The organism is Ferruginibacter profundus (genome assembly GCF_054783275.1).
The window spans coordinates 230,686-288,356 of record NZ_BAAGQW010000002.1 but is presented as its reverse complement, the minus strand read 5'-3'; the positions used below and the strand labels follow the sequence as shown (position 1 = coordinate 288,356).

Annotated in this window: 58 protein-coding genes (2 of these 58 only partly in view); 56 read left to right on the top strand and 2 right to left on the bottom strand. The window is 38.0% G+C overall.

Going from position 1 to position 57,671, the window contains the following annotated elements:
- From ACYVM0_RS11400 to ACYVM0_RS11155, 50 genes are all read left to right on the top strand, one after another.
- Positions 1-1,095, top strand: partial view of a PAS domain-containing sensor histidine kinase gene (locus ACYVM0_RS11400; RefSeq protein ID WP_460557102.1) — the 3' portion only. It extends 51 nt beyond the left edge of the window; only the last 1,095 of its 1,146 coding nucleotides appear in the window; its start codon lies off the left edge, out of view; it ends in the stop codon at positions 1,093-1,095.
- A gap of 2 nt (positions 1,096-1,097) precedes the next feature.
- Positions 1,098-1,775: a response regulator transcription factor gene (locus ACYVM0_RS11395; RefSeq protein ID WP_460557100.1), complete on the top strand. Its 678-nt coding sequence runs from the start codon at positions 1,098-1,100 to the stop codon at positions 1,773-1,775.
- A 126-nt stretch (positions 1,776-1,901) separates the two neighbouring features.
- Positions 1,902-2,288 carry an HYC_CC_PP family protein gene (locus ACYVM0_RS11390; RefSeq protein ID WP_460557098.1) on the top strand — a complete coding sequence of 129 codons (387 nt, stop codon included), beginning with the start codon at positions 1,902-1,904 and terminating at the stop codon, positions 2,286-2,288.
- Between the two features lie 99 nt (positions 2,289-2,387).
- Positions 2,388-2,801, top strand: coding sequence for a heavy metal-binding domain-containing protein (locus ACYVM0_RS11385; protein ID WP_460557096.1), 414 nt, complete (start codon positions 2,388-2,390; stop codon positions 2,799-2,801).
- 295 nt (positions 2,802-3,096) lie between these two features.
- Positions 3,097-3,486, top strand: a complete 390-nt coding sequence (locus ACYVM0_RS11380; RefSeq protein WP_460557094.1) for an HYC_CC_PP family protein — start codon at positions 3,097-3,099, stop codon at positions 3,484-3,486.
- 199 nt (positions 3,487-3,685) lie between these two features.
- Complete coding sequence (locus ACYVM0_RS11375) at positions 3,686-4,342, top strand: heavy metal-binding domain-containing protein (protein ID WP_460557092.1); 657 nt, start codon at positions 3,686-3,688, stop codon at positions 4,340-4,342.
- 46 nt (positions 4,343-4,388) lie between these two features.
- Positions 4,389-4,976 carry a hypothetical protein gene (locus ACYVM0_RS11370; RefSeq protein ID WP_460557089.1) on the top strand — a complete coding sequence of 196 codons (588 nt, stop codon included), beginning with the start codon at positions 4,389-4,391 and terminating at the stop codon, positions 4,974-4,976.
- Between the two features lie 4 nt (positions 4,977-4,980).
- Entirely contained in the window at positions 4,981-5,604 is a 624-nt protein-coding gene (locus ACYVM0_RS11365; protein ID WP_460557087.1) for a helix-turn-helix domain-containing protein, read from the top strand.
- 177 nt (positions 5,605-5,781) lie between these two features.
- Positions 5,782-6,291 carry a hypothetical protein gene (locus tag ACYVM0_RS11360; RefSeq protein ID WP_460557085.1) on the top strand — a complete coding sequence of 170 codons (510 nt, stop codon included), beginning with the start codon at positions 5,782-5,784 and terminating at the stop codon, positions 6,289-6,291.
- A gap of 243 nt (positions 6,292-6,534) precedes the next feature.
- Entirely contained in the window at positions 6,535-7,470 is a 936-nt protein-coding gene (locus tag ACYVM0_RS11355; protein ID WP_460557083.1) for a 4Fe-4S dicluster domain-containing protein, read from the top strand.
- Positions 7,471-7,473: 3 nt separating this feature from the next.
- Positions 7,474-8,046, top strand: coding sequence for a hypothetical protein (locus ACYVM0_RS11350; protein ID WP_460557081.1), 573 nt, complete (start codon positions 7,474-7,476; stop codon positions 8,044-8,046).
- A gap of 38 nt (positions 8,047-8,084) precedes the next feature.
- The gene (gene nrfD, locus ACYVM0_RS11345) at positions 8,085-9,464 is read left to right on the top strand and encodes an NrfD/PsrC family molybdoenzyme membrane anchor subunit (RefSeq protein ID WP_460557079.1); all 1,380 of its coding nucleotides are present in this window, start codon (positions 8,085-8,087) and stop codon (positions 9,462-9,464) included.
- Positions 9,454-10,008: a hypothetical protein gene (locus tag ACYVM0_RS11340; protein WP_460557078.1), complete on the top strand. Its 555-nt coding sequence runs from the start codon at positions 9,454-9,456 to the stop codon at positions 10,006-10,008. The genes nrfD and ACYVM0_RS11340 overlap by 11 nt, the downstream gene beginning before the upstream one ends.
- Positions 10,009-10,029: 21 nt before the next feature.
- Positions 10,030-10,452 carry a c-type cytochrome gene (locus tag ACYVM0_RS11335; RefSeq protein ID WP_460557076.1) on the top strand — a complete coding sequence of 141 codons (423 nt, stop codon included), beginning with the start codon at positions 10,030-10,032 and terminating at the stop codon, positions 10,450-10,452.
- A 4-nt stretch (positions 10,453-10,456) separates the two neighbouring features.
- The gene (locus ACYVM0_RS11330) at positions 10,457-11,620 is read left to right on the top strand and encodes a hypothetical protein (protein ID WP_460557074.1); all 1,164 of its coding nucleotides are present in this window, start codon (positions 10,457-10,459) and stop codon (positions 11,618-11,620) included.
- 25 nt (positions 11,621-11,645) lie between these two features.
- Positions 11,646-11,909, top strand: a complete 264-nt coding sequence (locus tag ACYVM0_RS11325) for a hypothetical protein (protein ID WP_460557072.1) — start codon at positions 11,646-11,648, stop codon at positions 11,907-11,909.
- Between the two features lie 85 nt (positions 11,910-11,994).
- Positions 11,995-12,420 carry a DUF6799 domain-containing protein gene (locus ACYVM0_RS11320; RefSeq protein WP_460557069.1) on the top strand — a complete coding sequence of 142 codons (426 nt, stop codon included), beginning with the start codon at positions 11,995-11,997 and terminating at the stop codon, positions 12,418-12,420.
- A gap of 120 nt (positions 12,421-12,540) precedes the next feature.
- On the top strand, positions 12,541-13,089 hold the full coding sequence (locus ACYVM0_RS11315; protein WP_460557067.1) for a hypothetical protein: 549 nt from the start codon (positions 12,541-12,543) through the stop codon (positions 13,087-13,089).
- A 34-nt stretch (positions 13,090-13,123) separates the two neighbouring features.
- Positions 13,124-13,711 (top strand): hypothetical protein, encoded by a 588-nt coding sequence (locus ACYVM0_RS11310; protein WP_460557064.1) that lies wholly within the window; start codon positions 13,124-13,126, stop codon positions 13,709-13,711.
- Positions 13,712-13,788: 77 nt separating this feature from the next.
- The gene (locus tag ACYVM0_RS11305) at positions 13,789-14,436 is read left to right on the top strand and encodes a DUF4136 domain-containing protein (RefSeq protein WP_460557060.1); all 648 of its coding nucleotides are present in this window, start codon (positions 13,789-13,791) and stop codon (positions 14,434-14,436) included.
- Positions 14,437-14,618: 182 nt separating this feature from the next.
- Positions 14,619-16,130, top strand: a complete 1,512-nt coding sequence (locus ACYVM0_RS11300) for a thymidine phosphorylase family protein (RefSeq protein ID WP_460557057.1) — start codon at positions 14,619-14,621, stop codon at positions 16,128-16,130.
- Positions 16,123-17,019 carry a ribose-phosphate pyrophosphokinase gene (locus ACYVM0_RS11295; protein ID WP_460557054.1) on the top strand — a complete coding sequence of 299 codons (897 nt, stop codon included), beginning with the start codon at positions 16,123-16,125 and terminating at the stop codon, positions 17,017-17,019. Before ACYVM0_RS11300 ends, ACYVM0_RS11295 begins: the two co-directional genes overlap by 8 nt.
- Before the next feature lie 10 nt (positions 17,020-17,029).
- On the top strand, positions 17,030-17,557 hold the full coding sequence (locus tag ACYVM0_RS11290; RefSeq protein WP_460557051.1) for an SRPBCC family protein: 528 nt from the start codon (positions 17,030-17,032) through the stop codon (positions 17,555-17,557).
- Positions 17,544-19,232, top strand: coding sequence for an alpha-amylase family protein (locus ACYVM0_RS11285; RefSeq protein ID WP_460557048.1), 1,689 nt, complete (start codon positions 17,544-17,546; stop codon positions 19,230-19,232). The genes ACYVM0_RS11290 and ACYVM0_RS11285 overlap by 14 nt, the downstream gene beginning before the upstream one ends.
- Positions 19,233-19,251: 19 nt before the next feature.
- A complete protein-coding gene (locus ACYVM0_RS11280; RefSeq protein WP_460557045.1) occupies positions 19,252-19,452 on the top strand; it encodes a hypothetical protein in 201 nt (66 codons plus the stop codon).
- A gap of 99 nt (positions 19,453-19,551) precedes the next feature.
- The gene (gene pfkA, locus ACYVM0_RS11275; protein ID WP_460557042.1) at positions 19,552-20,523 is read left to right on the top strand and encodes an ATP-dependent 6-phosphofructokinase; all 972 of its coding nucleotides are present in this window, start codon (positions 19,552-19,554) and stop codon (positions 20,521-20,523) included.
- Positions 20,524-20,659: 136 nt separating this feature from the next.
- Entirely contained in the window at positions 20,660-21,694 is a 1,035-nt protein-coding gene (gene adhP / locus ACYVM0_RS11270) for a zinc-dependent alcohol dehydrogenase (protein ID WP_460557039.1), read from the top strand.
- 335 nt (positions 21,695-22,029) lie between these two features.
- The gene (locus ACYVM0_RS11265; RefSeq protein WP_460557035.1) at positions 22,030-22,332 is read left to right on the top strand and encodes an ArsR/SmtB family transcription factor; all 303 of its coding nucleotides are present in this window, start codon (positions 22,030-22,032) and stop codon (positions 22,330-22,332) included.
- A 75-nt stretch (positions 22,333-22,407) separates the two neighbouring features.
- Complete coding sequence (locus ACYVM0_RS11260) at positions 22,408-23,049, top strand: hypothetical protein (protein WP_460557032.1); 642 nt, start codon at positions 22,408-22,410, stop codon at positions 23,047-23,049.
- Entirely contained in the window at positions 23,042-23,866 is an 825-nt protein-coding gene (locus ACYVM0_RS11255) for a DUF2764 family protein (protein ID WP_460557029.1), read from the top strand. The genes ACYVM0_RS11260 and ACYVM0_RS11255 overlap by 8 nt, the downstream gene beginning before the upstream one ends.
- Before the next feature lie 5 nt (positions 23,867-23,871).
- Complete coding sequence (locus ACYVM0_RS11250) at positions 23,872-25,644, top strand: V-type ATP synthase subunit A (RefSeq protein ID WP_460557026.1); 1,773 nt, start codon at positions 23,872-23,874, stop codon at positions 25,642-25,644.
- The gene (locus ACYVM0_RS11245) at positions 25,607-27,043 is read left to right on the top strand and encodes a V-type ATP synthase subunit B (RefSeq protein WP_460557023.1); all 1,437 of its coding nucleotides are present in this window, start codon (positions 25,607-25,609) and stop codon (positions 27,041-27,043) included. The genes ACYVM0_RS11250 and ACYVM0_RS11245 overlap by 38 nt, the downstream gene beginning before the upstream one ends.
- Positions 27,034-27,624, top strand: coding sequence for a V-type ATP synthase subunit D (locus ACYVM0_RS11240; RefSeq protein WP_460557020.1), 591 nt, complete (start codon positions 27,034-27,036; stop codon positions 27,622-27,624). Before ACYVM0_RS11245 ends, ACYVM0_RS11240 begins: the two co-directional genes overlap by 10 nt.
- A gap of 11 nt (positions 27,625-27,635) precedes the next feature.
- A complete protein-coding gene (locus tag ACYVM0_RS11235) occupies positions 27,636-29,105 on the top strand; it encodes a V-type ATP synthase subunit I (protein ID WP_460557017.1) in 1,470 nt (489 codons plus the stop codon).
- 11 nt (positions 29,106-29,116) lie between these two features.
- Positions 29,117-29,569, top strand: coding sequence for a hypothetical protein (locus ACYVM0_RS11230; protein WP_460557014.1), 453 nt, complete (start codon positions 29,117-29,119; stop codon positions 29,567-29,569).
- A 63-nt stretch (positions 29,570-29,632) separates the two neighbouring features.
- Positions 29,633-30,916, top strand: coding sequence for an efflux RND transporter permease subunit (locus ACYVM0_RS11225; RefSeq protein ID WP_460557011.1), 1,284 nt, complete (start codon positions 29,633-29,635; stop codon positions 30,914-30,916).
- Between the two features lie 4 nt (positions 30,917-30,920).
- Positions 30,921-32,876, top strand: a complete 1,956-nt coding sequence (locus tag ACYVM0_RS11220; RefSeq protein WP_460557007.1) for an efflux RND transporter permease subunit — start codon at positions 30,921-30,923, stop codon at positions 32,874-32,876.
- A gap of 11 nt (positions 32,877-32,887) precedes the next feature.
- Positions 32,888-33,553: a DUF4136 domain-containing protein gene (locus tag ACYVM0_RS11215; RefSeq protein WP_460557004.1), complete on the top strand. Its 666-nt coding sequence runs from the start codon at positions 32,888-32,890 to the stop codon at positions 33,551-33,553.
- Positions 33,554-33,564: 11 nt separating this feature from the next.
- Complete coding sequence (locus ACYVM0_RS11210; RefSeq protein WP_460557001.1) at positions 33,565-34,431, top strand: PD-(D/E)XK nuclease superfamily protein; 867 nt, start codon at positions 33,565-33,567, stop codon at positions 34,429-34,431.
- Positions 34,431-35,852, top strand: coding sequence for an MBL fold metallo-hydrolase RNA specificity domain-containing protein (locus ACYVM0_RS11205; RefSeq protein WP_460556998.1), 1,422 nt, complete (start codon positions 34,431-34,433; stop codon positions 35,850-35,852). Before ACYVM0_RS11210 ends, ACYVM0_RS11205 begins: the two co-directional genes overlap by 1 nt.
- Positions 35,853-35,863: 11 nt before the next feature.
- A complete protein-coding gene (locus ACYVM0_RS11200) occupies positions 35,864-36,334 on the top strand; it encodes a hypothetical protein (RefSeq protein ID WP_460556995.1) in 471 nt (156 codons plus the stop codon).
- A 24-nt stretch (positions 36,335-36,358) separates the two neighbouring features.
- Positions 36,359-37,657, top strand: coding sequence for a TolC family protein (locus tag ACYVM0_RS11195; RefSeq protein ID WP_460556992.1), 1,299 nt, complete (start codon positions 36,359-36,361; stop codon positions 37,655-37,657).
- Positions 37,658-37,682: 25 nt separating this feature from the next.
- The gene (locus ACYVM0_RS11190; RefSeq protein ID WP_460556989.1) at positions 37,683-39,179 is read left to right on the top strand and encodes a multicopper oxidase family protein; all 1,497 of its coding nucleotides are present in this window, start codon (positions 37,683-37,685) and stop codon (positions 39,177-39,179) included.
- A gap of 19 nt (positions 39,180-39,198) precedes the next feature.
- Positions 39,199-40,548, top strand: a complete 1,350-nt coding sequence (locus ACYVM0_RS11185; RefSeq protein ID WP_460556986.1) for an efflux RND transporter periplasmic adaptor subunit — start codon at positions 39,199-39,201, stop codon at positions 40,546-40,548.
- 86 nt (positions 40,549-40,634) lie between these two features.
- Complete coding sequence (locus ACYVM0_RS11180; protein ID WP_460556984.1) at positions 40,635-41,849, top strand: efflux RND transporter periplasmic adaptor subunit; 1,215 nt, start codon at positions 40,635-40,637, stop codon at positions 41,847-41,849.
- A gap of 33 nt (positions 41,850-41,882) precedes the next feature.
- Positions 41,883-43,109 carry an MFS transporter gene (locus tag ACYVM0_RS11175; protein WP_460556981.1) on the top strand — a complete coding sequence of 409 codons (1,227 nt, stop codon included), beginning with the start codon at positions 41,883-41,885 and terminating at the stop codon, positions 43,107-43,109.
- Positions 43,110-43,402: 293 nt separating this feature from the next.
- A complete protein-coding gene (locus ACYVM0_RS11170) occupies positions 43,403-44,071 on the top strand; it encodes a peptidase associated/transthyretin-like domain-containing protein (RefSeq protein ID WP_460556978.1) in 669 nt (222 codons plus the stop codon).
- A 36-nt stretch (positions 44,072-44,107) separates the two neighbouring features.
- On the top strand, positions 44,108-44,839 hold the full coding sequence (locus tag ACYVM0_RS11165) for a hypothetical protein (protein WP_460556975.1): 732 nt from the start codon (positions 44,108-44,110) through the stop codon (positions 44,837-44,839).
- Positions 44,794-45,849, top strand: a complete 1,056-nt coding sequence (locus ACYVM0_RS11160; RefSeq protein WP_460556972.1) for an outer membrane beta-barrel family protein — start codon at positions 44,794-44,796, stop codon at positions 45,847-45,849. Before ACYVM0_RS11165 ends, ACYVM0_RS11160 begins: the two co-directional genes overlap by 46 nt.
- A 279-nt stretch (positions 45,850-46,128) precedes the next feature.
- Positions 46,129-47,247 carry a hypothetical protein gene (locus ACYVM0_RS11155; protein WP_460556969.1) on the top strand — a complete coding sequence of 373 codons (1,119 nt, stop codon included), beginning with the start codon at positions 46,129-46,131 and terminating at the stop codon, positions 47,245-47,247.
- 55 nt (positions 47,248-47,302) lie between these two features.
- Here ACYVM0_RS11155 and ACYVM0_RS11150 read toward each other — a convergent pair whose 3' ends face one another.
- Both ACYVM0_RS11150 and ACYVM0_RS11145 read right to left on the bottom strand, forming a co-directional pair.
- A complete protein-coding gene (locus ACYVM0_RS11150; RefSeq protein ID WP_460556966.1) occupies positions 47,303-48,388 on the bottom strand; it encodes a cupredoxin domain-containing protein in 1,086 nt (361 codons plus the stop codon).
- 24 nt (positions 48,389-48,412) lie between these two features.
- Positions 48,413-50,581, bottom strand: a complete 2,169-nt coding sequence (locus ACYVM0_RS11145) for a TonB-dependent receptor family protein (RefSeq protein WP_460556963.1) — start codon at positions 50,579-50,581, stop codon at positions 48,413-48,415.
- A 320-nt stretch (positions 50,582-50,901) separates the two neighbouring features.
- On the opposite strand from ACYVM0_RS11145, the gene ACYVM0_RS11140 reads away from it, so the two are divergent.
- The 6 genes from ACYVM0_RS11140 to ACYVM0_RS11115 all read left to right on the top strand — a co-directional run.
- A complete protein-coding gene (locus ACYVM0_RS11140) occupies positions 50,902-51,486 on the top strand; it encodes an RNA polymerase sigma factor (protein WP_460556960.1) in 585 nt (194 codons plus the stop codon).
- Complete coding sequence (locus ACYVM0_RS11135; RefSeq protein WP_460556957.1) at positions 51,479-52,864, top strand: outer membrane beta-barrel protein; 1,386 nt, start codon at positions 51,479-51,481, stop codon at positions 52,862-52,864. The genes ACYVM0_RS11140 and ACYVM0_RS11135 overlap by 8 nt, the downstream gene beginning before the upstream one ends.
- A 136-nt stretch (positions 52,865-53,000) precedes the next feature.
- On the top strand, positions 53,001-53,975 hold the full coding sequence (locus ACYVM0_RS11130) for a YncE family protein (RefSeq protein ID WP_460556954.1): 975 nt from the start codon (positions 53,001-53,003) through the stop codon (positions 53,973-53,975).
- Positions 53,976-54,303: 328 nt separating this feature from the next.
- Positions 54,304-54,768 (top strand): HYC_CC_PP family protein, encoded by a 465-nt coding sequence (locus ACYVM0_RS11125; RefSeq protein ID WP_460556951.1) that lies wholly within the window; start codon positions 54,304-54,306, stop codon positions 54,766-54,768.
- 99 nt (positions 54,769-54,867) lie between these two features.
- Positions 54,868-56,052, top strand: coding sequence for a TolC family protein (locus ACYVM0_RS11120; protein WP_460556948.1), 1,185 nt, complete (start codon positions 54,868-54,870; stop codon positions 56,050-56,052).
- Positions 56,049-57,671, top strand: partial view of an efflux RND transporter periplasmic adaptor subunit gene (locus ACYVM0_RS11115; protein WP_460556945.1) — the 5' portion only. It continues 54 nt past the right edge of the window; the window shows 1,623 of its 1,677 coding nt (coding positions 1-1,623); it begins with the start codon at positions 56,049-56,051; the stop codon falls past the right edge of the window. The genes ACYVM0_RS11120 and ACYVM0_RS11115 overlap by 4 nt, the downstream gene beginning before the upstream one ends.

Here is a 57,671-nt window from a genome sequence, read left to right as displayed (position 1 = left end):
GGACATTTTGATGGAGGGCTGGAGATGTCTGAAAAATTGGATGAGGTAGATGCCATCATGAATGGTATTAATATGCTGGGCGAAGATCTGAAGGCCATCACCATATCCCGTGATTACTTTAATAAAATTTTTCATGCGGTTTCCGATATGGTTTTAATTATAACGCCATCTGGTCAGATCCGTGACCTTAATCAGGCAGCAGAACAGCAACTGGGTTATGAAAGAGGCGCTTTGTACGGCCAATCTGTATCCATATTGATGAAAGGTAGCATGGCCTGTTTCAGGAATATTTCCAGACAGTTAAAACAAACGGATGAACCTGTTTCCAGCGATAGTATACTGTTTACTAAAAATGGGACAGCCATTCACGTTAGAATCAATGTTTCCAATTTTAAGGATGAAAATAAAAAACCGCTGGTTTTATTAACCGCAAGTGACATTACTTTCAGGGTAAAAACAGAGAACCTGATAATCCGGGCAATTATCGATACACAGGAAAAAGAGCGGCACCGCCTAGCCCAGGATTTGCATGACAGCCTTAGCCAGCAATTGTCAGCGATCAAGTTTTATGTAAGTTCCACCGCAGAAGTTACAAAGAATAAAGCGAATAAGGATATCTTGAATCAATCTAGTAAAGCCATGGGTGCAGTAATAGCAGATATGAGGAATATCTGCTTTAACCTGATGCCGGGAACATTGGCTGAATTTGGGTTGGTAAAAGCTATAAGGGAATTTTGTCATTACTCACTGTTTTGTAAAAAAATAAATTTCGTCATAAGACAAAATACTTTGTTACCCGAAATGTCTGCTGAATTAAAAATTGATTTGTACAGGGTGGTACAGGAATTTATTACCAATGCTATTAAACATGGAAAGGCCAGCAGGATTCAGATTGTGTTTACTTACAGCAGGCATCAGCTTAATTTACAACTGGCTGACAATGGCTGTGGTTTTGATCCGCTGCATGCTGGCAAAGGTATGGGCCTGCAGAATGTGCACTCCAGGGTAAAATCACACGATGGTAAATTAAAAATCAGTAGTGCGATCAGTAAGGGTACACGTTATAAAATTGCGATTCCTGTCACAAACAGATAGCTATGAAAAAAATAAATTTAAGAGAAGCTGATTTTATAAATGTATTGGTTATTGATGACCATAAAATGGTAAGGGATGGTCTCAAACTCATGCTGCAGTCATTAAATAGGTGGATGCCCTTCAAAGTTGTTGATGCTGAAACCGCCGAATCCGCTTTGGTTAAGATTAGTAAGACAAATTTTGAACTGATCATAATAGATTATCGTTTGCCTGGACTTTCGGGAGCAGAAGTGGTATACCGCATTTTGAGATTTAAACCTATGGCTAAAATACTCGTATTAAGCAGCTACGATGAACTGGCCTATATACAGAGTATGATTGATGCGGGTGCAAAAGGATATGTATTAAAAAGTATTGAACCTGCTGAAATGCTTAAAGCAATTAAAACAATACTTTCCGGTAAAGTTTATTACTGCAGCGAAGTAGCCGTAAAATTGATTGATGCTGCAGGTGACAGTACGATAAAAATTGATAAAGCAAAACAATTGTTGACACGCAGGGAAATTGAAGTGCTCCGGATGATTGCTATGGAAATGACCAATGAAGAGATTGCGAAAAAACTTTTTGTAGCCAAAAGAACGATCGATTCACACCGGCAAAACCTGATCCATAAATTGCAGGTTAAAAATACGGTAGGGCTTGTAAAAGCTGCTTATCAGTTAGACTTAATATCCGGATAAAAAATCTGTCATGAATGGATTGGATGATAATCCCTGCTTTAAAATGTTAATTATGACCAAAATCATCTAAATACCTAATCTGGGATTGTAAAAAACAGTTACTGAAATACGATCTTTGGTATTGCAATGAAAAAAATTACGCTCATATTCCTCATTACCATTTACAGCCTCTCTGTAGTAGGGCTTGGGGTACGTCAATTTTATTGTTGCGGTAAATTAAAATCTACCACTGTTTCTTTTGTACAGGAGGTAAAGGAGAAATGCAGCAGTTCTAATGCAATGAAAGATTGCTGCAAAACAAAATACCAAAGCCTTAAAGTAAAAGACAGTCATTTTGGTACTGATGGCATTACCGGATTTGTAAAACATTTTACCATCCTGCATTCAACTGTGCCTTTTTTTCAGGAGACTGAATTAATCAGCCAGCCGGTTACCATTGTATACAAAGATCATGCACCTCCCCCTAAGAATGGTGTGGCAGTTTACATTCGTAACTGCGTTTTCCTTATTTAGAATTATATTTTTTTACACCAGGCAATATATTGCCCGGCTATTGGCATTATAATATGCCCTATCAATACATTCAAATTCTTACAATTAAAAAATACTACAATGAAATCTCTTAGAATACTGATGATGGCAGTTTTTTCCATCCTGACAATTTTCGCTATGGCTCAAAACCAATCTAAAAAAGAACAAATGAAAATGGAGGTGATGAAAATTCAGACTGCCATTCCAAAATATATTACAACAGGCGACTATTCAAAAGGCGCATTCGTATCAAACCTGTCTCCAAAGGAGCAAATGAAAAGAAATGTGATGAAATTGAATAGCGTTAACAGTTATCAGGATGTTGCCGTTAATAAATCCGGTAAGTGTCCTGCATGTCTTAGCATATTAAATCTTTCACCCAAGGATCAAATGAAAATGAAAGTAATGGGTCTGTACAATTGTCCAATGAGTTCAGGTTCGGTAACCGATAAGAATGGTAAATGTGCTATATGTGGCATGGAACTATCGCAGTAAAAAATAAATAAAAAACAAGCGGTAGTTTCTAAGGTGCAGTATTATTACAAAGAAGATGTAAAAGAAAATGTAATATAAGAAATTGTGATCAGTAATACATGCCATTTTTTAAATCACTTGGTAGTGTAGATACACTTTACAAATTTAGAAAGTGTATCTACATCATCACAGATAATGAAAGGCAGTGCTGTTCAGATAAATTTTATCCTTATGACAAAGATCATAGTAGGGTGTGATAAATGTCATTTTTGATTGGAAGGGTTACCTATAGTTTTATATTGTAAAATTTTTTTTAGTGAAAAAATTATGTGTCATATTTCTACTGATTACTTACACCAGTACAGCACTGGGAGCGGCCATTAATTTTCACTATTGCGGTGGTCATTTGGCTCATGTTTCTATTTTAAATTTCGGTGGTAAAACTGGTTGTTCCTGTAAACCTGAAGCTATGCCAAAGGGCTGCTGCAAGGACAAACTACTTTACAGCAAGGTTGACAATCACAAAACACAAACGGCATTATATGCCATCAATATTATTTCATTTACACCTTATCTGCCTACCGTAACTAACCTCTGCAACTTTAATTTACGGGCAAACAATTCTGACCCTGATAGTTTTTATAAATACGTCAGGCGAAGTTTTCCGGAACCTATTTACCTGCGCATAAGGGTATTTCGAATTTAATACCATCCCCTCTGCATATTCTCTCTGAATATCTCTATTGTCCATTTCTTGTTTGAGTACAGAAATTGAGAGTACAAATAAAACTGTAAATACAATACAACCTTTTTTAACGGTTTCTTGCCAGCATCCAGGCTCCTATGGAGTTGAGATGTACTAATTAAAAACAATGTTTTATTTCCTAACAATTAAATTAAAAAAAATGAAATCGTTTAAAATGCTGATGATGGCAACTTTAACCATCCTGACAACTACTGTTTTTGCCCAGGCAGACACACTAAGTAAATCCAAAGCCGCCACGGCAAAACCAGAAAAAGAAGAATATACTTGCCCTATGCATCCCGAAGTAAGGATGGATAAATTTGGCAAATGCCCCAAGTGTGACAGGGATTTGGTAAAGTCTACAAAGGAACAAATGAAAATGGATGTAATGAAGATATACATGTGTCCGGCGCACCCTGGTGAAAAAAGTGATAAACCCGGTAAGTGCCCGATATGTGGAAGCAAACTAAACATGACCCCAAAGGAAAAAATGAAAATGCAGGAAATGGGGATGTACACATGCCCGATGCATTCTGATGTAGTCAGTGACAAGTCGGGTAAATGCCCTAAATGCGGAATGGAATTGAAAGAGGCAGATAAAACTGTTCAAGCTTATTCATGTCCTAATCATCCTGATGTAACAAGCGATAAGCCTGGCAAGTGTTCGAAATGCGGGACATCATTAGCGCTTTCTCCCAAAGAAAAGATGAAGATGGACGTAATGAAAATATATGCCTGCCCAATGCACGCTGATGTAACGAGTGACAAGCCGGGCAAATGCCCCAAGTGTGGTATGGATATGAAAGAGAAGAATTAATACCAATTTTTGAAAATATTGATCCTGGATTAATAAATTAAATAAGATGAAAAAGACATATTATTTATTGATGCTGGCATGTTGCCTGGTTCTTTTATCCCTGGATTCATTTGCCCAGAAAGACAGCAGCGGCATTTATAAAACGGCGGAAGATTTCCAACAACGAAAATTGTCTTATGCCATTAACTGTAAAACAGAAAAGCATAAGATTAACCCCAACGTTCTTTTTAAAGGTGCTGAAGTTAAAATAAAACACATGGGCACTACTTACACATTTAAGAAAAGTGAGGTTTTTGGTTACAGGGCATGCAATGGAAAGGAGTACAGGTTTGTTGATAACACAGAATACAGCATATTAAATCCCGGTGAAACATTCATTCTCTATTTTTATCAACATTCAGCACACTCACCAAAAAGTGCCAGTCAGTTTCCTCCAATGTATTTTTTTAGTGAAGACGCTACTTCCGCTTTGCAGAATTTAACGCTGGCAAATGTTAAAGCAACCTTTCCTGAAAACCACAGGTTTCATGATGCGCTGGATGCAAACTTTAAGGAAGATAAGGATCTGTACACTTATGACAGTTTTCATAAAATGTATAAGTTAAACTGGTTATTGAAAAATTATAAAAACTAAAACGATGAATACAACTCATTTGCATATCAGAAATATGTGCTGCGAAAGATGTGTTGAAGTAATAATGAAGCTGTTAAAGGCCACAAAATATAAAGTTATTTCAATTAAGCTGGGCGAGCTGGTATTGAAGGGTAAAATAAGCAGCCAGGACAAATATAATATTGAACAGCGGCTTAAAGACAAAGGCTTCTCCCTCACAGAAACTTATAATGAAAAGCTGGTTTCACAGGTAAAAACACTTCTGCTTAAATACAGGGAAGAACTCTCTTTGAATGATAAGCCCGGCAAGCTATCCGCATTTATATCCGGAGGTATGCAAATGAGTTTTTCACACCTCAGCAGAATCTTTTCACAGTTGGAAAGCATTACTATTGAAAAATATTTGTTGCTGCTTCGTATGGAAAGGGCAAAAGAGCTGCTTATTCAAACAGAGTTTTCCGCGACGGAGATTAGCGATAGATTGGGATACAGCAGCCCTCAGTCTTTCATCACACAGTTCAAAAAAGAAACAGGTAAAACACCGGGTGATTACAGGATAAATCCTGAACCGGCTAGAAACCATTTGGATAAGCTGTCGCATCAATATATCAAACAACAAAAGCATTTGAGCGAACAGTCATTACAATAAATCCGGTTTAGTTTTGTGTCCCGCAAATCGGAGATAAGTGGTTGGTGATATTTAACCATAAGATGAATTTCTGTATGATAAATATCATAAACGGGTAGGTTAAAGATCATTGTATCAGTTAAAATGTAACAGTAGATTTAGATGGTTAAATAATATTAAAATCAATTTATAACTAAAATGAAACCCCCTAGAGCTATACAATACAAGGCGTTCTTTCTGCTGGTTACCTTTTCAATGAATACGGTAATTGGTTTCGCCTGCTCTATGGGAGTTGATATGGGATTTAATGCTCACCATCATCATTCGCATGAAGCTGGTAAACACCACGAGCATTCTGATGCAGACCATCACGAGGAACATGATGGTGAAAATAGTCATAGTCATCAGCATGAGGCTATAGAGCCATTGCATTTGGACACTGGTAATAATACAGCATTCTTTACGTCTCAAGATGAAGGGAATTGCTGTAAAGACTATGTAGTTGGTTTTAACTCAGTCGATAAACAGCTTGCAAAGCAAAACAGTACACAACTAAAAATAACATACCTCTCCCCATTCATTGCTACATTCTGCTTTACCGAATCTACTAATGAAAAGGGCTATTTGCAGCATCTTCGAATCCCACCCAGGGAAATAGATTACTCTCCACCAGACATACGTGTCTTCATACAATCCTTTCTGATTTGATACCGCTTCAATTGTGTAAGCTGATCAGGATAATGGTTAATGCCTGACAAGTTGCATCCAAACAACTTGGCACTGTTAACATTCATACAACATGGATTATGAACCCGGTTGATTGACTGACTGTGCCGGTAAACTGCAATCTTGTTAAGTGGCAATCTATCCAGCCTGTCACTTATAACAATTGAAAATGCCCCTGCATTGTTTTTTTTGAACAGATATTTTTCAAATTATAAAACAACACCTATGGCATGCGGTAACAACTGTACATGTAACAAGGATAACTCCAATAGCCAGGATAATTCCCGGAGAGATTTTCTTGTAAAAGGATTGATGGGTGGTATTGGTGCTGCCTTTCTTTCCGGCTGCTCTATTAATGATAAAACCAAGCCGGCAAGCGGTGAAAAAATAAATGTATTAACACATGATGGCAAACTGGTAACTGTAGATAAATCCCATGTCGCCGACTTTAGACCCCATATTTCAGAAGAGGAGGTTCGTAAAGGTATCCCCGGCAAAAAATTTGTAATGGTCATTGACCTGGCCAAATGTGATGGCTGCGGCAAGTGTACCAAGGCCTGCAATAAAATGCACTACCTGCCCCAAAATAAGGAATGGATTGAAGTAGTGGAAATGCAGGATTCGGCGGAAATCGCCCCTTATTATTTCCCTAAGCCATGTTATCATTGCGATAACCCGCCCTGCACCAAAGTTTGCCCTGTAGATGCTACGTTTAAAAGAGAAGATGGTATAGTGGCAATTGATAATGAACGCTGCATTGGTTGCCGCTTTTGTATGGCCGCCTGCCCGTATTCCGTTCGCCTTTTCAACTGGTCAGAACCTGTTAAGCCCGATTTTCTTGAAGAAACACCTGCCGCAGAAAATGTTTTTCAAAGTAAAAAAGGTTGTGTAGAAAAATGTGATTTCTGCCCTCATATGGCAAGAGAGGGAAAACTGCCTGCCTGTGTTACAGGCTGCCCCATGAATGCCATTTGGTTTGGTGATGCCAACGAGGATGCTGTTACACGGTATGATGGAACAACTACAAAACTTTCTCAATTGCTGGAGGATGGAGGAGCTTATCGTTTCATGGAAGAATTAGGTACTGAGCCAAGGGTTTATTACCTGCCACCAACTAACCGTACCTATAATGCTAAAGAAATCAAAATAGAAAAAAAGTGATTTATGAAAAAGCTGATTGTTTTAATAATACTGCTTCCTGTTTTCTCTTCTGTTGTTAAAGCCCAACGGGACAGCAGCGGTATTTATAAAACTGCGGATGATTTTGCGGCGAACAAATTATCCTTTGCCATCAATTGCCAAACAGAAAAGCATAAAATATATCTGAACGATTTCTTTAACAAGGCATACATCACAGTAAAACATAAAGATAGCACATACAAGGTATTTAGAAAGGATATTTACGGTTATCATTTTTGTAACGGAGAAACATTCCGTATTGCTAACCGATACGATATACAGGTATTAAACCAGGATGAGTATATCATTATTTACCGGAGAAATATTACTCATCCGCCCACTGGTAAAACTAACGTTACAAACTATTACTTCAGTAAAGGGCCTTATTCAACTGTCCAGCAATTAACATTCAAAAATCTTAAAAAGACTTTTTCTGAGAATCAAAAATTTTACCGGCAACTGGACAGCATGTTTAAATACAATACAGAATTAGCCGCTTATGATACTCAACATAAAATGTATGTAATAAACCGGATTTATAAACAGAGTCAGGAATAATTGATAAATCGATTATTCAACAATTAAAAATGACAATTATGGAAAAGTTGAATCCTGAAATAAGAAATCAAATTGAAAACGAATTGCTGGGAACAGTAGGCAGGCGATACAGGCAGGAAATATTTTGGGTAATATTTTTGGGACTGATATGTGTGGGAGGTACTGTAGCCTGGGTTATACAACTGCGGAAGGGATTAGGCGTTACAGCCATGAGGGATTATGTTTCCTGGGGCTTGTATATTTCATTACTGTTCTTTTTTGTAGGAGTGAGTTTAATTGGCGCATTGGTATCCTGTGTGCTTCGTATGTCAGGCGCTAAATGGCGTTATCCACTTATACGCATTGCAGAAGCAGTTACACTATCTGCCATCTTCTTTGCAGGGTTTATGCCCGTATTGGATATGGGCCGCCCTGAGCGTTTATACTTTCTTATAACACATGGCCGTATTCAATCTCCCATACTATGGGATGTTGTAGCCATCGCCACTTACTTTATAGGAAGTGTAATTTATTTCTACCTGCCCCTGATACCTGATTTAGCAATCATGCGGGATAAGCTAACAGATGCACCCAAATGGAGAAAAAAAATGTGGCGGTGGATGGCAGTGGGCTGGGAAGATAATTTACTGCAACGGCGGCTCTTGAAAAAAGCTATGCTCATTTTATGCATCGTGATTTTACCTGTAGCTATTTCGGTACACACTATTAGCGCCTGGTTAATTGCATTTACGTTACGACCAGGCTGGAACTCAACTATCATGGGACCCTATTTTGTATTCGGCGCTTTGATGGCTGGTACGGCCATTATGATTCTCATTATCGCCAAGCTCCGTCATGGATACAGACTGGAGCATTACCTCACAGCCAAACATTTCAATAACCTGGCAAAAATATTACTGGCATTAACCGTCTTTTATCTCTACCTCAATATTAATAAATACGGTGTACCTGCTTTTAAAATGGCAAAGGAAGAAAAAGCAGTGTTAGAGGATTTGTTCTATGGTAAAAATTCTTTTCTGTTCTGGTTTACCCAAGTTGTTGGTCTGATAATTCCGGTTATCATGTTGTCATTTAAAAAAATCAGACGGTCTATCAAGTGGGTTGTAGTGGCATCGGTAATGGTATTGCTTGGCGCTTTAATCAACCGTTATCTAATTGTTGTTCCTAATATGCTGCACCCCTTTGTGCCTATTCAACATGCGCAACCTGGCTATGCCACATATTACCCCACTTTAATTGAATGGACAATTACTGCTTCCTCGTTAGCTGGATTTGTATTGCTGATTATTCTTCTTTTCAAACCCTTTCCGGTTATTACTATGTGGGAAGTAATTGAAGAAGTAGAGAAACGTGGCGAAGAAGAAATTGGGGTTGAAAATATTGTAAACTTTCAAAATATTCCCGGTCATGCAAGCTAATAAACAATATATCATCATCTTATTGTCATTCCTGCTGACAATGACCGTAGCTGCGCAGGATGAAAAAATAAATGGAAACATTTCGCTGCAGATGGGCTTAAACGACAGTATGCATGTTATAACAGCTACGGTTACCAATATTGCTAGTCAATTGCCTGTTAAAGACATTGAGCTGACTTTTTACATTCAACGGACTTTTGGATTAATGAAAGTAGCTGAAGGGACAACCGATAGCACCGGTATTATTTCTGCCGAATTCCCTTTAGATATTCAGGGAAGTGATTCATCAGGAAAAATGACCTTATTGGCCAAAGTGTACGATAGCGATGTGATGAATGATACTGCATTCAAGGTTGTTCTTAAATCTAAACTTTCTTTCCCGGTCGACAAACCCATACCACCTTCCATTGCCGGGTCTCATGCGCCCTGGTGGCTCGTTATCATATTTACAGCAGTGGTAGGCGCAGTATGGTTATTATTTGTGTATATCGTGTATTTGGTGTACAGAATTAAAAAAGCTTCAATAATGAAAATCAATTCTTAATAATTAAAAAAAATAAAAATCATGAAAACATTAATTAAAAACATTTCAGAAAAAAAACTATTCGCTGTTTCCTTACTGTTGCTGATGACAGTAATGGGAAGTGCATTCGTGTATCAGCAAAAAGAATGGAAAGCTCCTGCAACTGCTGATGCAAAGAAAAATCCTCTTACTGCTGATGCAGCAACTTTAGCGGCTGGCAAAAAGATATATGTTAGTGAATGTCTATCCTGCCACGGGAAAAAAGGTAAGGGTGATGGCGCTTCAGCAAAAGACCTGGATATACCTGCCGGAGACTTTACTAAAGCAACTACACAAGGCCAAAGCGATGGTGCCCTTTATTGGAAAGTTTCAGAAGGTAGAAAACCAATGCCATCCTTTAAAAAGAAATTAAATGAAACACAGATATGGCAATCCATCGTGTATATGAGAACATTAAAACAATAATTATATGAAAAAGAAAATCATCATTCCGATAGTTAGCCTGCTATTATTTTCGATAGCAGCCTTTAGTCAGCAATATAACCAGGAATCTATAGACAGCTTGATACAAAGTAAAGTACAGAGCCAGGTGGCACGCAACAGTAAGTTTCTTATTTCGGGCTATACAAACATTACTGCACAGTTCTCAAAAGAGCAATCATCCTTTTCCAACGTAAGCCTTGTGCCAATTTTATTGTGGAAGCCACACCAAAATATCCTGGTAGAGGCAGAATTGGAAACAGCATTAGAAGGCCGTGAAACCAGCATTGAATTGGGCTATGCCGATGTATCATTTTTTGTAAATAAATACCTTACCATCCGTACCGGCAAATTCATTTCACCATTTGGTATTTTCCAGGACAGGTTACACCCGTCATGGATAAATAAGTTACCGACATTTCCTGTTGGCACCGGAGAAGATGAACTGGGTGTAGGTCCTACATCTGAAGTAGGTGTTGACTTTCGTGGTGGTGTACCTCTTGGTTCCTCAAAAATGAATTACAGCGTGTTTTTGGCTAACGGCGCACAATTAATTACAGACCCTGCCGATCCTTCAAAGCAGGGAACGCTTACTTATGGCAATGCGGAAGCCATCAGCAAAAAGCTTACAGTAGGTGGCAGGTTGGGTTTATTGCCCTTATCAAATTCATCACTGGAACTGGGTGTCTCCTACCGGAACGGAAATGTAGGTGATGCAAATTCAGATTACAAAAATGTAAATGCTCAGATCTACGCCCTTGATCTGTCTTATGTAAAGCAACTTGATTTTATAAAAGGCTTGTTTGATGTAAAAGCACAGTGGAACAAAGTAAATATTGACCAGGCGCAATACATTGATCCTGCTGATCCAACTGGTAATACTAAATACACATTTGACAATAAAAGAAGTTCCTTTTTTACCCAGGGGGCTTACAGGCCCAGTATGTCGCAAAGCAAATTTCTCAAGAAAACGGAACTCGTATTTCGTTATGCGGGATTCAATCCCCCGGATGGAGCAAAGGATCTGGAAAAAATAAAGCAATACACATACGGTATTAATTACTGGTTTAACTGGAGAACAGCACTCAAAGCGGCATACCAATCACAAAAAGATAATAACGTGTTCTTTTTACAGGTAGCTGTTGGTTTCTAATTCATTATTCTAAAAACAAAATTATATGAAACGGAATACAATTATAATATGCGTCGCTACTTTACTTGGGATAACTGCTATAGTAGAAAGCTGTGTATCCACCAAAGTAACCGATAAAAGTGGTACAACCTTGTGGAGTGAAAACTGTCAGCGTTGTCATAACACACCTCCCAGTTCAGCATTTACCAATACACAATGGGAAGTGATTAATACCCACATGCGCCAACGGGCTATGCTTACTGAAGTTGAGTACAAAAAAATAACTGAATTTATGCAGGCAGGTGAATAAAGTAAAGTACAGTACATAAAAAGAAAACAGGTTTTCGAATGTATAAGCCGAAATGGATGACGGTAAATAGAAAATAAATAAAACTATGCAAAAGACACTTTTAATAGCAATGGTACTGACAATGTTAACAGGCACTATCATAGCACAAACCGGGCAGGTTGAACAGAAAATGCAGCAGAACGTGATTGAAGACAGGGGTTATTTATTAATGGAAAATGGTAAGGTGCTGCTTATTATGGATGAGACGGGAATGGGAATTAAGATGGAGAATGATATGACCTTGAAAAACGGAACTATTATTAAACCGGATGGTTCCTGCCAATTGCAGGGTGGCACACAGTTGCAACTGAAAAATGGACAGGTGATGGATGCGAATGGTGCTGCATATAAGTCTGAGCGGAAGTTCCTGAAAAAAACGCATAGGAAGAAGGTTGAAAAACCGAAAGCTCAAAATATGCATTCAAACGGACATCAGCAACATGATAATGGAAGCAGCAGTCATCATCATTGATGATGAATTCATCAGGCAAATGCGGTGCAGTTATATCGCCGTATTTGCAGCTTGGAAAGGTGTAGTTCAAAAATAGATTAAATAGGGAAAATATTTTATAGAACTCAGGATTTAAATTAAATGAACAAGCAATCAATGCGTACAGGTTTAATGATGATATGGCTATTAAGTATGGGGATTACCTCAGCCGCACAATTGTACAGCACACAGTCCGGTAAAATAGTAGTAAGCGGAAAGTACAATGGTGCTACAGTTACTGCAGCAAGCAATCATCTGCACATGCAGGTAGATTATGACAAAGCAGAGATGTATGTGCGGCTGGTGATTCCTACTATCATCACGAATAATGATTCACTAAACATGCTGTTGCAGATGCAGGCAGGAAGTGAAGCTCATTTTACAGGTAAAATGAATATCAATTATATGCCGACAAAATCACATCCAAAACAGAAGTTCGCTGTAAACGGTATCCTGATGATTAATGGCATATCAAAGGCTTTCAGTTTTGCTGCCGTGCTGGAACATTTTCCGAGGGGAAGTGTAAGCTGCAATCTCAGCGCTGAATTTATAATTAACATGAATGAGTTTAGCGTCAGCGCTCAGCCTGGCGAAAATAAAATAGTCGTTCGGTTTACTCAACTGATCTTGAAAAAACCGGGGGAACAATAACAATAATTATTTGACATACTTAAAAATTAAAATTATGAAACAGAAAATTTCTTTTTTAACCGCAATTGGCCTGTTGGCAATTACGTTAAATGCAACAGCACAAAAAGACAGCAGCGGCATCTATCAGACAGCTGATGATTTCAGAAACCACAAGTTGTCTTACGCCATTAATTACAAAACAGCGAAACACAAAATCAATGACTATCTCCTTTTTAATTCCAAGCAAGTAAAAGTAAAGCACCATGGAATTACTTACACGCTTGATAAAAGTGCTACTTACGGCTATAAAAGTACGACAGGTGAAGTTTTCAGGTTTGTCGGCAATGAAACGTATCAAATTCTAAACCCGGATGAAGATATTTTGCTATATCTGCACACGAACCCGGTTGACCCACGGGTTTACCCGGCAAAAAAAGTTGAAGAACATTACTATTTCTCAAAGGCTGCAGACAGCTTAGTTGTTGATTTAACAATTGGTAATTTAAAAAAGGGTTTTTCGGAAAATTCAAAATTTCTTGCTTTCATCGATAAATATTTTGAGAAGGATGAGCAACTGACCAGCTATGATACAAAGAATAAAATGTATACGCTGAACAGGCTACTGAAATTGAGTAAACAATGACCTAGAATTCCTTTACTCAACTGATCTTAAAAAAACTGGGAGAACAATTATTATTTGAGACACTTAAAGTTAAAACAATGAAAACGATTCTATGGGTATCAACAAGCATTCTCATCGTGATTTTAGTTGGTTGCAGCACTACCTATAATGCTGTATCATCAGATTATGACAGGTCTGTTGATTTTACCCAATACAAAACATTTGCATGGTTACCCGATAAGGCAGATACCAGCAATACCCGTTATAATAATGAAATCATCCGTAATAATATCCGCAATTACTTTGGTCAATGTATGAGTGACCGGGGGTATAATTCGGACCTTGAAAATCCTGACCTGCTGATGGAGGTAGTAATTACCAATGCTAAAAAGGAAAGGGTGATAACTTCTTATCCATCATCTTATTATTATAGCCCTTATTATTATGGAAGTCATTATTATTCGCCTTACCGCTTTGGTTATTATTATAACTATTATCCTTCTTATAGCTATGGGTATTCCCGTTTTCCCAGTTATTCGACTACTCAAAAACAGGAATATGTTAATGGTTCCATCACGTTAAATCTTATTGACAGAAAAGCAAATAAGTTGGTTTGGAGTGGTACTGCCGAAGGTGATATTTATGATCCCTCACAGATAAGTATCGATTTGCACCCGGCAGTACATCGTATTCTCGATGAATATCCTGTGAAACCATTATTAAAACGTAGTCATAAAATCAGGTAGCATGACCATCGTAATTATGAAAAGAAATTTGCAAATAAAACCCAAAAAATAATTAATAGAAAAACCGTAGAAAAGGCCTGTAATAAGAGCAGGTTTTTAAACAGCATTCAGGCGATAGCACAATACAGGCCTTTCTTTTATCAATAAGAAATAATATAAAAATGAAAGTTGTTAATCAACATATGCAACATACAAAGCATTCACTCCTTTTCAGAGACCTCGGTATTGATACCAATCAGGAACTGGTAGTATTTATGCCTGCAAGTTGTCATGTATGCAAATCAGAAGGTTTTCAGGCGCTAACCAGGCTTTCTGTTTCACTTAACGGTGTTACAATAATTGCTGCGCTGAATATAATAAATGATGGTTTATTAAAGGAAGGCGAAATAAGTTTATCCAAAAGTGCAGTTCAAAAATTGAATGTACAGGATAATGACTTATTACAGGTCGACCATACTAAGCCATTACAGTCAATGAGAAATGTGCGGGCCAAGCTATATGGCAATAGATTGAATCAGGATGAATATGATAATATTATACAGGATATAGCAGATGAAAAGTACTCCAATATTTTTCTTTCCACATTTGTAGCGGCTTGTTCAGGTACCAATATGAAACTGGAGGAAATCTGTTATCTCACAAAGGCAATGATAAAAGCAGGAAATAAATTGGAATGGAAAAATGAAATCATTGCAGATAAACATTGCGTTGGTGGTTTGCCCGGCAACCGCACTACTATGATTGTTGTACCCATTATCGCATCTCTGGGCATAATGATACCTAAAACATCATCAAGAGCCATCACATCTCCCGCGGGCACCGCCGACACAATGGAGGTACTAACCAATGTAAATCTAAGCCTGGCACAGATGCGTAAAGTGGTGGAAAAAGAAAATGGGTGCATTGTATGGGGCGGAGCCATGAAGCTAAGTCCTGCTGATGATATTATTATTAAAGTGGAAAAAGCACTGGACATAGACAGCGAAGGCCAGATGATTGCCTCCATCCTGTCAAAAAAAGCAGCGGCAGGTGCCACTCATTGTATAATTGATATACCCGTTGGGGCTACTGCAAAAGTGCGAACAGTTGATGATGCTATCTCCTTGACGCTACGCTTAAAAAGAGTGGCCGATTATATAGGATTGAATATACAGACAATATGCACTAACGGAGAACAACCGGTAGGTCATGGCATTGGCCCTTCATTAGAAGCAAGAGATGTGTTGGCTGTATTGCAAAATGCTGCAGCAGCACCAAAAGACCTGCGGAAAAGGGCTGTCACAATTGCTGCGGAAATTGTAAAGTTGGTGTGGCATATGGAAGAACAGGCGGCAGAGGATTTAGTCATAAAAAAAATTGACGGCGGAGAAGCATTCAGCAAACTTATAAGCATTTGCGAGGCACAGGGTGGCTTTAATGAACCTAAGGAGGCAAAATATTGCAGAATAATTGAATCATCATGTTCTGGTATCATTACGGAAATTGATAACCGGAGTATTGCAAGAGTAGCGAAGCTTTCCGGAGCTCCTGATGCAAAAGAAGCAGGTATTGATTTTATAGTCCGGCTCAATCAACAAATCATCAAAGGACAGCCACTGTTTACAATTCTTGCAAACTCACCCGGTGAGCTGGAATATGCTTATGAGTATTACAAACAAAATGAAAAGCAAATAATAAAACTTAGTTATGAATAACTGCGTGCTATTTACGATGCCCGGTAATGAAGTGTTGGCTAATTCTTTAATAAAATTGCTCCATGCCAACCCTGGAGAAGCTATTGTTCGTCATTTTCCTGATGGAGAAACATACATAAAAGTAAATTCAGATGTTTATGAAAAAGAAGCAATTATAGTATGTTCTCTTCATCAGCCTGATGATAAGATATTGCCACTTTATTTTCTTGCAAAAACTCTAAAGGAATTCAGGGCCTCTCCTGTTACACTAATAGCACCCTACTTAGCTTATATGCGACAGGATAAAAGATTTACTGATGGTGAATGCATCAGCTCTGAATTATTTGCCAAATTGCTTTCTTCATTTGTTGATAAGCTCATCACTATTGACCCTCATTTACACCGGCGTACTTCTCTGAATGAAATTTATCCTATTCACACTTCTGTATTACATGTTTCTCATCTTGTTTCAAAATGGATTAATGAAAATATTCAACAACCTATATTAATAGGCCCGGACAGTGAAAGTGAACAATGGGTAAGTAAAGTGGCTGCGGATGCAAATGCACCTTACATCATACTGGAAAAAATCCGCAAAGGCGATAGAAATGTAAAAGTTTCTGTGCCCCAGGTAGAAAAATATAAAGAACATATTCCTGTATTGGTAGATGATATTATTTCAACAGGAAATACTATGATAGAAACAATTGGCCATTTAAAGAAGGCAGGGATGAAACCGCCCGTTTGTATTGGAACTCACGCAGTATTTGCATCAAAAGCCTATGAAAAAATAATAAAAGCAGGTGCCGCAAAAGTTATAACCTGCAATACAATAGCTCATCCTTCGAACGGAATTTACATTGATGAGTTATTGGCACAGGAAGTATGCAAAAACTGCTTTGTCGATTAAACTGATTTGTATGAAAACAATTACAAAAGCTGAAGTATATAATGCATCCCCGCATCAGGTTTTTAAATGTATTGATGATTTGGGGATTATCGGAATGCATATGACAAAATCATCTTCGATGATGATGGGAGGTAAATTAGATCTGGTATATCTGACAGAAAATCATACAGGAGTCGGGTCACGATATAAATGGAAAGGCAAAATGATGGGGATGTACATGGATTTTACAGTGGAAGTGACAAAATGGGTTCCTGGTATTGAAAAAATATGGGAAACAATTGGTAGTGCCAGGCTAATAATTTATTCCTGGTACAAAATGAAACTTGTAATAACGGCGATTCCAGGAGGTGTTACGCAGGCTGAATTATCGATCACATACGAAAGACCTGGCTTGCTTTTTTACAAGATTCTGTCAGTTTTATTTGCTGATTGGTATTGCAAATGGTGTTTGAAGAAAATGCTTGCCGAAGCAAAAAACAATCTGGAATTAAACAAAATTAAAAGTATTTCTAAACACAGTTTCTATGAAATCAATTAAAGATATTGACCTGTCTCCCAAACAGGGCAAAAAATACTGGAAAAATTGTCACCGTGAATGGCGGGAGGAATTTATTTATTTTTTGCTGGTAGACAGGTTTCATGACAGCAATAAAAGACATACTACTGAATTTGATGAAAGGCATCCTGGTTTTGGTGATGATGCGCAATTGGGCAGACAGTGCGGAGGTACTTTAAGGGGTATCATCAGTCACCTTACATACATAAAAAACCTTGGTTGCACAGCCATCTGGCTTAGTCCTGTTTTTAAAAACAATCCCGATTCTTATCATGGTTACGCCATCGAAAATTATCTGGAGATAGATGAACGTTTTGGAACAAAAGGTGATCTTGAAGAACTGGTAGACCAGGCGCATCAATATGATATGCGGGTATTCCTCGATGTTGTATTACATCATGCCGGGGATAACTGGAACTATCCGGAAGGGAAGCCCTATTACTATCATGAAGGAACAGAATTTCCATTTGGAGAATGGCGATATCCCGACCGGCCTGTTCCAATTGAATTAAGAAACCCAGCCCTTTATGGCCGCAAAGGACAGATAAGAAATTTTGATGATTACCCTGAAACAAGGGATGGAGATTTTTTTAATTTAAAAGCTTTTAAAAATGACGAATCAAGGGAAGCCATTCATGTTCAAAAAATATTAACAGCCATTCACTGTTACTGGATAAAGGAATTAGATATTGATGGTTTTAGGTTAGATGCCGTAAAGCATATGGGAGCACTATCTATCAGCAGGTTTTGTTCTTATGTTAGAGAGTATGCGTATTCGCTCGGCAAAAAAAACTTTTTTTTATTTGGTGAATTGGTAGGAGCTGATGCGCTGTGCAGCAATTATCTTGGTCCAAAAACACTCACCACTTATAATGATCAGAATATTTATTTTGGGTTAAACTCAGTATTGGATTTTCAATTGCATTTCGTACTGGAAGGAGTAATAAAAGGAAAAGACTCCCCGGGGAAGCTGATTGAGCGCTACGCTGAATTGCAAAAAAATGCGGTTGACCGGGGAGAGTATGGCGAGTTCCTGGTGACCTTTCTTGACAATCATGACCAGATTGGGGATGATTTCAAACGCCGTTTTGGTTACGATGCTGAGCCGAAACAGATTATTGCCGGCGCTGCATTTCTTCTCTGTGCTTTAGGCACTCCTTGTATTTATTATGGAACGGAGCAGGGGCTGGATGGATGCGGCAAAGGCGACCGCTACATCAGGGAATGCATGTTCAATCCAAATGATAAAACTACCAATGTACTGAATGAACAATCAGAAATTTATAAAGCAGTCGCCTCCATTGCACAATTCAGGAATGAAAGCAATGTGTTGAAATTTGGCAGAATGTTCATGCGGGAAACCTCAAAAGATGGTAGCCCGTTTCATTTACCTGAGTGCCACAAATGTCTCCTGGCTTTTTCAAGAATATTGTATGACCAGGAAGTTGTATTCGTATTTAATTCGTCAACCAGCGATGTAAAGGAAGAACATATTTTGGTGGATTGTCAGTTAAACCGAAACCACAAATGGATGAAACCTGTATACGGTCTTAAAACTAATGTGGAGATACTGCATTCAGAAGACCCGGCCAATCCTGTGTGTTATATAAAACTGTATTTAAAACCAATGCAACTGGTCATTCTTAAAAATTATTAAACAAATAAATTTATATAAAATGAAAAAAATAAATTATTTATTGGGAATAGCAGCGCTAATTATTGTTGCTTCCTGCAGCAATCAGTCATTAGACAGTAATCAGTCTAAAGAAATGAAACGAGACGAAATGAAAATGGACAATATGAAAATGGATAGCACCCAAATGGATAGTACAACCCATAATAAACTTCAGATGATGGATTCTATGGATAAAAAATAGGTTTCTGCGGCTGCATCAAAAATCATCAAGCCTTAACTCAGAGTTATGGCGAAATGAGGACACGAATACAAAACATTTATCTGTTTATAAACATAATTCATGGACACAAATATTAAAAAAATTGCAGTGTTTACTTCCGGCGGCGATTCCCCCGGAATGAATGCGGCCATCGCAGCCATTGCAAAAGAAAGTATGACTCATAATATACAGGTAGCGGGTATCATGAACGGATATGACGGCATGATAGATGGCGCCTTCATAAACCTCAATGAAGATATAGTAAAAAATATTGTACATAAAGGTGGTACCATTTTAAAATCGGCCCGCTGCCAAAGGTTCCTGCAGCCGGAATATAGAAAACAGGCTATGCAACAGCTTACAGCAAATAATATTGATGCAATGATAGCTGTTGGCGGAGATGGAACATTCCGTGGTTTACTGGCATTTTCTGAAATCTGCAGCCTGCCATGTATAGGCATACCGGGCACTATTGATAACGATTTGTACGGAACAGACTATACGCTTGGCTTTGATACGGCGGTGAACAATGCTGTTGAATGTATTGATAAAATAAGAGATACTGCTGCTTCGCATGAACGCATATTTATCGTGGAAGTAATGGGCCGTGATGCAGGATACATTGCATTAAGCACGGGACTTGGTGCGGGTGCCGATGGTATCCTTATCCCTGAAACTTCTGCAGATATGGATTGGTTGATGAAAAAAATTATCTGCAGGCACCGCAAGGAAGCGATGATTATTGTAGTAGCAGAAGGCGATGAAGTGGGAGCAAACTTGCTTGCAGAAAAAATCAAAAAAATGGATACGCAATACGATATAAGGGTAACGGTGCTGGGCCATATACAGCGGGGAGGACATCCATCTGCTATGGACAGGATGCTGGGCATACGGCTGGGTGTATTTGCCGTTAAGGCATTGCTCCAGGGCGAAAAAAATAAAATGGCAGGCATCATAAACAACCGCCTGCAGTTAACGCCTTTTGAAAAGGTAGTGAAGCAACATGAAGTGGATAAGGAAATGATGGAGTTAATGGAATTATTTGATAGCTGAGTGACAATGTTCCATAGCGTACAAGCGTCCGATGTAACAAAAGTTTGATAGCAGCAATTACAATGGGCATAGAATAAAAAATCAATAGGTTTTAAAGAACATTCGTAAAATATTAGTCATCATTAAAAGCTAAAATATGTTACCAAAAAAAATGAAGGCAGCAGTCGTTCGTGAATTTGGCGGGCCATTGCATATAGAAGAAATGCCGGTAAATGAACCGGGCGAAAATCAAATTCTTGTAAAAGTGATAACCTGTGGCGTTTGCCATACTGATTTGCATGCCTGCAATGGGGATTGGCCTATAAAACCCAAACTTCCATTAATACCCGGGCATGAAGCGGTAGGATATGTTGTTGCTCTCGGTCGTGAAGTTAAAAATGTAAAGGAAGGAGACATTGTGGGTGTACCCTGGTTACACAGTGCCTGCGGCTGTTGCGAATTCTGTATCACGGGTTGGGAAACACTTTGTGAAAGTCAGCAAAACGGGGGCTATAGTGTAAATGGTGGCTACGCTGAATATGTAATTGCAGATGCCCGTTATGTTGCACATTTTCCTGCAAATATCAATTTCCTCGACATCGCCCCCATCATTTGTGCAGGAGTAACTGTTTACAAAGGATTAAAAGAAACTGATACAAAACCTGGTGAATGGGTGGCTATTTCGGGCATCGGTGGTTTAGGTCATCTGGCCGTGCAATATGCCAAGGCAATGGGCCTTCATGTGGCTGCTATTGACATTGCAGAAGATAAGTTAGCCCTGGCAAGGAAACTCGGTGCGGATATTACAGTAAATGCAAAGCAAACAGATCCGGGAACTTTTTTAAAAAAGGAAACCGGTGGAATGCATGGAGTGCTTGTGACTGCTGTGTCACCGATCGCTTTTAAACAAGGGATTTCAGTATTAAGACGTAAAGGAACTATTTCCCTGAATGGACTACCTCCAGGAAGCTTTGACCTGCCCATTTTTGAAACTGTATTGAACCGCTATACAGTCAGGGGTTCAATAGTAGGCACCCGGAAAGACATGCAGGAAGCCATTGCATTTGCAGTTGAAGGCAAGGTAAAAGCGACCGTTCATGCTGCTAAACTGGAGGATATTAATACTGTGTTTGATGAGATGAAAAAAGGAGAGATTGAAGGAAGATATGTTTTGGAAATAGCAGATAAATAATAGTGCCTGTAATGAATTTAATATTTTAAAATGAACATCCGCCTGAACTTATTTTATTCTTATTGTACAGTTAACAAAGTCATGATGCTGCATACACTGTTCCTGTCGGGGTGTTCATTTTCTATTTTCTGATTCATCCTCTTACCATGGTAATGTATTGGTTTGAATTTAATTAAGTCTTCGGTAAAATATATTGCCATAAAGAACAAAAGTCTATTTTTTTTCATGAATATAACTATGTGTATATGTGTATGACCAAAATCTTCTACTGAGATAATAAGAATCATAGTTCCTATACTACTTACCATAGACCTTTACTGAAACGACAAACTACGGTGAAGCAGAAAGATAAAATTTTTAAAAAAGAAGATATGATAACCATGGCAGAAATATTAAAGGCGGTAGCCCACCCCGACAGACTGGCGATATTGGGACTGTTATGTAAAAACAGTGAGAAGAGGCTTGCAGTGAAGATAATTTACGAAAAACTGAGCATGCAACAACCGATTGCGTCAAGACACCTGAATATATTGAAAAATGCAGGTGTTGTCAGGAGGTTACAGGAAGGACAAAAATGTTTTTATTCCCTGTGCTCTGAGAAGAAGGTGGTGGAAACGATTTCCGGCTTTTTTTGCTGAATCGTCCTTAGGTCAATGATTCAGCTATTAAATCAACTGCATAGATAAATACATTGTCATTAAAATGTAAAAAGGATGAATGATTATTTAAACCCCAATCTTAATTCGCTTGTAAAACAAGTGTATGATGAAGGGATTGAAAAAGCGAATAAGGAAGCGCAGCAAATTATTGCTGAGGCAAAGCGGCAGTCTGATGAATTGCTGAAGGAAACAGAACAACGGATTGCAGGAATGGAAGCCCAATCAGCAAATGAAGTAAAACGCATACGTGAAAATTTAAACAGTGAACTCAAAGCAGTTGCACAGCAAACGGTGAATACCATCAAAGATGAACTTGCTGCTGTAATCAGTAACAGGATTGTATCGCAGGGTATCAGCGAAACATTAAACGAAACAACATTTCTGCAAAAAATAATTTTAACGGTTCTGCAAAAATGGGAACTCGCTGATAAAGATTTTCAATTTGAATTATTGTTAAATAAAGACGACGGGCAACAATTGCAGGATTTTTTTGAGCAGCGTATAAAAAAAGAATTGGCAACTGAACTGGAAATCGTAGTTGAAAATAAAATTAAAAGTGGGTTTAGGATTGGAGTTAAAAACGAAAATTATTACGTGAATTTTTCCGGTGAAGAGTTTGAAAATTTCTTCAAAGGATATTTGCGAAAAAAAACAGTTGAATGGATTTATGGAATAAAAGAAACCATCCATGAGTAAGCAACAATATTTTTATTTAATCGCCGGCTTGCCTGGTCTTGCTCTAACGGACACACATTTGCCGTTCACTTCAAAGGCATTCTTATATGACATAAAAAATAAAATAAGTAAGGTGGATTTTGAGCTGCTATGCTGGCTGTATTATGAAAGAGATAATCACAATCTCCTTAACATCTTGTTCAATAAAAATAGTCTGCCGCATTACGAAGGCTGCTATACTATGCAGGAGTTGAAAAAAGGGATTGAAGGAAATCATCCGTTGCCCGGTTACATGAATGATTTTATATTCTTATTCGAAGAAAATAAAGACCGGTTTTCCGAAGCTGAATGGGAAGTCAAGCTCATCGAAACTTATTTCAGAGAAGCAATGGAAACTAAAAATCACTTTTTAAAACAATGGATGGAATTCGAATTAAACTTAAAGAACCTGCTCCTTGTGATGTGCAACAGGAAACAACCACTTCCTTTTTCTGAAATTATTATGGATGTAAATGAAATGGCAGCACTAATGAAAGAAAGTCCTGCTGCCGATTTCGCCACTCAGCCATCCATTGATTTTATGAACCAGACCATGAAAATTATTGATACGGAAAATTTAATTGAACGTGAAAAGAAAATTGATGCGCTGCGATGGAAGAAACTTGAAGAAATAACTTTCTTCAATTATTTCACAATAGAAGCCATTTTAAGTTTTATCAGTAAACTGATGATAATTGAAAGATGGGACATGCTGAAACAGGAAACAGGAAAAGATTTTCTTCCATCCATGCTCCATTCATTTACAGAAAAAATTAAAATGCCTGTAACAGAAAATTAAAAGAAATGAGAACAGGAAAAGTAAAAGCAATTGTTTCAAACCTCGTAATCGTGGCAGCAGATGGTGCTGTGGCGCAGAATGAAATTTGTCACATTCAGCTTGGCGAAATATTTCTGAAAGCAGAAGTTATTAAAACTGTTGGAGATGATGCATACGTACAGGTATTTGAAAGTACAAGGGGAATGAAAGTGGGTGATAATGTAGTTTTCCAGGGACACCTGCTTGAAGTAAGCCTCGGGCCCGGTATACTCTCAAAAAAATATGATGGCCTGCAAAATGATTTGGATAAGATTGAAAATATTTTCCTTAACCGTGGTACTTACACAGATGCATTGGATACGGATAGTGAATGGAATTTTATCCCTCTCGTAAAGAATGGTGATATGGTTGTTGCAGCAAGCTGGCTGGGTGAAGTGAAAGAAAAAAACATCCCACATAAAATAATGGTGCCATTCATACTCGACGGAGAATTTAGTGTAAAGAAAATTGTAGCCGCAGGAAGTTATAAATTGACAGATACAATTGCCATACTCGAAGATAAAAAGGGCAATGAAACAGCAGTAACAATGCTGCAGAAATGGCCCGTGATAAAGACATTGAAAGGTTATAAAGAAAAGATAAGGCCATATAAATTATTGGAAACAGGGATAAGGATTATTGATATGATGAATCCGATGGCTGAGGGGGGAACCGGATTTATTCCCGGTCCTTTCGGTAGCGGTAAAACCGTGCTGCAACACGCCATTGCACGGCAAGCAAAAGTAGATGTGGTTGTGGTGATTGCCTGCGGCGAGCGTGCCAATGAGATTGTTGAAATCTTCACAGAATTTCCACAACTTGACGATCCTCAGACAGGTGGAAAACTCATAGACAGAACCGTTATCATTGCCAATACTTCCAATATGCCCGTTGCATCACGTCAGGCATCTGTTTATACCGGGATGACAATTGCAGAATATTACCGTGCGATGGGATTAAAAGTTTTGGTACTTGCTGACAGTACTTCCAGGTGGGCACAGGCATTAAGAGAAATATCAAATCGTATGGAAGAACTTCCGGGGCCTGATGCCTACCCCATGGATCTGCCTGCAGTGGTTTCCGGTTTTTATGCACGGGCTGGCCAGGTAAAATTAGTGAACGGTACAGATGGCAGTATTACATTTATCGGCACGGTGTCTCCGGCAGGTGGAAATTTAAAAGAGCCGGTAACAGAATCCACTAAAAAAGCCGCGCATAGTTTTTATGCATTGTCGCAGCATCGTGCAGACAGTAAACGATATCCGGCCATTGATGCCATTGAAAGCTATTCCAAATTTCTCGACTATCCAGAACTTATCACCTACATGCAGCAGACCATTGCACAAAACTGGAAAGCCGAAGTAGTGAAAATGAAAGACCGGTTATTCAAAGGCCGTGAAGCAATGGAGCAGATAAGCATCCTGGGTGATGATAATGTTCCGGTTGATTATCATGAAACATTCTGGAAGTCGGAGTTGATAGATTTTGTCATTCTCCAGCAGGATGCATTTGACAGCGTGGATGGTTTCACTTCCCTCGAACGGTTAAAGTATATGCAGAACAAAATTGCTGAAATCTGCGAAACATCGTTTCGCTTTTCCGCTTATGAAGAAGTCGGCATTTACTTCAGGGCTATTATTAATGCATGGAAGCAAATCAATTACTCAGCATTTCAATCAGAAGAATTTAAAAACTTCAATAGCCAATTGGATACAATTTTAAATGAAAGAAAACAAACAAATGGAAACGTTACCGTTTAAAAAAATTTATACACGGGTTATTCAAATAACCAAGGCCACCTGCACACTTGAAGCCACAGGAGTGGGTTGCGAAGAGATGGCATTGGTTGATGGTAAATCCGCACAGGTGATAAAATTAAATGCCAGACAGGTCACGCTGCAGGTATTTGAAGGGACAGAGGGGATTAAAACAGATGCCGAAGTTGTGTTCCTTGGTAAAGCGCCATCATTGAAAGTAAGTGATGAATTGGGTGGAAGGTTTTTTAATGCCTACGGTGAGCCGATTGATGGAAAATATACTCCACATGGAAAAGAAGTGGAGATTGGCGGGCCGTCAATAAATCCTGTGAGAAGAAAGCAGCCTTTTGATTTGATAGAAACAGGTATTGCAGGAATTGACTTGAACAACACATTGCTTGCCGGGCAAAAAATTCCATTCTTCGCTGATACCGACCAGCCGTATAATGCTGTTATTGCTCTTGTAGCGCTCCGATCCAATGCTGATCGCATTATTCTTGGTGGCATCGGACTTTCAAATGATGATTACCTGTATTTCAGAAATCTTTTTGTGAATACAGATATGCCGGAAAAAATTATCGGCTTTATCAATACCACTGAAGATCCTACTGTAGAACGTTTGCTTATTCCAGATATGGCCTTGTCTGCCGCAGAATATTTTGCTATAGACAAAAATGAAAAAGTGCTTGTGTTGCTCACAGACATGACATTGTATTGCGATGCACTCAGCATAGTAGCCAATCGCATGGATCAGATACCTTCTAAAGACAGTATGCCTGGCTCATTGTACAGCGACCTTGCGAAAATTTATGAGAAATCCGTACAACTTCATTCGGGCGGTTCGATCACTATCATTTCTGTGACCACCATTTCAGAAGGCGACATTACACATGCAATCCCTGATAATACGGGTTACATCACAGAAGGACAATTATTTTTAAGAAGAGATACCGAAATTGGAAAAGTAATTATTGACCCGTTCCGCAGTTTATCAAGGTTGAAACAGCTCGTGATTGGAAAGCAAACAAGAGAAGACCATCCGCAGGTGATGAATGCGGCTATTCGTTTGTATGCGGATGCGGCTAACGCAAAAACAAAACTGGAAAACGGTTTTGATTTAAGCGACTATGATAGAAGGACCCTGAAATTTGCAAAAGAGTATGCGCAGCAATTACTTGCCATTGACATTAATGTGGATATAACGAAGATGCTGAACATTACCTGGAATTTATTCAGAAGAAATTTTCAGGCTGAAGAACTCGGCATCCGCAAAAAATATATTGAACAATATTGGGAGAAAGAAACCAAGATGGAAGAAGAAAGTTCTTCCATGGATGAAAATACGAACCCGGCAAACACTTCATTTAAACAACGCAATAAAACAGAAGTGAAATGGCAATAAAATTTCAATACAATAAAATTTCATTGCAGGAGATGCAGAAACAACTGAAAGTACGCATGGATGCGTTACCGGTAATTAAATACAAGGAAGCCATCCTGCGAACTGAAGCGGAAAAAGCAAAAAGGAAAGAGGTTGAACTGGAGCGGAGTATTGGAAGCAAAATCAAACAGTATGAATACATGAACATACTGTGGCGGGAATTTCCGCAGGAAGTAATAACGGTAAGCGAAGTAAAAACAAGTATAAAAAATATTGCCGGAGTAAAAACACCGCAGTTTGAAAACGTAGATTTTGAATTAAAACCACTTTGTCTGTTCAACCAGCCACTCTGGGTCTCTGACGGAATTGCTTTGCTGAAAGAATTGATACGACTTTCCATCGAGAAGGAATTATTGAGCATCAGGACAGCATTATTAGATGTGGCAAGAAAGAAAACCACACAGAAGGTTAATCTGTATGAGAAAGTACAGGTACCGGAATATCTCACTGCTATTTCAAAAATTAAAAAGTTTATGAATGATGAAGAAAGTTTGGGTAAGGCAACACAAAAAATAATGAAGAAAAGGATTTTATCCATCTAAAATTACCAGACATGATTGTACCGATGACAGAATTTTCAATGCTTATCTTCCACGGGGATTATGATACTTTTTTGCCAGAGCTTAGAAAGATGGGCGTTTTTCATGTGGCTGAAAAGAACAAAAATGAAGATGCGGAGCAAACACAGCGCTGGCAAATGATCACTGAGATAGATGATGCCATTGAATTACTTCTTGCTCATAAACCGGAAGATAATGTGCCATCAACTGATGAAGGAAAAACAATTCCTGAAGTTTTGGAACACATAAAACAAGTAAAAGAAAAAGTAGAGGAAGTAGTTACTGAAGATTTGAAAAAAACTATCGAACAATATGCATCTGCATATCTGCCTTCATTACAAAAAAGAAAAAACGAACTCTATGAAGCGTATGAGTTAAACCGTGTGATAAAAAATACGCAGGATGCAGCCGATGGCAAAATAAAAATTCTTGAAGGTTTTGTTCCGCGGCCTCAGAAAAAAATATTTTCCGAATTTCTGGACAGAAAAGGAATTGTTTATATTAAAAAACGTTCACGGTTTTCTGATAACCCGCCAATACTGTTGCACAATAACTGGTTCAGCCGTCTATTTGAACCGATAGGCAGTCTGTTCTCGCTGCCAACTTATAAAGATCTGGACCTTACGGTTTTCTTCGCTCCATTCTTTGCACTGTTTTTCGGTTTCGGGATGAACGATGCCGGTTATGGATTGATATTACTTATAGGTGCAACTGTTATAAAATTTTTGGGTAAACCGAAAATTAAAAAATCATATCTCTCCCTTGCTCAACTACTCGGTGTCATTACATTTTTCTTCGGGCTACTCACAGGAAATATTTTCGGAGTTTCTATTGCTGAGTTTCCAGGTCTTTCTTTTTCAAAAGAGTTATTCCTTCGGGACAAACAGATTTTTACCCTTGCCATTGCCATCGGTTTCGTGCAGATTCTATTCGGTATGGCATTGCAGGGGCTAAATAAGATGGTAAAATTCGGTTTCAAATACGGTCTTCCTCAAGTAGGGTGGATAATGATTGTCCTCCATTTGCTCAACATGTTTTACTTTAAAATTCTGCCTTTGTATTCCCATGTTGACATTTATATCGGGCTGGCTTTAATTATATTTTTTGCCGATCCGGAAGCAGGTTTTTTTAAAGGCATTGGCACAGGAATTTGGGAATTGTTTAGTATCACAGGTCTGATGGGTGATGTGCTTTCTTATATCCGTCTTTTTGCACTTGGAGTTTCAAGCGCCATCCTCGCCCTGGTCATTAACAGCATCGCATGGCAAATTGAAAAAGTGTCATACATCGGGCCTGTCCTTTTTCTCATAGTACTGGTTTTTGGGCACACATTAAATCTCTTCGTGGCTTCGCTGGGTGCTTTCGTGCATACCATGCGCCTCACGTTTGTTGAATTTTATAAAAATGCTGGATTTACCGGAGGCGGAAATCCATATAAACCATTTGCAATTATTTCAAATTAAAAAAAATATTTATGACAAACTTATTTATTGCTCAATTGGGTCTTGCTTTAATGATAATTCTTCCGGGGGTAGGAAGTGCAATTGGGGTTTCAATCGGCGCTAATGCTACCATAGGTGCTTTAAAAAAGAAAGGTGATGCTTTTGGAAATTATATGCTACTTAGTGCACTTTCCGGCACACATGGATTGTTTGGCTTTGCTGCATTTTTTATTTTTTATCAAAAAGCAATTTTTACTCCAACTATTGAGCCTCTTACTGCAACAGCAGTATTGGGGGCTGGATTAATTATGGGAATTGTTGCGCCCTTTGCTGCCATCAAGCAAGGTCAGGTTTGTGCTCACGGCATTGCAGAAATCGCTTCGGGCAATGATGTGTTTGGCAAAACGATGATACTTGCTGTATTCCCTGAATTGTATTCCATTCTTGCATTTGCTGCTGCATTTTTAATCAGTAATAAATTGTAATTTACTAAAATTGGTTTATACCGGTCGAAGCTCATTTAAATAACATTAAAACTCAATCAAATTATGGTACAAGGTCTTATAAGATTTGCTTTACGAAACCGGTATATGGTCCTGCTTATGGCGGCCGTGCTTTTTGCCTGGGGGTTTAATTCAGTTAAAGAAAATCCGATTGATGCCATACCGGATTTATCGGAAAATCAGGTCATTGTTTTTACAGAATGGATGGGCCGCAGCCCGCAGTTGATGGAAGATCAGATTACTTATCCGCTGGTATCTAATCTCCAGGGTATTCCCCGTATAAAGAACATAAGAGGTACATCCATGTTCGGGATGAGTTTTGTGTATGTAATTTTTGAAGATAATGTTGACATCTATTGGGCCCGAACCCGTGTATTGGAACGATTAAACTATGCACAGCGGTTATTACCTCCGGGAATTACTCCTGCATTAGGTCCTGATGGTACAGGAGTAGGACATGTTTTCTGGTACCACCTTGACGCACCCAAAATGGATTTAGGTGAGCAACGGGCCTTGCAGGACTGGTATATAAAGTTTGCATTACAGACGGTGCCCGGTGTTGCCGAAGTTGCATCATTTGGCGGTTTTGAAAAGCAGTACCAGATTGTATTAGATCCGGTGAAGTTGCAGTTTTATAATATTTCATTAATGGATGTTATGAATAAAGTAAAAGCCAACAACAATGATGTGGGCGGACGAAAATTTGAAATGAGCGATATGGCCTATGTAATTCGTGGATTGGGTTATATTAAAAACAAAGAAGACGTGGAGAATATTTCATTAGGGCAATACAATGGAATCCCTGTAAGAGTAAAAGATCTAGGCAGTGTACAAATGGGTGGAGATTTACGATTAGGCATTTTTGACGAGAATGGAAAAGGTGAAGTGGTAGGCGGAATAATAGTAATGCGATATGGACAAAATGCTGATAAGGTAATACAAGCTGTTAAAGAAAAAATGAAGGAGGTGGAAAAAGGACTTCCGCCAGGTGTGTCTTTTAAAACTTCCTATGACAGGAGCGGACTAATAGAAGCGGCTATTGAAACAGTACGGGGAAAATTAATAGAGGAAATAATTGTGGTGTGTTTGGTCGTGTTGATTTTTCTTTTTCACTGGCGCAGTGCCTTGAGCATTATTATTCAAATTCCCCTGACAATTGCCATCAGTTTTATCCTGTTAAATGCATTTGGCCTGTCATCAAATTTAATGTCTTTAACTGGTATTGCATTAGCCATTGGCGTTATAGTGGATAATGGAATTATTATGTCCGAAAATAGTTATCGCCAGCTTTCTGAATGGCAAAATAATAATCACCCTGAAAAAAGTTAATCGTATGAATTTATTTAGAAAATTAAAAAACCGTTTCAGCAAAAAAGGTAAACCTGCCTACCGGGAAATTCCCGAGGACATTAGAATGTCAATCATAGAGCGTGCATGCCAACAGGTATCCAGGGGGGTATTCTTTTCTACCATTATTATTATTGCTTCTTTTCTGCCTGTATTTCTTTTGACAGGGCAGGAAGGAAAATTATTTCATCCCCTGGCTTATACTAAAACATTTATCCTGGCGGTAGATGCAATATTGGTACTAACGCTGGCCCCGGTGCTTATTTCTTTTTTTATGAAAGGTAAGTTTTTACCAGACAATGCTAATCCGGTAAACCGGGTACTTGAACGAATTTATGAGCCCGTTATTCGTGCCTGTATTAAAAGAAAATGGGTGACACTTGGTGTAAATATAGCAGCATTAATAATAAGTGTTCCGCTGGTTATGGGGCTTGGCCGTGAGTTTATGCCACCGCTGGATGAAGGGTCATTGTTATTTATGCCGGTAATGATGCCTGATGTTTCCAATTCAGAAGCTAAGCGTTTATTACAGGTTCAGGACAAGATTATTACTACTGTACCAGAGGTAGCGCATGTAATGGGTAAAGCGGGAAGGGCGTATACCGCAACTGATAATTCCCCCATCAGCATGGTAGAAACAATTATTATGCTAAAGCCAAGAAAGGAATGGAGGAAAGGTTTCACAAAAGACAGTATTATCAATGAATTGAATAGAAAACTACAGATACCCGGCGTTGTAAATGGCTGGACACAGCCTATAATTAATCGCATCAACATGCTTTCAACAGGTATCCGTACCGATGTTGGAATTAAAGTGTTTGGCCAGAATTTAGATACTATTTATGCCTTTGCACAACAGGTAGAGAAAGCACTAAGAGGTACCCCGGGCGTTAAAGATTTGTATGTAGAACCCATAAGCGGTGGTAAATATATTGATATAGCCATAAAGCGGGAAGAAATTGGAAGATACGGATTAAGCATTGACGATGTAAATGCGGTGGTAGAAAGTGCACTGGGCGGTATGCGCCTTACCACTACCATTGAAGGCCGCCAGCGTTTTTCTGTGAATGCACGTTTTGCCCAGGATTTCCGTAATAACATCCAGGCACTAAAAAGATTGCAGGTGCAAACAATGAGCTATGGCCCCATACCGCTGGAAGCAGTGGCGGATGTAAAAATTACCGAAGGCCCTCCTATGATTAATTCAGAAAATGCTATGCTTAGAGGAACTGTGCTTTTTAATGTAAGAGAAAGAGATTTGGCCAGTACCGTAGAGGAAGCACAAAAAAAACTGAGCGCCATGATTACAAAAATGCCGAAAGGTTATTATCTCAACTGGAGTGGTAATTATGAAAACCTGATACGTGGTGAAAAAACACTAAAAATGATATTGCCCATTGTATTGGTAATCATTTTTATGTGCATGTATTTTGCCTTTCATTCTGCAAGGGAGGCCTTCTTTAGCCTTATCTCTATTCCTTTTGCCCTGATTGGCGGAGCCTATTTTGTCTATTTCTGGGGAGTGAATCTTTCGGTAGCTGTATCAGTTGGCTTTATTGCATTGTTTGGTTTAGCAGTAGAAACAGGGATTGTAATGGTAATTTACCTAAACGATGCGATGCAGCAATTAGTTGCTAAAAAAGGGAATTCCCGGGAGACAATTACCAAAGCTGATTTAAAAGAATACGTAATAGCAGGCGCTGCCAAAAGGCTAAGGCCAAAGTTGATGACGGTTAGTGTCTCCTTATTTGGTTTAGTTCCCATTCTTTGGAGTACCGGTGTGGGAAGTGATGTTATGATACCTATAGTACTACCGATGATTGGTGGTGTACTGACTTCATCAACGCATATTCTTCTGGTAACACCATTGATATTTTTAATGCAAAAGGAATATGAATTAAGAAAACATGGCAAAATAGAAGTAATGGAAACGCATCATTAAAAAAAAGAGTCATGAGAATAAGCACAACATATTTTATAAAAAACCGGATCATAGTTGGTATTGCATTAATGGTACTGGCGGGATGCAGTCAAAAAATGTACAAAGATATACAAAGCAACTACGACCGGTCTACAGATTTTAAGCAGTACAAAACTTTTGCCTGGCTGCCGGATAAAGATTCCGGTGATGCAAAAACCGTTTTTGCAAGGATGCGGAATAATACCATGAACTATTTTACACATTGTATGGGAGAAAGGGGTTACAAAGTAAATACTGACAACCCGGATGTATTGTTGGAGCTAATTGTAAAAAGCAAAACACTCGAAAAGGCTGATCCTTCTGCTACAACGCCACTCAGCACAACAACAATAACAGAATTTGGTAATCCATTTTTACATCCCTTAAATAATCCGCTTAAATACAATAAGCCGTTTACCTATAAATATTTTAACTATCCAAAAGAAAATACTGCCCCTAGGGAAACCTATATTAAAAATTCAATTACGCTAAATGTTATTGACAGGGTGCAGGAAAAAATAGTATGGTCTGGAACGGCTAATGCAGATTTATATGATACAGCTTACCTGCAAATGAACCTTCACCCGGTAGTCTATGATATGCTGGAACAATATCCTGTAAAACCATTTCGCAAGCATCGAAGTGAAACAAAAAATTAAAAGCTGAAATAATGGCTAAGAGTAGACAAATATTAATAAAAAAACACAGTGGCGAACAGGAACCCTTTAATGCAGAACAATTACTGCATGCCTTGGGCAAGGCAGGTGCAAATGAAAGGTTAGCCACCGATATTCTCATAGATGTTGAAAGCAGGCTGTATGATGGAATCCCGACTAAAAAAATTTATAAAATGGCCATGAGTAAATTAAAAAGTCGTTCGAAGCCTATGGCCGCCAGATTTCATTTGAAACAGGCAATTATGGAATTAGGGCCATCCGGTTTCCCTTTTGAGAATTTTATTGCCGCTTTATTGAAAGAACAAGGTTATGCCATACAGGTAGGCATTACAGTGCAGGGCAAATGTGTAAAGCATGAAGTGGATGTAATAGCAGAAAAAGATAACCAGCATTTTATGATAGAATGTAAATATCATAATCAGCCGGGTACGGTATCAGACGTAAAAATTCCACTTTATATACATTCCCGTTTCCGGGATGTAGAAGAGCAATGGAAGCAAATACCTGGGCATGGTATGAAATTCCACCAGGGCTGGGTAGTTACCAATACAAGATTAACAACAGATGCAGTTCAATATGGTTCTTGTGCAGGTCTGCATTTATGGTCGTGGGATTATCCCTATGGTAAAGGATTAAAAGATATTATTGATGAAACAGGTTTGTATCCCCTAACCTGTCTTACCACATTGAGTGTACATGAAAAAAACGAATTATTAAATAAGCAGATCGTGATGTGTAAAGAACTCTGTCACAATCCTCAATTGTTATCACAAATCGGTATTAAAGAAGATAGAGCTGATAGGATTATCAGGGAAGGCCATGAATTATGTCATTCACTCATCCAAAAAAAACTTCACTAATGTATCAGTCAGACAATATATCCTTACAATTTTGCGGCGCAGCCGGAACAGTAACAGGCTCCAGGCATCTGCTGCGGCTAGGCATTCATACAATACTAATTGATTGCGGTTTATTCCAGGGTGAAAATGAAAAGCAATTAAATGCGTTGCCATTATCGGTTGCAGCAAACGATGTTGATTGCATCTTACTCACTCATGCTCACCTTGACCATACAGGTAATTTACCCCTTTTGGTTAAACAGGGATTTAAAGGGAAGATCTATGGAACTTCTCCAACATTACAGATAACTGAAATTATTTTATCCGACAGTGCTAAAATCCAGGAAGAGGAATATCGACAGGCGGAAGAGCGTAGCCATAATCGCAAACATAACCACAAAAAGCATGATCATTCTCAGGAAGAACCCATTTCTTTACCCGATTATTTAATGGATGATGTTCTTGATACAGTCAAACAATTTGTACCTGTTACTTCTGAAGAATGGTTTTCATTGTTTGATGATGTAGCAATCAGGTTTCGGTATAACGGGCATATTATAGGCGCTTCTTTTATCGAGATAAAATACGACAGCAAACAAATAGTTTTTTCCGGCGATATCGGGAGAGAGAATGATATTCTTCTTTTTCATCCTAATAAACCAGAGAATGCAGATATACTGGTAATTGAATCCACATACGGCAACCGTCTTCATCCCGATAATGCACAGCAGCAATTGGCTGATTGCATTAATGAAAGTGCAGACAATCAGGGTACAATTATCATTCCCAGCTTTGCAGTGGAACGTACCCAAATGTTGATGTACATGCTTTGGAAAATGAAGCAACAGGCGCTGATCCCTGATTTACCCGTTTATATGGATAGCCCCATGGGCAAAGATGTACTGGAAGTATTTCATCACAATAAAGGCTGGCATAAACTTCCACCAGATGAATGTACCCTTATGTGCAAATCAATACACCGTATTCAAAGTATTAAAGAAACATTTGAGGTTATTGATGATAAACAACCTAAGATAATCATCGCAGGCAGCGGGATGGTAACCGGTGGCCGGGTATTAACATATTTGCAATACTATATTGAAAACCCTTCAACAACCATTTTGCTTGCAGGGTTTCAGGCAAAAGGAACAAATGGAAGGTTATTACAGGATGGTGTTAAAGAAATACTGATACGTGGAAAAATGTATAAAGTAAAAGCAGGTGTCAGGACAATTGAAGGCCTATCGGGTCATGCAGACCAGGAAGAGTTGTTGAATTGGATGAATGCTCTTCAAAATAAACCAGAAAAAATATTTATTGTACATGGGGAGCCTGAAGCTGCTGAATGTTTAAAAAATAAAATTAAAGAAGTGTATGATATGAAAGCAGAAGTAGCTGTGATGCATAAGCCAGGTTCCGCAACTAAAATAATTTCCAAATAGCATATTTAAAAATGAAAAATCAATTTAATATGAAAACGAAATATTATTCCCCGATTGTTTTTGTTCTTTTTCTGCTGTCTCTAATCTCTTGCAATTCTGGCAGAGATAATGCAGCAAACAATAAAAATAATGTGGCTACTTCTGCAATTATTTTTTCAGATACTGCCATCACTAAACTTCCAAATAAGCAGGTTTGTATGATCAATAACAGGTTTATGAACTCTGATCAAATTGCAGTCCCCATAGATAATAAAACGTATTACGGTTGCTGTGAAGGATGTGTAAAAGCTCTTAATGAAGACTCAACTACACACTATACCGCCGATCTGCTATCTGGTGAACAGGTAGATAAAGCCAGTGCTTTTATTATTGGCAAGCCCGGTTCAAAGGAAGATGTTTTATATTTTAAAACAGAGATAAATGCAAGGGAGTATTTCACTAAAACATTTCATCCAGGGAAAGGCTCAAAATCAATTCAATAACGGTTTTAAACATTAGTAAACAATATGAATTACACAATTAGAATACAAAATAATAGCACAATTGATTTAATGCGAAAAATGCTGTTCACAGTTTTTAGCCTAACAGTTTTCGCTGTTTTTACTGGTAATGCTCAACAAATAAGCATCAGTACAATTCTTGATTCTATCCAGGCAAATAGTCCATCTTTGAAAATGTATGATGCAGAAGTACGTTCATTAGATGAAGCGGCCAAAGGAGCTAAAAGCTGGATGGCCCCTGAATTGTCATCGGGTTTTTTTATGGTGCCATACGCTCCCCGTTACTGGAAATCAATGAATGGACAACCTGGTATGGGGCAATACACTATAGCAGCACAGCAAATCATTCCCAATCCTAAGCGGTTAAATGCAGATTATAAATACATGTCATCCATGTCATCTGTAGAAGCAGAAAAAAAAGGTTATACATTAAATCAATTATATGCTGATGCAAAGAAGAATTATTATGAATGGATAGTAATCAAAAAGCAGTTGTTGATTTTAGATGACAATGAAAAGCTTTTAAATTATATGATTCAAAGTGCTGAGATACGCTATAAAAATGGGCTTGAAAAGATTAACGCTTATTATAAAGCAAAGGCGGCTCTTGCGAATGTGCAAAGTATGAGGATTATGCTGGAGAATGAAATAAAACAAAGGAAATATAACATCAATACATTAATGTACAGGGATAAAACTATTGAATTTGATATTGATACTTCATACACATTCAATAGCTATCAAAATCTGGCATTTGATACTACATTGTTTGTAACAAACAGGAGTGACATAAAAGCTATTGAAAAAGAAATGTATGTTAATATATTAAAGCAGGAAACCGAAAGAACGAGGCTGCTGCCGGAGTTTGGTTTTCGGTTTGAAAACGCTTACGGTTGGGCAAGGCAGCCCATGCAGTTTACTGCAATGGCAATGGTGCGTTTGCCGATGGCCCGGTGGTCGGCAAAAATGAATAAAGCAAATATTGAAAGTCTTAAATGGAAAAACGAATCATTGAACCAGCAAAAGAAAATGATTTTAAATGAATCAACAGGGATGGCATATGGTATACGAACTGACATTCTCAATAAAAGCAAACAAATAAAATTATACGAAGAGAAAATTCTACCGGCACTTCGCAGAAACTATCAGACCTATCAATTATCATATGAACAAAATACTGAAGAGCTATTTGAATTATTCGATGCATGGGAAACATTAAATATGACACAGCTTGAATATTTAAAGCAATTGCAGGAATTGCTAACGATGCAGGTTGAACTGGAAAGGATCTTACAAATAAAATAATTATTCATTATAAAACCTTTTAACTATGAAACGCAGGGAGTTTATTAAAAACACAGGTCTGGGTGCAGGTGGTATATTAACAGCCGGTTCAGTTGCCACCATTTTAGCAGCATGTAATAAAAACAACATGATGGGTGGCAATGGCATGAATATGGGCGGCCAGCCAGTTCCTGTAACAGAAGGGAATTTCAGCAGGTTACTTCCTGTACCCAATACAGTAACGGGAAGTGCGGCATTAACTGCACAGGCAACAACGGCAAATATTAATGGTAGCAATATTTCAGTGTTGGGTTACCAGGCTAACGGAATATTGGGTCCTACTATTCGTGTTAACAGTAGCATAACTGCCAATATCAATTTTCAGAATAATCTTTCTGAAAAAACTAATATCCACTGGCATGGTTTAAAAATTCCTGCTAATATGGATGGCCATCCTGAAGCTGTTATAAATCCCGGCAGTGGGTTTAATTATCAATTCGCAATTAATCAACGGGCCGGGTTATGTTGGTATCATCCGCATCCTGAGGGAGCAACCGCCAGACAGGCTTTCCAGGGTTTAGCTGGGTTGTTTATAATTAACGATGCAGAGGAAGCAGCTTTAAATCTTCCCTCTGGTAATTATGAAATCCCCTTGGTAATACAGGACAAACGACTTACTGCATCTGGCATCACTTATAACCCCTCTATGGGAGAAGTAATGTCAGGTTATATGGGTGAAACCATTGTTGTAAATGGGGAAGCATCACCTTACACAGAGGTAGCAACAAGATTTTACAGGTTACGGATATTAAATGGTTCTAATGCCCGTATCTATAACCTTGCTTTAAGTAATAATGCTGATTTAATGATTATTGGAAATGATGGCGGGTTATTAAAAAATCCTGTAGCAGTTAAAAATATTTTATTGGCACCGGGTGAAAGGTTAGATGTGTTGTTAAACTTTGCCGGGCTTAACACGGGCACGGATATATTTTTAGAAAGCAAAATGTTTGATAACGCTGGCAGTGCACAAGGTAGGCAAGGGTTTAAGATTATGAAGTTTAAAGTAACGCAAATTGTAAATGATGTGTTTACTTTTCCAGCCTCGCTTTCTTCTGTCAATGCTATTTCTCCTTCCTCATCGTCAAAGACAAGGAACTTTGTTATAAATGCTATGCAAATGAGCAGTGGTATGAATATGACTGGTATTCACAAAATCAATGATAAGATTTATGACAAAAACAGGATTGATGAAAATGTATCGGCCAATGCAACTGAGATATGGATATTTGATAATTCCCAGGGTGAAGAACCTCATCCTATACATCTGCATGGTGTACATTTTCAGGTATTGGAAAGAAGCGGTGGCCGTACACAGTTGATAGCTTCAGAAAGCGGCTGGAAGGATACTGTTTTAGTATTACCCCGTGAGGTAGTAAAAATCATTATTCCATTTTCAACAACAACAGGTGTTTTCGTTTTCCACTGTCACAATCTTGAACATGAAGATGATGGCATGATGTTACAATATCAATTAACTTAAAAGAATTTATTACTCTGTTATGAAAAAAAAGAAAATAGCAATTATCATATCATCGGTACTGATTTTACTGGTTGTGTCCGCTTGGATATATTTTAAAATACTGATCCCAAAAAATGCTACACATACCCAGCACGAAGAGATGGCTGGAATGGAAAACATGGACATGGATAGTAAGGATGGGAATATGAGTGCTTCTTCCGCAGAAGAGAAGGTATTATACACCTGTTCCATGCATCCCCAAATTATCCGAGACAAACCTGGCGATTGCCCTATTTGTGGAATGCACCTGGTAAAAAAGGAAAGTGCAAGCAAAGAAATACACGATGTTTCTTTGCATACTTTACTGCAGCCGACCAATGGCTATGCAATTTCTACCATACCTTCTACAACACTATTAAGCAGTGAAGAACCCGTAGAAATTAATGCACTTGGTTATACAGCGTACAACACTACCGAAGTCGGAGCAATATCTGCACGGATAAGTGGAAGGATTGAAAAGTTGTATGTCCGGTATCGCTACCAGTTGATTAAACAAGGGCAAAAAATAATGGACATTTACAGCCCTGAGTTGCTTACCGCACAGCAAAATCTTTTATTTCTGATAAAAAACGATCCATCCAACAGCTCATTAATTAATGCAGCTAAAGAAAAATTATTGTTGCTTGGTTTTCCTGGTGAACAACTACAGCAGGTGGTAAGTACACAAAAACCACTTTTTACTGTACCTGTTTACAGCAGGTACAGCGGTCATATTCATGAGGCGTTAAATACGGAGATGAGTAACTCCGTTCCGGAAGCTCCCGCTATGAATGAAGCTACATCACTAACAACCCAAGAGCTTAGCCTTAAAGAAGGAATGTATTTACAAAAGGGGCAGACTATTTTTAAAGTTTATAACCCTAATAAAGTGTGGGCTTTGCTGAATATCTATCCATCAGACCAGGTGTTTATTAAAGTCGGCAATAAAGTAAAAATTGTACCAGAAGCTAAACCAGATAAAGATTTTAACAGCTCTATTTATTTTATTGAACCTTTTTTCAGACCCGGAAGTAAAACATTAACGGCAAGGGTAAATATTGATAACAGTGCTTTGCAATTACCCATCGGCAGCCAGTTACGGGCTACTATTTTCAGCAACGCAATAAATGCGAAATGGTTGCCAAAGGAAGCCATACTATCATTGGGGCTTGCGAAAGTTGTATTTGTAAGAAGTGGTAACGGGTACAAAACACAGAAGGTTGAAACAGGAGTAGTCTATAAAAATTTAATTCAAATAACAGGGGGTATTACTGAAGCAGACTCTGTGGCAATAAATGCACAGTTTTTAATGGATAGCGAAAGTTTCATAAAAATCAGGGATAAGGACTAATAAACTAAAAACAAAAGGCAAGTGTTAAACTTGAGAAAAAAGGTAATAGTGACATTGGTGGACGGTAACAACAAAATATATAAAAGATGAAAAAAATATTTATCGTAGTACTTGTTTTCTTATTTGCTGGATGCAAAAATAAGAATGAGAAAGTCGCAGCCCATGCAGAACACAATATGGAAATGAACGACGTATATTATACCTGTTCAATGCACCCGCAGGTAATGCAGGATAAACCAGGCAACTGCCCTATATGCGGCATGAAATTGATAGAAGCTAAAAAGGGCGAATCAACTGATCCGAATGAAGTAAAGCTTAGTGACCAGCAAATTCAATTGGGCAATATCTCAGCAGACACAATCCGCAGCGGAATGATTGGCGACAAGATGGTACTTACTGCAACACTGAATGCCGATCAGCAAAAAATCAATGCGGTAAGTGCAAGGGTGATGGGAAGAATTGAACGGCTTTACTTCAAAAACCTGGGCGACTATGTTAATAAAGGAGATAAATTATTTGATATATACAGTGAGGAGTTGAATAATGCCAAGCAGGAATATATATTGGCACTTGAAAAACAAAAGACTCTTGATAACACAATTGTTGATTTTACAGCGTTGTTACAAAGTGCAAAAAATAAATTACTACTGTGGGGTTTATCTGAAAAACAAATACAAGAGATAGCTGAAAAGAAAACTACAACAACCCTTACCACTTTTTATAGCCCTGTTGCAGGGTATATTACCACATTGGATATAAAGGAAGGAGAATACACAATGGAAGGGGGTACTATTGTGCGGATAGCAGACTTATCAACCCTTTGGGCAGAAGCACAGGTTTACACATCCCTATTATCGCAGATAGATAATAATGCAGTTGCCTCTGTTCAATTCCCCGATTTACCTGGCAAACAATCAAATGGAAAGATTGAATTTATGAACCCTGAAATTAATCCCCAAACCCGTATTACCCTGCTACGGGTAAATGTAGCCAACTCAGAAAAACTATTAAAACCCGGCATGCCTGCTTATGTAACTATCAAAGGAAAACAGGTAAACACATTAACCCTGCCATCTGATGCAGTACTCCGTACTGGCACCGGCGCATCTGTTTGGATACAAACAGGTAACCATACTTTCAAAAGCAGGATGGTTCAAATAGGGATGGAAGATGGAGAAAGGGTTGAGATAAAATCAGGCCTTCAACCCGGAGACGTTGTGGTGATCACCGGAGCTTATTTGTTAAACAGTGAATTTATTTTTAAGAAAGGTGCAAATCCAATGGAGGGAATGAAAATGTAGCAAGGATGGCTGGGAATATTTAACATGATTGAGGTGAAAAAATACGACAAAGGAAAAATAATACTCCTTTGCGGAGTGTTTTTGGTAATGACTGGATTTGGAATGACACTTCCTGTACTTCCGTTTTTTATTGAAAAGTTTCTTTCGTACAGGGATATTTCATCCAAAACGGTTTCACTTCATATAGGATTAATAACTGGTGCTTTCCCGCTAACACAATTCCTTTTCGCACCTTACCTCGGTTCACTCTCTGATAAACTTGGGAGAAGGCCACTCATATTAACAGGCATTGCAGGATTCTCAATTTCTACCATTGTCTTTTCATTGGGTGGAAGTTTGATTCTACTTTATATCTCCCGTTTGATAGCAGGAGTTTTTACAGCCTCTTTTGTAACTGCATCGGGTGCTTACATTGCTGATAAAACTCCAAAAGAAAAAAGAGGAAAGAATTTTGCAATATTGAATGGTGTAGCAGGATTAGGTGCTGTTACTGGTCATTTGCTGGGTAATCTTTTTTCAAACATCAGCATTCACCTTAAATTTCTATTCACACAGTTAACACTTGATAAATTTTCTACCCTCTTTGTTTTTTCTTCTTTGCTTACAATATCAGCACTGGTATTGTATGTAATTCTATTGCCGGAATCACTCAATATCTCTACTAAAACAATAAAACAAAAGGAAACAAAAACCAAAATATCTTTTGTCCCAAACTTTAAATTGATTAAAAAGGCATTCATCGCATTGTTGGCATTATCTTTCTTCAGCCAGATTGCACATTCCCTGTTTGAAGGCACATTTGCAATTCATTCACAACGTTTTTTTTCTTTTGGACCAAAGCAAATGAGCATTGTCCTTATTATTTGTGGTTTGCTGATGGGCTTACTGCAATTAGGGCCCATTGCATGGTTAATTGAAAAGAAAGGTGAAAGGGCATTATTGCCTTTCGGTTGTCTGCTCCTGGGTATTGGTATGTTTATGCTTACCATTTCAAGGGAAATGGGATGGATTTTGTTTTACGTCTCATTTATCTCCGTCGGAATAGCAATCCTCACACCGAGCCTGACTTCACTTGTTACAAAGGATTCTGGAAAAGAATATGGAACGTCGTTGGGTATTTTTAGTGCCGTTAATAGCTTAGGCCAGGTTACAGGGGTGGTAATGGGAGGAATAATTATGATATGGTCTGACCACCTTGGATATTGGGTTATTGCAACGATTCTGATTATATTTGCCGTTGTTATTATCAAAAATAAATAACTCCTGATACGCTGTAAGGCAATTCATACGCCTGAATTAATATTAAAGAGTATCGATAACGGGGACGTCTGAATATTATTATAAACAACTCGTAATGACTGCGATAAAATCAATAGGACAATTTTTATGGAAAATCTTCAAAGTCATTTTTGTAAGGAAAAAGGATTGCTGTAGATAATGTATTTTGCTTTTATAAAGGATATACAAATGGAAACTTATTCTTACTCATCCTGCAACACAAATAGTGAAGACAATAAAGTGGAAGATCCCTGTTTCAAAATGGTTACATATTTATGAAATTACATCCCAGGCGAATAAAGCTTATCTTTTTTCTTTTAGCATATTTAATTGTCTGTTCTACTCAGCTTCATGCACAATACAGAATCATTAAGGGAAAGGTACATGATGCTTATGCACATACGCCGCTTGAATATGCCACGGTGTCTTTATTACGAAAAGATTCAGTCATAATTCAAAGTGTTGCCACTAACAAATCGGGTGAGTTTGCAATAAAAGGTTCAACTTCTAAAGACCTTATTTTACAAATACAATTTATAGGCTATTTCAGGTTTGATACATTGATTGTAAAAGATGAAACCAAAAAAGAAATTTTGCTCCCTGATATTCTGCTGTCACATTCCGCTTCTTCTTTGCAGGACGTAACAGTTACCGGCAAAAAAAATAATTCATCTGTTCAACTGAACAAACAAATTATTCAGGCCAGGCAATTTGCTAATGCGGCCAATGGCACAGGGCTTGATTTGGTGCAGCGGTTGCAGTCTGTTACTGTTAATACGGAGGGAAATGTATTACTGCGGGGTAGCAGTAATTTTCAGGTTCTTATCAATGGAAAATTTACCAACCGTACACCTGCCGAAGTGCTGGCACAAATTCCGGCAAATGCAATTGAAAGTATAGAAATGGTAACAACTCCCTCGGCCAGTTATGATGCAGAAGGTTAGGCAGGTGTTATCAATATCATTACAAAGAAAAATGTATTGCTCGGTTGGAGTATTACTGGTAACAGCATGTTTGGAGGTGTTGACCCTTTACGTTTTGGAGGTGATATTTCCATTAATTATGCCACAGCAAAATGGAACAGTTTTATTTCGGCTGATGCAAGGCAATATAATATCAAAGGCTATCGCATTGGTGAAGTGCGGACAATTTATAATGACACCGTTACTTTTCAGCCTTCAGATGGTATTCGTCCATTAAAAGATAAACAATACGGAATAAGAGCAGGAACAACTTACACTTTCAATAGCAGCAATATTTTAAATATAGGTGCCTACTATGGTTATAAACAAAACGACCGCACTGCCAACCTGCATTATAAAGAGTATATTAAAACCAATACTCCGTTGGATTTATATAATCAAAACTGGTCAGCGCCTTATAAAATATTTTATAATCAAAATTTATTTGTACGCACCGGAGAGTTCTTTACTATGAATGCAGACTATACTCACAGGTTTAAAAATAAAAACAAACTGAGTGTGCTGGGCATTTATGAATACTCGGTATTGGGCGGACCGCTTCGCAACCAGGATAATGATGAAGCAAGCGGAGTATTATTATTAAAAGAGCGTTCAGATGAACTTAGCCCTTTAAATGGATGGCGACTACAAACAGACTATTCCATACCGTTAAAGAATAAAAATAAAATAGAGCTGGGCTATCAGTGGCGGTATGTTCATCACAAAGTGATTTTAGTTTTGAAAGATTGAATATTACAAACGGCTCATGGGAAAAAGACCCTGCTTTCAATGACAAGCTCGACCTGAAGCAATCCATTCATGCAGGATATGTTCAGTATTCAGGCCAGCATAAAATCTTTTCGTATAATATTGGGTTGAGGGGAGAATATATGAACAGAAATTTCAATCATACATCAGGTGCTGTACCGTTTAAGATTGAGCAGGTAAATTTATTTCCATCTGTACAGGGCTTATGGAGTTTACCTAAGAACCAGAAATTGAGAATCGGCTATTCAAAAAGAATAGACAGGCCTACCACAAGGCTAATGTCTTCATTCAAAAATCATCGTCATTCGGAGTTTATAGAAGTAGGCGATCCCGGATTACTTCCTGAAATAACCAATGTAGTTGAAATATCGTATTCTAAGAGCTGGAAAAAAATAAACATTACCACAACCGCTTATTTCAATAAAGTAAAAGATAAAATATTCCGGGTCAATGAGGTGTACAGTCGCATCACTTTATTAAGAACATTTACCAATGCAGGCAATACAACATCCGAGGGGCTTGAATATTCATCAGAAGTAAAGCCATTATCATGGCTCCGCTTCTATCTTTCGGGCAATTTTTATCAGCTTCATGTTGCAGGATTTGTAAAAGGAGTTGATGAGAATCAAAACAGTTTCAATTATAACATCAATGGTAATACATCTGTTGACTTCAGCAAGAAATTCAAATTTCAGTTGGATGGAAATTATATTTCAAAAACCGTGACAGCACAGGGAGAAGATGGCGAATTGTTTTTGGCAAATGCGGGGCTAAGATATTTATGGAGCAACAAATTAACTGCCGGGCTATTACTGCAAAACCTTTTCAACAGCAATCACCAAACCATTGCCAATAAGGGCAATAATTTTTATGTGATTACCAATTATATTAAGTACGATAGAGTATTACAGTTAAGTATAAGTTTTCGCTTAAATGATACAGACAAAAAAGGCAAAGCTGTGAGAACTGAATACGGGGAAAAGGACTTTTAATTTCAGCTAATTACCATAACAATAGTTAGATGCTCTGAGTAATGAAAATCCTGTAACACAGAAGGCAATTTTTCGGAAGGGTCTTCAAAGCCAACGCAGTAAGAAAGAAGGATTGCCGCAAATGATGTATTTTGCTGTTTTAACAAGTATATGAACAGCAACCTTTCTCAAATCATCCAGCAATACAAAACAGATAAGCAATCTGTTTATAACACATGGTTCATTAATAATGAAGAACGGCTAAAGGCTTTTCGTTCCATCCGCAGAGGTGTTATGCAGGTGATTGATGATATTAAAAACAAAAAGTTTCCAAATGATTTCAAGGGTTCGTCATTAGAGTTTGTGCTTACCTGTATCACAGAACAAAAACAGGTATTTGAGGGAGCTTCCCATCCTTTTTACTGGAAACCCAAATTAAGAATACCGGATATTTATGAAAATGAACTCAACAAAGTGGCTTTCGGACAATTTTTAGAAAACTGTTTGAATGCAAAGACTGAAGAACAAATCCTTACAGAAATTATCAGGCTGGACAGTTTAAAAATAAAAGGGCTTGGCCCAGCGGTAGCAAGTATTTTGTATTTTTTGCATCCTACCATTATACCTCCATTTAATACAGCAATTATTAATGGCTTTAATTTTTTATTCAAAGACAAAAAGAAATTGGGTAGCTGGAGTGAATATTTAAAGTTAAGAGAAGTAATGATTGATACTAATAACCAGCAGCGTTCCGAATTATCATCTGACCTGGGAGCTATTGCAGGCTTGCTGTTTGAAATAGGAACACAGAAATTAGTTTTAGGCAGCGATGAATATTTGTCAGAACCAGAACGTAAAAAATTAGAAAAGCTAATTGAGAAAAGACAGCAGGATGTGCAGCTTGAAAAAGAAGAAGAAAACCTGCATACCGAAATGCAATTTCATTTACTAAAGATTGGAAATGCTTTGGGCTATGATGTTATTGCTGCATCTAATGACCGTTCAAGGTCATATTGTGGTAACAATTTTTCATTTATGAGTTTACAGCAGTTTCCTGAAATTAATCTGGATAAAGAAACATTGAACACGGTAAAGTTAATTGATGTCCTTTGGTTTCAGAAAGGAACTAATAATGTTATCGCAGCATTTGAAGTGGAAAAAAGTACCAGCATTTATTCAGGCATTTTACGGTTAACAGATTTGAGTTATACAATTGCGGACGGAGATGAAGTTTTTTATCTTATAGTTCCTGATAAGAGGGAGAAGGATGTTTGCTTGCAGTTGTGCCGTCCTGCTATAAAACAAAATAACGTTGTAATTAAATACATCCTGTTTTCAGAACTTCGCAATCACTGCGATGCCCTTTGCAAATTTGGCCAAAGCCATCATATTATGGAAAAGATTGCGAAGGCAGTGTAAAATCAAAAGAGGTTATTCAAGCGAATAACCTCTTTTGATAATTTAGTTGACAATTTTATTGTACATCATACAAAGCGATCATCCCTGCTGAAATATGGTCGTTTACGTGGCAGTGAAATTGCCAGGTACCTGTGTTGTCTGCTTTCATATCGGCAGTAATAAGATTTGCAGGGCCAAGAAACACCACATCTGTACGGCCGCCACTAACTTTAGCGGTGTTGCCGTGCCAATGGGCTGTGTGGTTATCCAGTTCATTCCCTAAATCCATTAAGTACCACCTTACTTTTTCACCTGCTTTTATATCGGTGAATTTACAATTGCCATACATCAGCCCATTTACAGAATGTTTCAAATTGCTTTCCAGAAAGTCAGGGTCGGCATTATCTATGTTGTTCAAAGTATATTTTAATTTATTAGCGTCTAAGTACAAACTGTTATTTTCATCAACTATCATAAAAAGAGAAAACTTTTCCTTGTCAATATCTTTTGCTTTATTGTTTTCTAAATAACCTTTTTTATAAATAACAATTGCTCCAACCAACCCTGCATAAATATCTTTATTATCATGCTCCATTACATGCGAATGATAAACCCAGCCTATTGATGAACCATCTTTTTCGGCAGGTCCTGAATTTTCTGTAACTGCCCATTTATAAGTAAAAGTATTGCCGGGGTCAACGCCCATGATACCTTCGTTATCTGCGTCGTACACCACACCATGCGGATGTATGCTGTAAGGGAATGTAGCTTTGTTTTTAAAAACCACTTTAATGCTGTCACCAACTTCTCCACGTATGATTGGGCCTACAATACCTAAGTCTGCAGACTCTTTTGGCTTTTTGGTGGTAAAAGTGGCATCAGTATATTCTACATATACGGCTTTTATATTTTTATTACCAATACGATTGGTATCATTTTGCAAAAAAACATTTTCAGTATTGCCAAATGCAGCACCTGTTACCTGATTAATTCCCGTTGGAACATAATTCCATTCTACTTCTTCAGCGGCAATATAGTAAACCCTTTGTACTGCGGGGGTGGTTAAATCAGTTGATGTAATAATGTTTTTTTCTTTTCTGCAACTCATCAAGGCTACTATTACTATACCTGTAACAAGTAAATATTTTTTAAAATTTCTCATAATTATTTTTACAGATGATTGGTATTAAAATTTAGCAGTAAACCCCACATAAAAACTACGGCCCACAGAGGGTATAATACCAGGGCCGGGATATTCGTCTGTTCTCCTGGTGAAATAAGATTTATCACCTATGTTATTTGAACCTGCTTTAATAGTGTAGTTATTAATTTTATAAGTAGCACTGATATCTAAAACGGTATATGCCGGAATGTAACCTGCAATGGGGTCATTACTTGTTTTTACATTTGATGCGTCGCCATAAGCATCGCCAACTGAATTTACCTGGAAGGTGGATGAAAAACATTTACTGCTAAAAATTACACCAACCCGGTTGATAGTTTTTGCAGCAGCTTCTACTCTCTTATCTTTAAACTCTCCGCTGGTATATCTTGCATCTATGTATGCAAATGAATTAAAAATACTTACTCCATATTTAGATTTTTGATTGATCGCTTTTAAAATATTGAGTTCTGCATAACTTTCAATTCCTTTATGAACACTGTTGGCAATATTTGTTCTCAAGGAATAGTCATTGCCGGTTACCGGATCTTGTTTTAATACTACACCAATCCTGTTATTATAAGCCATATAAAATCCCCCAATATCAAAGTTTAAATAATTTTTTATTGTGCCCCTGTAACCTAAATCAGCATTGAAACCATAAGCATCTTTCAGGTCAGGGTCAATTTTAGAAGTGATGCCAAAAGGTTCTAACTGGCTGTAATCAATGGGGCGGTATGCCTGACTAAAGTTTGCATATAGGCCGGTGTTTTTCGATGGTTTATATTCCATGCCTACCCCTGCTAATGCAAAATATCTGTTACGGCTTTGGTCGGGTACTTGTTTTATATTATCTACAACTTTGTAACCCTTTGCGGTACTGTTTAAATACTCAAACCTAAGGCCGGGAGTAATAGTTAATTTATTTCCTATCCTGAAAATATTTTCTAGAAAAGGTGCAATATTGGTAGTGGTAAAATCTAAATTATATCCCCAATCGCCAGTGATAGATAAATCGAAATCACTGTTGGTGGTACCTTCGCCGCCACCTTGTCGCTTGAACCAGGCATAACTATACCTTATTCCACCAGCAACGGTAGATGAATGTTTGCCCAATTTATAGGTGTGGGCAATTCTAAGTTCAGTAGTTGTGTTATGCATGTCTTCGCTTCCCACTTCTCTTGGTACAAAAGCATTGGTTGCAGGATCTATTTCATCCAACGCACTTGCTCCACCATCTTCGTTACGCCAAACCAAAGAACGGTTGCTGAAAAGGTAAGATGTTTTTAAACTGATGGTTGTGTTTTCCGAAGCTGTAAAGTTTGCGTAAGCAGTAACAATATTCCATGGGCTTTTTAGCCAGTTTCTTGCCCTTGTTGATGCTTTAGGGTTTGCATAAAACATACTGTCGGTTAAGCCTCCCGGCATTTTTAATTGATTGCGAAGCAAAGAATATTCAACACCAACATCTAATTTTCCAGTTGGCCTGTATTCAAATTTACCAAAACCTGACAGCTGCCATTGCTGGCTGTTGGGCCGGTAGCCATCCATATTTCTATATTGGATAAAACCGTAGTAATTGATTTTTTTGTAAGTCCCGCCCACTGAGTTAAAAGAATTAAACATTCCAAAACTTCCCATTGTTTGTGAGGTAGCAAATTCAAAAGGCTTATTCGTTGGCGCATCTTTGGTAACATAGTTTACCAGGCCACCAAACTGTGAACCAAATTGTAATGACGCTGCACCTCTCACCATTTCTATACGGCTTACTGCTTCCATTGGTGGAATATAATAGGCTTCGTTATAACCATAAACATCTGCGCTAATATTGTACCCGTTTTGCCGGGTATTCATTTCAATACTTTGGACTGGGTTTAATCCTCTTGTGGCAATACCGTTTGCAGTAAAGCCGCTGCTTTCAGTTTCCACAATGTTTAGACCAGGGATCCTTCCTAATATTTGACGGGTATTGTTGATGGCTTTGTTGGCATCTAAGCTATCCACAAGAATTATTTCATTTTTCTTGCCTGCGTAAATGATGCCGTTTTTTATTTCGGGCAAATGCCCAACACCATTTACCGTTTTGTAGCCTGTAACGGTTATTTCTTTTAAGGTTCGGCTACTATCGGCCTTTTGTGCATTTGCAATTAGCACACATAACAGTAAACATATTGTAACTAAAATTTTCCGCATATCTGTGTAGTTTTGTTTATCAGGCTGCAAATGTGACACATAATTGTTCTGCAACACTTCACAATCGGGAAAAGAAACAACGCAATCGGGAAAAAGGGAATGGTTTAAGACAATAGAATAGACCCCTGCCAAGAGGTATTTATCAATCTGTTAGATTTTTACTCCAATTTTTAAGTCTGTCATTAAACAAATTAATCTATCTCTTAGATAAGCATTAATGGCAGAACTTTGTCGTCAATTTCGGGTTTTAAAAACACAGGCAACCTTTTAGCTAAAAGAGCTGTATCATAATAAAACCATCAAAAAGAAAACAGTATTATTTGGCATTATCAAATCTGGAGCTACAAAATTTACTTAACGGGTGCCGGGAGAATAACCGGCATCAGGAAAGGCTGTTTTTTGATTGGCTCAAGGAGTTTGCTGCAAATGTTTGTTACAGGTACGCTTCCAGTAAAATTGAGGTACAGGACCTTGTATGCGATGGTTTTGTAAAAGTGTTTAAAAATCTACACTCCTACAACGAAGAAATTTACGGATGCAATGAAGCGGCTTTTAAAGGCTGGTTTAAAAGAGTGCTTATAAATAATTGTATTAATTACCGGGATAAGTTTCACCCGAAATTATCTCACACAGATGGTACTGCTCTTTTGATTGCCGATATGGAAGACGATTCGGAATCTGCTTTAGATATTATTGGTTACAATGAGATTTTAGATTGCATCATGGAACTACCACCGGGATATAAAATGGTTTTTAACCTATTTGCCATTGATGGGTATACACATGAAGAGATAGCGGGTATGTTAGGTATCAATGTGGGAACGTCTAAATCCAATTTATTTAAAGCCAAAAACCTGCTGAGAAAAGCCTTACAAAAAAAAACGATTCATAAAAAATATGTTTGACGTTAACGACCATTATTTAGAAGAAACAAGTAGAATTGCAGCGGAACAGTTTTCTGACAAAGGCCTTATCCCAGACTGGCAACAGCTTGAGAAGAAATTGAATATTGAATTGCCGGTTAAGAAAAAACGCAGAAGGTTTGTAGCTATATGGTTTTTATTTACAGTATTGTTTATTGGTTCTTTTTATGTGATTTATGACAGCAGCTATAATAGGGGGAAAGGGAAATACATTACAGCTGAATCAGCAATTAAAGAAAATACAGAGCAGAAAAAATCAATCCCGCCTTTTGATAATAAAAAAGAAAATCGGGACGATTTGAAAGTTAATGCAAATCAAATAATTGCAAGGAATGTTGCTGATGAATCCAGGGTAAATAAGATAGACTATACTTTTTCAGATCAACCAAATACTAAATCTCTTTTTAACTTAAATAACGCTGTTAAAGGAAGTAAAGTAGTTAGAAAGGGATTGAATAAATTAATAGTAAAATCTCCGAACGAAGAATTACTGATTGAGGAAACTGGGAAAGAAAATAATGCCAATGAATACTCCATAAGTTCAATTACTCAAGATATACTGGATAAAAAAGTAACGGTAAATAATTCTGAAGACAGCGCTATCGTTACTGATCCCGAAAAAAATATTATACCGGCGGAAAATATTTCTTTAAATAAGGACAGTGTAAATAATACAATCAGCAACACTAAGAAAAATAAAAAGGAAAGCAAATCCAGCCGGAGTTTCACCATTGCTGTTGCAGCAGGAACTAATATAAATAGTGTACATCTTAACAAATACTCAAAACCGGGGTTTGACTATGGCGTAATAGCAGGATACAGGATTTCTCCTAAAATAGAAATCAGAACCGGAGTCATTTTTTCCAGGAAATATTTTAGTACAACTGGAAAGAGTATATCTTTCGATTCTGCAAAACTTAATTTACCTTCTTACAGCAGTATAAACCTTGAAGAGGCAACCGGCTACTGCAGGTTTGTTGAAGTTCCGGTTATGCTTTATTATCATTTCTCCTCTAAAAGTAAAACCAGCTTTTATACGGGAGCAGGCTTTTCCATCAATAAAATGAGGATGGAAAATATACACTATACTTTCTTATTGAACAACAATACCATTGTTGAAAGAACACATGCAGGTGCGTACCATGATGCAAATGGTTATTCAGCTTCCATTACATCAAATTTTTCTTTTGGGTTAAATCATAAGATTTCTAACCGGTGGAGTGTTGCCTTTGAGCCTTACATTAAAATACCTTTAACCAGGGTTAATAATAATGATTTGAAATTTACTACGTTTGGTGCTTCCGCTTCAGTTATATTTAATCTTGCTAAAAAAATAAATAAGTTTACCGGGCAACCGTAATTCGTCTTTATCTGTACCATAATTTTTAAACTAATCTCAAATTAAAATGAAACAATTAAGATCTAATGTATCCATCCTGGCAGTATTGGCTTTAATCCTGCTTATGCCTTCTTGCAAAAAAAGTGAAAGTATGTCAATGACAGAAAAAAACATTGACTATCCGGCAGCTTATGTAGTGAACGGGGAAAGCAGCACCATTTCCGTAATTAAACTTAGTACAAATACTGTTACAGATAGCATTGATTTAATGAATAGTGGCGGCAGTTTGATTATGTGGCCGCATCATATTTATCATCACCAGTCTGGTGGAAATCACCATCTGGCAATTGGTGTTCCGGGCATGGATTTAAGTGCAGGCCATACAGGAGGTATGCCTGGTATGAAAGGCATGGTAGTAGTGATGGATGCTGTTACAGGTGTAATAAAAAAGAATCTTGACGTGCCTGTTATGAATCATAATGCAGTTTTTTCTCCGGATGGAAATGAAATATGGACTTCTCAAATGGATATGTCAGGAAAAGTAATGGTGTATGATGCAGCAACCTATGCTTTGAAAAATACGATTACAGTTGGAGACGAACCTGCTGAAGTTACCTTTAGCTCTGATGGTACAAAAGCCTATGTATGTAACGGAATGAGCAATACAGTAAGCGTTATAAATCCCTCTACAAAAGCTGTGGTAGCAACCATAAATGTAGATATGAACCCGGTTGGGGCATGGCCTGCAGCCAGTGGAAAAATGTTTGTTGATTGTGAAGATGGACAAAGTATTTCAGTTATTGATGTAGCCTCAAATGCCAAACTTGCAACAATTATGTTAGGATTTAAACCAGGCTATGCAGCACTTAATGCAACTAACAATGAATTATGGGTAAGTGATGCTACTAATGGGAAAGTTGCTTATTACCTGGATATGGGAGCTAATACATGGATGAAACATGGCGAGTTTGCAACAGGTGCGGATGCACATGCCATCGCATTTAATGGAAACTTTGGCTATGTAACTAACCAGGGGGCCAATACAGTGTCTGTAATTAATGTAACTACCCACGCAAAAGTCAAAGACATTGCGGTTGGTAAAAAGCCCAATGGGATTGCTTTTAAGTATTAGTAAGATAGGTTTAAGTTCAGGCACAGAATAGTAAGAAACTTACACCAGGTTAAAACCCGGTGTAAGTTTTATAAATTATCGGGCCTTGTTGTTGATTTAAAGGCACAACAGCATTGCCAGTATATATAAGTAATTTGGCAAGGGGCAACTATATTTTGACCGTGATAAACAGGGCTGCGGATATAAAAACTATCCGGTTTACCAAGTTATAACCATAATTGTGTAAATACTTTCCAAAATTATGTAAGCCTGAACAAAACAGTTGGCCTATCTTTATGACTTAAAAGGGGGGATTTTCAAAAAATAGCCCTATTTTTACGCCAGTTTAATGAAAAAAAACATATCAATACAATTAAAAGCGGCTGTCCTGCTGATAGTATTCGGGTTGAATACTATGGTAGGTTTTGCATGTGGCATTGGTATAGATATGGGATTTAACAGCACTCATCATCATGATCAAGAGGCTACGGAAATTCATGTTCATGCCGATGGCAAAAAAGATGATCATCATAATCCGTCTGCAAAGCATCAACATGAAGAAAAGAAAACGGATAGCAATGAAAAGAAAGGGTGTTGCAATGATGAGGTACAAAAACTCCAGCGATTAGACAAAGCGCTGAATCAAAATGCTAAGACAGCGATTGATACACCTGTATTTGTAGCTATAATCAGCACTTTTTTAGGTATAGATATTTTTAATTCAGCAAAGGCTTACCCTCCAAAATATCTTGCCAGGTTTTTTTATCCCCCTCCACCTGACATTCGCATAGCGATACAGAGTTTCCAGATTTGATTATTGTAACTGAGTTTGATGGGCATAGCCCATCGAACTATTACTGCTTTGCCCAAAGGCATAGTTGTTTTGTTTCAGTTATTGTAATTAAATTTTTTTATGTTCAAACGTATCATAACAGTCTTTACAGGGTTGCTTATAATAGCAAACGCTTACAGCCAGAAAATTATTTCCGAAGCGGATGCTGTAAGTATGGCTGTAAAAAACAGCAGGAATATTTCCGCTGCCGGGTTATCCATTTTACAACAAAGGCAATTACTAAAAAGCAGTATAAATCTGCCCAACCCCGATGTCTTTATCGAAAGCCCTACCGGAAAATTTTATACCGGGAGTATTACCCAATCAACTGAATTTCCTACAGTTTACAGTAAGCAATACCAGTTGCAAAAGCAACGGATCGTACTGGCAGAAAAAGAAAAAGGCTTTACAGAAAATGAAGTAAAGTTTCAGGCAAAACAATTGTATTTGTTGCTGCAATACGCATCTGCACTGCAGCAGCAATTATATGTACAGGATACCGTGTACGAACGCATCAGCAAAGCGGCAGGCCGGCAGTTTGATGCTGGACAAATTGATTACCTGCAAAAAGCATTTACTGAAAGCCAGTACGGCGAAATACATAATCAATATTTACAGGCGCAACGTACCATCGGCAATCTGCAAAGCCAGTTACAATATCTCACTGGTTTGCAGGAAACTTTTATAGCAGCGCCACTTGATACCAACGTTTTGGAGGTTGCAATAACCAATGACAGCAGTGCTTTTGCAGCGAACCCATCTATACAAATCTTTAATCAGTCAAGTGTGATTGCCCAAAAAAATATTGCATTGCAAAAAGCAAAAGCATTGCCCGGCCTGGCATTTGGGTACTTTAACCAGGGCGAAAGAAATACACCCATTGGCAATCGTTTTCGTGTTGGTTTTACGGTGCCTTTGTGGTTTGGACAGTATAAAAGCAATATCAACGCCGCAAAAACGGAGTGGGAAATTAATAAACAAAAGGCAAGTGGTTTACAACAACAGCTTTCTGTTCAACTGATACAGGCACAAAACGAATTGTCTATCTACACGCAATCATTACAATACTATAAAAATACCGGCATCCCTAAAGCCAATGTAATTATTGGTACTGCAAAGCGATTTTTTGAAAGCGGCGAAAATGATTATATCAATTACCTGCGGACCATCAATGATGCTTATTCAATACAATTAAAATACCTGGAGGTTATAAGAAATTATAACCAGGCCATCTTATCTATAAAATATATAACAGGAACATTATGATAAAGAAAATCTTGATTTTATTGCTGCTCATCCCTTCTTTGGTTTTTGCACATGGTGGAGAGGACCACGGAGATGCTAAAAAGGAAGGTGCTAAACCTGCGGCTTATTTTAGCAGCGAAGCTGTATCGGATGTATATGAGTTGCTTGCAAAATATCAGCCGCTGATGCCAGGTAAAGAGGCAACACTTAAATTATTTGTAAGCGACTTTAATAGCAATGCACCGGTTGACAGTGCCACATTGCAAATTGCAGTTGCTGATAATCCCAATATTAAATTAGTTGTATCCCAAATTGATAAAGGAGTGTATGAGGTGAAAGGGATATTCCCCGACAAAAAATCATACAACCTCACCGTTAATATTAACTCATCGCTTGGCCCCGATTTGATATTGCTAAATGAAATAATTGTTGGTAAGGAGTTGGAAACATCAGTTACTGGCGTTCATGTTGATAAACACTGGTATCAAAGCTCCTGGTTTTTTGGTATAACAGGATTATTAACCGGCTTACTGTTGATGTTTTTTGTAATGAAAAGAACAAATAGAAAAGTTGCTGCAAGCATTATGATCCTGCTTTGCCTGTTACCCACTGCTACATATAACACAGCCTCGGCACATGGTGGCGAAGATGATGAGGCTGGCAGTAAATCCGGAGGTGCCCTATCATCAACATTCATGGTTGAAAAAGAAACCCAATTTTTGTTTGGAATATTCACACAAAAAATTGAAACCGGGGATTTTAATCAATCAGTGCAGGTGCTGGGCACCATTATTCCTTCATCGCAGGGAAAAGCAGTAATACAATCGCCCCAAGCAGGAAAAATAGTTACCTTAAAAGTATCCGTAGGGCAAAAAGTTTCTTCGGGACAGGTGTTGGCAGTTATAGAACAGCAGGTAGATGCAGGTACGCAAATCAATATTCTTTCTCAAAGAAATACATTAGATGCTGAATTTAATGCAGCCAAAGCTCAATACGAGAGACTAAAAGCTATAGAAGATATAGCTGCTAAAAAAGATGTGACCGAAGCAAAAGCCAGGTATGAAACCGCATTAAAAAATAAGCAGTTGTTTGCAGACAATGCCGGACGCAGCAATGGTAATACAAGAATGATAACCCTTACAGCCCCCATCAGCGGTGTGGTTGGTGCATTTAACTATTCTATAGGTGCGGTGGTTAATGCTGGTGAAACATTATTTGATATTACCAATCTTGAAAAAGTGCTGGTAGAAACACAGGTATTTGCCAATGATGCAGCACAGTTAAAATCTGCAGAAAACATCACTGCATCATCTAATATACAAAATGATACCACTACCTATCGTTTAAAATTAGTTTCAACTGCCCAGTCTGTTAATGGGGCCAATCAATCTCAAAAAGTAATTTTCGAAATCATCAATCCTAAATCTCAATTTAAAATTGGCGAAAATATTAAGGTGTTTATTTTTTCAAAAGATATTTCAACACAGGTAATTGTGCCAACCGATGCCATTGCAGAAATAAACGGCAAGCCTGCGATATTTGTAAAAGATAAGGCGGAACGATACAGCATCAGCTACATTAACAAGGGTACATCTAACGCTAAATTCACTGCTATAATTAAAGGAGTTGAGGAAGGCGAA

Bases quoted from the DNA above. Each gene is read 5' to 3' on its own strand.
- ACYVM0_RS11220 (WP_460557007.1), top strand. From the start codon at position 30,921: ATGAATTTATTTAGAAAATTAAAAAACCGTTTCAGCAAAAAAGGTAAA.
- pfkA (WP_460557042.1), top strand. From the start codon at position 19,552: ATGGACACAAATATTAAAAAAATTGCAGTGTTTACTTCCGGCGGCGAT.
- ACYVM0_RS11150 (WP_460556966.1), bottom strand. From the start codon at position 48,388: ATGAGAAATTTTAAAAAATATTTACTTGTTACAGGTATAGTAATAGTA.
- ACYVM0_RS11260 (WP_460557032.1), top strand. From the start codon at position 22,408: ATGAATGATTATTTAAACCCCAATCTTAATTCGCTTGTAAAACAAGTG.
- ACYVM0_RS11235 (WP_460557017.1), top strand. From the start codon at position 27,636: ATGATTGTACCGATGACAGAATTTTCAATGCTTATCTTCCACGGGGAT.
- nrfD (WP_460557079.1), top strand. From the start codon at position 8,085: ATGGAAAAGTTGAATCCTGAAATAAGAAATCAAATTGAAAACGAATTG.
- ACYVM0_RS11255 (WP_460557029.1), top strand. From the start codon at position 23,042: ATGAGTAAGCAACAATATTTTTATTTAATCGCCGGCTTGCCTGGTCTT.
- ACYVM0_RS11190 (WP_460556989.1), top strand. From the start codon at position 37,683: ATGAAACGCAGGGAGTTTATTAAAAACACAGGTCTGGGTGCAGGTGGT.
- ACYVM0_RS11210 (WP_460557001.1), top strand. From the start codon at position 33,565: ATGGCTAAGAGTAGACAAATATTAATAAAAAAACACAGTGGCGAACAG.
- ACYVM0_RS11295 (WP_460557054.1), top strand. From the start codon at position 16,123: ATGAATAACTGCGTGCTATTTACGATGCCCGGTAATGAAGTGTTGGCT.
- ACYVM0_RS11360 (WP_460557085.1), top strand. From the start codon at position 5,782: ATGAAACCCCCTAGAGCTATACAATACAAGGCGTTCTTTCTGCTGGTT.
- ACYVM0_RS11180 (WP_460556984.1), top strand. From the start codon at position 40,635: ATGAAAAAAATATTTATCGTAGTACTTGTTTTCTTATTTGCTGGATGC.
- ACYVM0_RS11310 (WP_460557064.1), top strand. From the start codon at position 13,124: ATGAAACAGAAAATTTCTTTTTTAACCGCAATTGGCCTGTTGGCAATT.
- ACYVM0_RS11375 (WP_460557092.1), top strand. From the start codon at position 3,686: ATGAAATCGTTTAAAATGCTGATGATGGCAACTTTAACCATCCTGACA.
- ACYVM0_RS11135 (WP_460556957.1), top strand. From the start codon at position 51,479: ATGTTTGACGTTAACGACCATTATTTAGAAGAAACAAGTAGAATTGCA.
- ACYVM0_RS11390 (WP_460557098.1), top strand. From the start codon at position 1,902: ATGAAAAAAATTACGCTCATATTCCTCATTACCATTTACAGCCTCTCT.
- ACYVM0_RS11305 (WP_460557060.1), top strand. From the start codon at position 13,789: ATGAAAACGATTCTATGGGTATCAACAAGCATTCTCATCGTGATTTTA.
- ACYVM0_RS11280 (WP_460557045.1), top strand. From the start codon at position 19,252: ATGAAAAAAATAAATTATTTATTGGGAATAGCAGCGCTAATTATTGTT.
- ACYVM0_RS11340 (WP_460557078.1), top strand. From the start codon at position 9,454: ATGCAAGCTAATAAACAATATATCATCATCTTATTGTCATTCCTGCTG.
- ACYVM0_RS11315 (WP_460557067.1), top strand. From the start codon at position 12,541: ATGAACAAGCAATCAATGCGTACAGGTTTAATGATGATATGGCTATTA.
- ACYVM0_RS11370 (WP_460557089.1), top strand. From the start codon at position 4,389: ATGAAAAAGACATATTATTTATTGATGCTGGCATGTTGCCTGGTTCTT.
- ACYVM0_RS11290 (WP_460557051.1), top strand. From the start codon at position 17,030: ATGAAAACAATTACAAAAGCTGAAGTATATAATGCATCCCCGCATCAG.
- ACYVM0_RS11215 (WP_460557004.1), top strand. From the start codon at position 32,888: ATGAGAATAAGCACAACATATTTTATAAAAAACCGGATCATAGTTGGT.
- ACYVM0_RS11230 (WP_460557014.1), top strand. From the start codon at position 29,117: ATGACAAACTTATTTATTGCTCAATTGGGTCTTGCTTTAATGATAATT.
- ACYVM0_RS11325 (WP_460557072.1), top strand. From the start codon at position 11,646: ATGAAACGGAATACAATTATAATATGCGTCGCTACTTTACTTGGGATA.
- ACYVM0_RS11195 (WP_460556992.1), top strand. From the start codon at position 36,359: ATGAATTACACAATTAGAATACAAAATAATAGCACAATTGATTTAATG.
- ACYVM0_RS11225 (WP_460557011.1), top strand. From the start codon at position 29,633: ATGGTACAAGGTCTTATAAGATTTGCTTTACGAAACCGGTATATGGTC.
- ACYVM0_RS11200 (WP_460556995.1), top strand. From the start codon at position 35,864: ATGAAAAATCAATTTAATATGAAAACGAAATATTATTCCCCGATTGTT.
- ACYVM0_RS11350 (WP_460557081.1), top strand. From the start codon at position 7,474: ATGAAAAAGCTGATTGTTTTAATAATACTGCTTCCTGTTTTCTCTTCT.
- ACYVM0_RS11320 (WP_460557069.1), top strand. From the start codon at position 11,995: ATGCAAAAGACACTTTTAATAGCAATGGTACTGACAATGTTAACAGGC.
- ACYVM0_RS11240 (WP_460557020.1), top strand. From the start codon at position 27,034: ATGGCAATAAAATTTCAATACAATAAAATTTCATTGCAGGAGATGCAG.
- ACYVM0_RS11185 (WP_460556986.1), top strand. From the start codon at position 39,199: ATGAAAAAAAAGAAAATAGCAATTATCATATCATCGGTACTGATTTTA.
- ACYVM0_RS11385 (WP_460557096.1), top strand. From the start codon at position 2,388: ATGAAATCTCTTAGAATACTGATGATGGCAGTTTTTTCCATCCTGACA.
- ACYVM0_RS11205 (WP_460556998.1), top strand. From the start codon at position 34,431: ATGTATCAGTCAGACAATATATCCTTACAATTTTGCGGCGCAGCCGGA.
- ACYVM0_RS11145 (WP_460556963.1), bottom strand. From the start codon at position 50,581: ATGCGGAAAATTTTAGTTACAATATGTTTACTGTTATGTGTGCTAATT.
- ACYVM0_RS11395 (WP_460557100.1), top strand. From the start codon at position 1,098: ATGAAAAAAATAAATTTAAGAGAAGCTGATTTTATAAATGTATTGGTT.
- ACYVM0_RS11355 (WP_460557083.1), top strand. From the start codon at position 6,535: ATGGCATGCGGTAACAACTGTACATGTAACAAGGATAACTCCAATAGC.
- ACYVM0_RS11130 (WP_460556954.1), top strand. From the start codon at position 53,001: ATGACAGAAAAAAACATTGACTATCCGGCAGCTTATGTAGTGAACGGG.
- adhP (WP_460557039.1), top strand. From the start codon at position 20,660: ATGTTACCAAAAAAAATGAAGGCAGCAGTCGTTCGTGAATTTGGCGGG.
- ACYVM0_RS11170 (WP_460556978.1), top strand. From the start codon at position 43,403: ATGAAATTACATCCCAGGCGAATAAAGCTTATCTTTTTTCTTTTAGCA.
- ACYVM0_RS11335 (WP_460557076.1), top strand. From the start codon at position 10,030: ATGAAAACATTAATTAAAAACATTTCAGAAAAAAAACTATTCGCTGTT.
- ACYVM0_RS11250 (WP_460557026.1), top strand. From the start codon at position 23,872: ATGAGAACAGGAAAAGTAAAAGCAATTGTTTCAAACCTCGTAATCGTG.
- ACYVM0_RS11285 (WP_460557048.1), top strand. From the start codon at position 17,544: ATGAAATCAATTAAAGATATTGACCTGTCTCCCAAACAGGGCAAAAAA.
- ACYVM0_RS11245 (WP_460557023.1), top strand. From the start codon at position 25,607: ATGAAAGAAAACAAACAAATGGAAACGTTACCGTTTAAAAAAATTTAT.
- ACYVM0_RS11125 (WP_460556951.1), top strand. From the start codon at position 54,304: ATGAAAAAAAACATATCAATACAATTAAAAGCGGCTGTCCTGCTGATA.
- ACYVM0_RS11365 (WP_460557087.1), top strand. From the start codon at position 4,981: ATGAATACAACTCATTTGCATATCAGAAATATGTGCTGCGAAAGATGT.
- ACYVM0_RS11120 (WP_460556948.1), top strand. From the start codon at position 54,868: ATGTTCAAACGTATCATAACAGTCTTTACAGGGTTGCTTATAATAGCA.
- ACYVM0_RS11300 (WP_460557057.1), top strand. From the start codon at position 14,619: ATGCAACATACAAAGCATTCACTCCTTTTCAGAGACCTCGGTATTGAT.
- ACYVM0_RS11330 (WP_460557074.1), top strand. From the start codon at position 10,457: ATGAAAAAGAAAATCATCATTCCGATAGTTAGCCTGCTATTATTTTCG.